This window comes from Frigoribacterium sp. RIT-PI-h, assembly GCF_001297205.1.
Taxonomy (GTDB): Bacteria; Actinomycetota; Actinomycetes; order Actinomycetales; family Microbacteriaceae; genus Frigoribacterium.
Genome location: NZ_LHOZ01000079.1, coordinates 1 through 48954, shown reverse-complemented (window position 1 = coordinate 48954; position 48954 = coordinate 1). Strand labels below are relative to the sequence as shown.

At 70.7% G+C, this 48954-nt stretch carries 48 protein-coding genes; 12 read left to right on the top strand and 36 right to left on the bottom strand.

The window, feature by feature from the left end:
- The 18 genes from AEQ27_RS11585 to AEQ27_RS11500 form a co-directional block, all read right to left on the bottom strand.
- Positions 1 to 480 (bottom strand): DivIVA domain-containing protein (locus AEQ27_RS11585; protein ID WP_152970336.1); only part of this gene is annotated, 480 nt, incomplete at its 3' end.
- 145 nt (positions 481 to 625) lie between these two features.
- On the bottom strand, positions 626 to 928 hold the full coding sequence (locus AEQ27_RS11580) for a YggT family protein (RefSeq protein WP_054146794.1): 303 nt from the start codon (positions 926 to 928) through the stop codon (positions 626 to 628).
- A gap of 93 nt (positions 929 to 1021) precedes the next feature.
- Positions 1022 to 1549: a cell division protein SepF gene (locus AEQ27_RS11575; protein ID WP_054146793.1), complete on the bottom strand. Its 528-nt coding sequence runs from the start codon at positions 1547 to 1549 to the stop codon at positions 1022 to 1024.
- A gap of 37 nt (positions 1550 to 1586) precedes the next feature.
- Positions 1587 to 2285 carry a YggS family pyridoxal phosphate-dependent enzyme gene (locus tag AEQ27_RS11570; protein ID WP_054146792.1) on the bottom strand — a complete coding sequence of 233 codons (699 nt, stop codon included), beginning with the start codon at positions 2283 to 2285 and terminating at the stop codon, positions 1587 to 1589.
- A 6-nt stretch (positions 2286 to 2291) separates the two neighbouring features.
- A complete protein-coding gene (gene ftsZ / locus AEQ27_RS11565; protein WP_054146791.1) occupies positions 2292 to 3452 on the bottom strand; it encodes a cell division protein FtsZ in 1161 nt (386 codons plus the stop codon).
- A gap of 138 nt (positions 3453 to 3590) precedes the next feature.
- Entirely contained in the window at positions 3591 to 4745 is a 1155-nt protein-coding gene (locus tag AEQ27_RS11560; RefSeq protein WP_152970335.1) for an FtsQ-type POTRA domain-containing protein, read from the bottom strand.
- A gap of 37 nt (positions 4746 to 4782) precedes the next feature.
- Positions 4783 to 6213, bottom strand: a complete 1431-nt coding sequence (murC, locus tag AEQ27_RS11555; RefSeq protein WP_054146790.1) for a UDP-N-acetylmuramate--L-alanine ligase — start codon at positions 6211 to 6213, stop codon at positions 4783 to 4785.
- Complete coding sequence (locus tag AEQ27_RS11550; protein ID WP_054146789.1) at positions 6210 to 7325, bottom strand: glycosyltransferase; 1116 nt, start codon at positions 7323 to 7325, stop codon at positions 6210 to 6212. Before AEQ27_RS11550 ends, murC begins: the two co-directional genes overlap by 4 nt.
- Positions 7322 to 8629: a putative lipid II flippase FtsW gene (ftsW, locus tag AEQ27_RS11545; protein WP_082383468.1), complete on the bottom strand. Its 1308-nt coding sequence runs from the start codon at positions 8627 to 8629 to the stop codon at positions 7322 to 7324. Before ftsW ends, AEQ27_RS11550 begins: the two co-directional genes overlap by 4 nt.
- The gene (gene murD, locus AEQ27_RS11540; RefSeq protein WP_054146803.1) at positions 8586 to 10151 is read right to left on the bottom strand and encodes a UDP-N-acetylmuramoyl-L-alanine--D-glutamate ligase; all 1566 of its coding nucleotides are present in this window, start codon (positions 10149 to 10151) and stop codon (positions 8586 to 8588) included. The genes ftsW and murD overlap by 44 nt, the downstream gene beginning before the upstream one ends.
- Positions 10148 to 11251: a phospho-N-acetylmuramoyl-pentapeptide-transferase gene (gene mraY / locus AEQ27_RS11535; RefSeq protein ID WP_054146788.1), complete on the bottom strand. Its 1104-nt coding sequence runs from the start codon at positions 11249 to 11251 to the stop codon at positions 10148 to 10150. Before mraY ends, murD begins: the two co-directional genes overlap by 4 nt.
- Positions 11248 to 12654 carry a UDP-N-acetylmuramoyl-tripeptide--D-alanyl-D-alanine ligase gene (murF, locus tag AEQ27_RS11530; RefSeq protein ID WP_054146787.1) on the bottom strand — a complete coding sequence of 469 codons (1407 nt, stop codon included), beginning with the start codon at positions 12652 to 12654 and terminating at the stop codon, positions 11248 to 11250. The genes mraY and murF overlap by 4 nt, the downstream gene beginning before the upstream one ends.
- Positions 12651 to 14201 (bottom strand): Mur ligase family protein, encoded by a 1551-nt coding sequence (locus AEQ27_RS11525; protein WP_054146786.1) that lies wholly within the window; start codon positions 14199 to 14201, stop codon positions 12651 to 12653. Before AEQ27_RS11525 ends, murF begins: the two co-directional genes overlap by 4 nt.
- Before the next feature lie 14 nt (positions 14202 to 14215).
- The gene (locus tag AEQ27_RS11520; protein ID WP_235451073.1) at positions 14216 to 15982 is read right to left on the bottom strand and encodes a penicillin-binding protein 2; all 1767 of its coding nucleotides are present in this window, start codon (positions 15980 to 15982) and stop codon (positions 14216 to 14218) included.
- 74 nt (positions 15983 to 16056) lie between these two features.
- The gene (locus AEQ27_RS11515) at positions 16057 to 16716 is read right to left on the bottom strand and encodes a hypothetical protein (RefSeq protein ID WP_054146785.1); all 660 of its coding nucleotides are present in this window, start codon (positions 16714 to 16716) and stop codon (positions 16057 to 16059) included.
- Entirely contained in the window at positions 16713 to 17663 is a 951-nt protein-coding gene (gene rsmH / locus AEQ27_RS11510; RefSeq protein WP_054146784.1) for a 16S rRNA (cytosine(1402)-N(4))-methyltransferase RsmH, read from the bottom strand. Before rsmH ends, AEQ27_RS11515 begins: the two co-directional genes overlap by 4 nt.
- A gap of 101 nt (positions 17664 to 17764) precedes the next feature.
- Positions 17765 to 18196, bottom strand: a complete 432-nt coding sequence (mraZ, locus tag AEQ27_RS11505; RefSeq protein WP_054146783.1) for a division/cell wall cluster transcriptional repressor MraZ — start codon at positions 18194 to 18196, stop codon at positions 17765 to 17767.
- Positions 18197 to 18469: 273 nt separating this feature from the next.
- Entirely contained in the window at positions 18470 to 18871 is a 402-nt protein-coding gene (locus AEQ27_RS11500; protein ID WP_054146801.1) for a DUF3040 domain-containing protein, read from the bottom strand.
- 110 nt (positions 18872 to 18981) lie between these two features.
- On the opposite strand from AEQ27_RS11500, the gene AEQ27_RS11495 reads away from it, so the two are divergent.
- Positions 18982 to 20103, top strand: coding sequence for a polyprenyl synthetase family protein (locus tag AEQ27_RS11495; RefSeq protein WP_054146782.1), 1122 nt, complete (start codon positions 18982 to 18984; stop codon positions 20101 to 20103).
- Between the two features lie 58 nt (positions 20104 to 20161).
- On the opposite strand, the gene AEQ27_RS11490 is transcribed toward AEQ27_RS11495, so the two are convergent.
- Positions 20162 to 20518: an Rv2175c family DNA-binding protein gene (locus tag AEQ27_RS11490; protein WP_054146781.1), complete on the bottom strand. Its 357-nt coding sequence runs from the start codon at positions 20516 to 20518 to the stop codon at positions 20162 to 20164.
- A gap of 193 nt (positions 20519 to 20711) precedes the next feature.
- Between AEQ27_RS11490 and AEQ27_RS11485 the strand changes: the two genes are divergently transcribed.
- Together AEQ27_RS11485 and pknB are read left to right on the top strand one after the other, a co-directional pair.
- Positions 20712 to 22061 carry a LysM peptidoglycan-binding domain-containing protein gene (locus AEQ27_RS11485; protein WP_054146780.1) on the top strand — a complete coding sequence of 450 codons (1350 nt, stop codon included), beginning with the start codon at positions 20712 to 20714 and terminating at the stop codon, positions 22059 to 22061.
- Positions 22062 to 22148: 87 nt separating this feature from the next.
- Positions 22149 to 24107: a Stk1 family PASTA domain-containing Ser/Thr kinase gene (gene pknB, locus AEQ27_RS11480; RefSeq protein ID WP_054146779.1), complete on the top strand. Its 1959-nt coding sequence runs from the start codon at positions 22149 to 22151 to the stop codon at positions 24105 to 24107.
- A gap of 88 nt (positions 24108 to 24195) precedes the next feature.
- Here the strand turns inward: pknB and AEQ27_RS11475 are convergent, their stop codons facing one another.
- From AEQ27_RS11475 to AEQ27_RS11465, 3 genes are all read right to left on the bottom strand, one after another.
- Positions 24196 to 25524 carry a class II 3-deoxy-7-phosphoheptulonate synthase gene (locus AEQ27_RS11475; protein WP_054146800.1) on the bottom strand — a complete coding sequence of 443 codons (1329 nt, stop codon included), beginning with the start codon at positions 25522 to 25524 and terminating at the stop codon, positions 24196 to 24198.
- A 95-nt stretch (positions 25525 to 25619) separates the two neighbouring features.
- A complete protein-coding gene (locus AEQ27_RS11470) occupies positions 25620 to 26309 on the bottom strand; it encodes a 1-acyl-sn-glycerol-3-phosphate acyltransferase (RefSeq protein ID WP_054146778.1) in 690 nt (229 codons plus the stop codon).
- Between the two features lie 30 nt (positions 26310 to 26339).
- On the bottom strand, positions 26340 to 27290 hold the full coding sequence (locus tag AEQ27_RS11465; protein WP_054146777.1) for an ROK family glucokinase: 951 nt from the start codon (positions 27288 to 27290) through the stop codon (positions 26340 to 26342).
- 101 nt (positions 27291 to 27391) lie between these two features.
- Between AEQ27_RS11465 and AEQ27_RS11460 the strand changes: the two genes are divergently transcribed.
- Positions 27392 to 29230 (top strand): long-chain fatty acid--CoA ligase, encoded by a 1839-nt coding sequence (locus AEQ27_RS11460; RefSeq protein ID WP_054146776.1) that lies wholly within the window; start codon positions 27392 to 27394, stop codon positions 29228 to 29230.
- Here AEQ27_RS11460 and def read toward each other — a convergent pair whose 3' ends face one another.
- On the bottom strand, positions 29231 to 29728 hold the full coding sequence (gene def, locus AEQ27_RS11455) for a peptide deformylase (RefSeq protein WP_054146775.1): 498 nt from the start codon (positions 29726 to 29728) through the stop codon (positions 29231 to 29233).
- Positions 29729 to 29891: 163 nt separating this feature from the next.
- Between def and AEQ27_RS11450 the strand changes: the two genes are divergently transcribed.
- On the top strand, positions 29892 to 30704 hold the full coding sequence (locus AEQ27_RS11450; RefSeq protein WP_054146774.1) for a ParA family protein: 813 nt from the start codon (positions 29892 to 29894) through the stop codon (positions 30702 to 30704).
- Between the two features lie 94 nt (positions 30705 to 30798).
- Here AEQ27_RS11450 and AEQ27_RS11445 read toward each other — a convergent pair whose 3' ends face one another.
- The 3 genes from AEQ27_RS11445 to AEQ27_RS11435 all read right to left on the bottom strand — a co-directional run bounded on the left by AEQ27_RS11445 (position 30799) and on the right by AEQ27_RS11435 (position 32691).
- A complete protein-coding gene (locus AEQ27_RS11445; protein ID WP_054146799.1) occupies positions 30799 to 31347 on the bottom strand; it encodes a MerR family transcriptional regulator in 549 nt (182 codons plus the stop codon).
- 154 nt (positions 31348 to 31501) lie between these two features.
- Positions 31502 to 32200, bottom strand: a complete 699-nt coding sequence (locus AEQ27_RS11440; RefSeq protein WP_054146773.1) for a MerR family transcriptional regulator — start codon at positions 32198 to 32200, stop codon at positions 31502 to 31504.
- Positions 32201 to 32202: 2 nt separating this feature from the next.
- Positions 32203 to 32691 carry an FHA domain-containing protein gene (locus AEQ27_RS11435; RefSeq protein WP_054146772.1) on the bottom strand — a complete coding sequence of 163 codons (489 nt, stop codon included), beginning with the start codon at positions 32689 to 32691 and terminating at the stop codon, positions 32203 to 32205.
- A gap of 233 nt (positions 32692 to 32924) precedes the next feature.
- Between AEQ27_RS11435 and AEQ27_RS11430 the strand changes: the two genes are divergently transcribed.
- Positions 32925 to 34427 (top strand): S1C family serine protease, encoded by a 1503-nt coding sequence (locus tag AEQ27_RS11430; protein ID WP_235451071.1) that lies wholly within the window; start codon positions 32925 to 32927, stop codon positions 34425 to 34427.
- A gap of 62 nt (positions 34428 to 34489) precedes the next feature.
- Here the strand turns inward: AEQ27_RS11430 and AEQ27_RS11425 are convergent, their stop codons facing one another.
- From AEQ27_RS11425 to AEQ27_RS11415, 3 genes are all read right to left on the bottom strand, one after another.
- Positions 34490 to 35473, bottom strand: coding sequence for an NUDIX hydrolase (locus AEQ27_RS11425; RefSeq protein ID WP_054146771.1), 984 nt, complete (start codon positions 35471 to 35473; stop codon positions 34490 to 34492).
- Positions 35474 to 36034: 561 nt separating this feature from the next.
- Positions 36035 to 36982, bottom strand: coding sequence for a DnaJ domain-containing protein (locus AEQ27_RS11420; protein ID WP_054146770.1), 948 nt, complete (start codon positions 36980 to 36982; stop codon positions 36035 to 36037).
- A gap of 70 nt (positions 36983 to 37052) precedes the next feature.
- Entirely contained in the window at positions 37053 to 37460 is a 408-nt protein-coding gene (locus tag AEQ27_RS11415; RefSeq protein ID WP_082383467.1) for a TIGR02611 family protein, read from the bottom strand.
- Positions 37461 to 37522: 62 nt separating this feature from the next.
- Between AEQ27_RS11415 and AEQ27_RS11410 the strand changes: the two genes are divergently transcribed.
- From AEQ27_RS11410 to AEQ27_RS11400, 3 genes are all read left to right on the top strand, one after another.
- Positions 37523 to 38494, top strand: a complete 972-nt coding sequence (locus tag AEQ27_RS11410; RefSeq protein WP_054146769.1) for an aldo/keto reductase — start codon at positions 37523 to 37525, stop codon at positions 38492 to 38494.
- Positions 38495 to 38507: 13 nt separating this feature from the next.
- Positions 38508 to 39371, top strand: a complete 864-nt coding sequence (locus AEQ27_RS11405; protein WP_054146768.1) for an aldo/keto reductase — start codon at positions 38508 to 38510, stop codon at positions 39369 to 39371.
- Between the two features lie 74 nt (positions 39372 to 39445).
- Complete coding sequence (locus tag AEQ27_RS11400; RefSeq protein ID WP_054146796.1) at positions 39446 to 39994, top strand: YbhB/YbcL family Raf kinase inhibitor-like protein; 549 nt, start codon at positions 39446 to 39448, stop codon at positions 39992 to 39994.
- A gap of 35 nt (positions 39995 to 40029) precedes the next feature.
- Here AEQ27_RS11400 and AEQ27_RS11395 read toward each other — a convergent pair whose 3' ends face one another.
- Genes AEQ27_RS11395 through AEQ27_RS18100 form a run of 3 tightly spaced genes read right to left on the bottom strand, consistent with a single transcriptional unit; the run spans position 40030 to position 41985 of the window.
- Positions 40030 to 41034 carry an aldo/keto reductase family protein gene (locus AEQ27_RS11395; protein ID WP_054146767.1) on the bottom strand — a complete coding sequence of 335 codons (1005 nt, stop codon included), beginning with the start codon at positions 41032 to 41034 and terminating at the stop codon, positions 40030 to 40032.
- Positions 41035 to 41082: 48 nt separating this feature from the next.
- Positions 41083 to 41562, bottom strand: coding sequence for a hypothetical protein (locus tag AEQ27_RS11390; RefSeq protein ID WP_054146766.1), 480 nt, complete (start codon positions 41560 to 41562; stop codon positions 41083 to 41085).
- 3 nt (positions 41563 to 41565) lie between these two features.
- Positions 41566 to 41985, bottom strand: coding sequence for a hypothetical protein (locus tag AEQ27_RS18100; RefSeq protein WP_054146765.1), 420 nt, complete (start codon positions 41983 to 41985; stop codon positions 41566 to 41568).
- 165 nt (positions 41986 to 42150) lie between these two features.
- Here AEQ27_RS18100 and AEQ27_RS18095 point away from each other — a divergent pair, with 165 nt between their 5' ends.
- From AEQ27_RS18095 to manD, 3 genes are all read left to right on the top strand, one after another.
- A complete protein-coding gene (locus AEQ27_RS18095; RefSeq protein WP_200908362.1) occupies positions 42151 to 42990 on the top strand; it encodes an EI24 domain-containing protein in 840 nt (279 codons plus the stop codon).
- Positions 42987 to 43847: an aldo/keto reductase gene (locus AEQ27_RS11375; protein ID WP_054146764.1), complete on the top strand. Its 861-nt coding sequence runs from the start codon at positions 42987 to 42989 to the stop codon at positions 43845 to 43847. Before AEQ27_RS18095 ends, AEQ27_RS11375 begins: the two co-directional genes overlap by 4 nt.
- Before the next feature lie 104 nt (positions 43848 to 43951).
- Complete coding sequence (gene manD / locus AEQ27_RS11370; RefSeq protein WP_054146763.1) at positions 43952 to 45190, top strand: D-mannonate dehydratase ManD; 1239 nt, start codon at positions 43952 to 43954, stop codon at positions 45188 to 45190.
- Between the two features lie 37 nt (positions 45191 to 45227).
- On the opposite strand, the gene AEQ27_RS11365 is transcribed toward manD, so the two are convergent.
- The 4 genes from AEQ27_RS11365 to AEQ27_RS11350 all read right to left on the bottom strand — a co-directional run bounded on the left by AEQ27_RS11365 (position 45228) and on the right by AEQ27_RS11350 (position 48792).
- Entirely contained in the window at positions 45228 to 45710 is a 483-nt protein-coding gene (locus AEQ27_RS11365; RefSeq protein WP_054146762.1) for a VOC family protein, read from the bottom strand.
- 151 nt (positions 45711 to 45861) lie between these two features.
- Positions 45862 to 47331, bottom strand: coding sequence for an NCS2 family permease (locus AEQ27_RS11360; protein ID WP_200908361.1), 1470 nt, complete (start codon positions 47329 to 47331; stop codon positions 45862 to 45864).
- Between the two features lie 116 nt (positions 47332 to 47447).
- Positions 47448 to 47852, bottom strand: a complete 405-nt coding sequence (locus AEQ27_RS11355; protein WP_054146761.1) for a hypothetical protein — start codon at positions 47850 to 47852, stop codon at positions 47448 to 47450.
- An 82-nt stretch (positions 47853 to 47934) separates the two neighbouring features.
- Positions 47935 to 48792, bottom strand: a complete 858-nt coding sequence (locus tag AEQ27_RS11350) for a LysR substrate-binding domain-containing protein (protein WP_043594893.1) — start codon at positions 48790 to 48792, stop codon at positions 47935 to 47937.
- Between the last annotated feature and the right edge of the window lie 162 nt (positions 48793 to 48954).

Below are 48954 nucleotides of genomic sequence, written 5' to 3'. Positions count from 1 at the left end.
GGCGGTGGCGTGACCTTCGGCGATGAGAGCGTCACGCTTCTCGACACCCTCGCGGACGTGCTCTTCGTGCAGACGACGGGCCAACTGGAGCAGGCTGTTGGTGCTGCTGGTCTCGTCGGCCTCGGACACGGCCGGGGCGGAGTAGGCGGGAGCGGACGCCACGGCGGCGGGGGCCGCGACGACGGGCTCGGGCTCGACGACCGGCTCGGGCTCGACGGCCTCGGGGGCCGAGGCGGGAGCCGGTGCCGACGCAGGAGCCGGGGCGCTGGCCACCGGGGCCGACACGGGGGCGGCCTGCGTCGCGGGGGCGGACTCGCCCGACGAGAGGCGTTGACGCAGCTCGTCGTTCTCCTGGTTGAGACGTCGCAGCTCGGCGACGACCTCGTCGAGGAAGTCGTCGACCTCGTCCTGGTCGTATCCCTCGCGGAACTTCGTCGGCTGGAACCGCTTGTTGACTACGTCTTCCGGCGTCAAAGCCATTGCCGTCACCTCGTGCATCTGTTGGATCGTGTGATCGTGGTCTGTGTCGTTCTTCTACACCGTAGAGGAACGGGACCCGGTCGGGCCGGGGTCGTGCCGTTCAGGCGCTGCAGTGAGCCTACCCTGTCACTCGCCGACGACGTGGTCAGCCGACGGCGCGGAGCCCGGAGGCGACGCTCATCAGGATGATCACGGCCAGCATGATGATGCTCCAGCCGAAGTCGAGTGCGACCGAACCGAGCCGCACGGGCGGCAGGATCTTGCGCACGCGACGGATGGGCGGATCGGTCACGGTGTAGGCGACCTCGGCCAACACGAGGACGGGCCCTCGGGGACGCCAGCCACGACTGAACGACTGCGCCAGGTCGAGCACGAAGCGCGCCCACATGAGCAGGAAGAAGATCAGCAGCACGTAGTACGCGATCGTGGCGATCAGGTAAGTGATCATCGGGGGGTCATCAGCTCACACGAGTCGGCGCGAGGGGACTCGCGGGCGGGCAGGTCGTCACGTCGACGCGGAGAAGCCGGGACGACGGACTCGTCACGACTGGGCGAAGAACGACGCTTCGATGTCGGATTCTACCTCAGCCTGCTCGCCGCTCACCGCGATGTGCGCCGGTGACAGCAGGAAGACCTTGTTCGTCACGCGCTCGATCTTGCCGTACAGCCCCTGCGAGAGTCCGCTGGCGAAGTCGACCAGACGACGGGCGTCCGCCTCGGTCATCTGCGACAGGTTGATGATCACCGGGATGCCGTCTCGGAAGCTCTCGGCGATCGCCTGGGCGTCCTTGTACTCGCGGGGGTGGACCGTCAGGATCTCGTTCATGTCGTGGGGCACCGTGTTCTTCGGGGGCGAGGAGCGACGCAGGGGCGTCACGGGGGCGCGGGTGGGCGCGGGGGCGGCAGTGGGAGCCGAATGGACCGGGGCGACCGGAGCCGGAGCCTGCGCGGCCGCCTGAGGTCGCGACGACTGCTGGGGCTGCGCTCGCTCGTGGGGCTGCTCGTCGTACTCGAGCTCTTCGTCGGCGAGGCCCAGGTAGACCATCGTCTTGCGCAGCGGGTTGGCCATGGTGTTCCTCCGAGTCAGTGGATCGTCAGGTCCGACATTAACGAGCATCGGGGCGAGAACCCGTGATTGCCGTGCCGATCCGTAGGTGTGTCGCGCCCTCGGCGACGGCCTCGGCGAAGTCGGGGGACATGCCGGCCGAGATCGCGTCGGCCGTCGCCTCGAGGGACCGCACCCGCTCGGAGACCGCCCGGAGGCGCGCGAAGGCGGGTCGCGCCTCCTCGTCCAAGGGGGCGACCGCCATGACGCCCCGCAGCCGCAGCCCCGGGGTCGAGAGCACCTTCTCGGCCAGCGTCTCGACGTCCCGCTCGGCGACTCCCCCGCGGCCCGGATCGTCGGTCAGGTTGACCTGGACGAACCCGTCGACGACGGAACCGGAGTCGTCGGACAGACCGTCGACCACGGAGTCACGGTCGAGCGAGTGCACGGCGTGTGCGTAGCGCCGGGCCTGCCGCGCCTTCTTCGACTGCAACTGACCGACGAAATGCCACCGGAGCCCGTCGAGGTCGCTCAACTCGGCGGCCTTCGCCTGCGCCTCTTGATGACGGTTCTCTCCGACGTCGCGGACGCCCAGGGCGTACAGCGCACGGATCAGGCCGGGCGGGTGGAACTTCGTGACGACGATCGTGGTGAGCTCGTCCGGAGACCGTCCCGCGGAGGCGCAGGCATCGTCGACGGCCGCGGCGACCCGGGCGAGACGCTCGCCCAGGTCGCCGTCGACACACGTCGGATCGGTCATTCGTCGTTACTTGAGGAAGTCCGGGACGTCGAGGTCGTCGTCACCGTCGTCGAAGGCCGGGTCGACGGCCTGGGTCGCGGGCTCTTCGGGCCGCTTCCAGGCAGCGGGCTCGTGCGTCGCACCGCTGTCGGCGATGGCCGAGACGCCGGCGACCGAGGTCGCCGTGGGGCCCTCGGAGTCGACGAAGCTCGACCGGCGGTCCTTCACCTTGGTCGAAGGCTCGCCACCGTCGAAGCCGGCTGCGATGACCGTCACGCGCACCTCGTCGCCGAGGGTGTCGTCGATCACGGCACCGAAGATGATGTTGGCCTCGGCGTGGACGGCCTCTTGGACCAGACGGGCTGCGTCGTTGATCTCGAAGATGCCCAGGTTCGAACCGCCCTGGATGGACAGCAGCACGCCGTGCGCACCGTCGATGCTCGCCTCGAGCAGCGGGGAGGCCACGGCCAGCTCTGCCGCCTTGATGGCGCGATCGGCGCCCCGCGACGAACCGATGCCCATGAGGGCCGAACCCGCGCCCTGCATGACCGACTTGACGTCGGCGAAGTCGAGGTTGATCAGACCGGGCGTGGTGATCAGGTCGGTGATGCCCTGGACACCGGCGAGGAGCACCTGGTCGGCCGTGCCGAAGGCCTCGACCATGCTGATGCCGCGTTCGCTGATCTCGAGCAGACGGTCGTTGGGGACGACGATGAGGGTGTCGACCTCGTCCTTCAGGGCGGCGACCCCGGCCTCGGCCTGGGCCTGACGGCGCTTGCCCTCGAAGCCGAAGGGCTTCGTGACGACACCGATGGTCAGGGCGCCGATCGACTTGGCGATGCGAGCGACCACCGGGGCGCCGCCCGTGCCGGTGCCACCGCCTTCGCCGGCCGTGACGAAGACCATGTCGGCACCCGCGAGGGCTTCTTCGATCTCTTCGGCGTGGTCCTCGGCCGCACGGCGTCCGACCTCGGGGTCGGCACCGGCGCCGAGGCCCCGGGTGAGCTCGCGACCGACGTCGAGCTTGACGTCGGCGTCGCTCAGCAGCAGCGCCTGGGCATCGGTGTTGATGGCGATGAACTCCACCCCGCGGAGCCCGAGTTCGATCATGCGGTTGACGGCGTTGACGCCACCGCCGCCGACACCGACGACCTTGATCACGGCTAGGTAGTTATGGTTCGTTGTCACGTCCGGGCCTCCGCTTGAACCTTAACTCTGCAGTTGAAGGTTAAAGTTGTACATGGTATGCAAGTTCTGCAGTCACAAGGTATGGGTGCGCTGCAGGCGCAGTCGCCAGGGTGTCCAGCGTGTCGCGAACACACCCTCTCATCTCGTCCTGATGATCCCGTTGTCGGGAGCGGACACGTCGTACTCGACGCTCGCACCCGGGTCGCGCCGGGCCTGGTCCGCGATCAGACCCGCGAGCACCTGTGCTTTCTTCGCCGACTCGTCGGCGCTGCCCCACACGACCCGTTCGCCGGAGGTGAGCTGCAGGGTCACGTCGTCGGCCGTCGATGCCGTCACGGTGTCGACGGTGGACCGCAGCGTGACCGGCAGCGCCAACAGCACCTCGGCGACCGAGCGGTAGGCGGGGCCGTCCAGGGCCGCTCCCCCGACGTCGACGAGGGGCACCCCCTCTTGCCGGGCGTCGAGCTCCTGGACGACGACGCCGGCCGGGTCGACGAGTTCGAACCCCTCCCCCGCGGCGACCGTGGCCACGGGCTGGCGCTCCTGGATGCGGACGACGAGCGTGTGCGGCGGAGCGGTCTCGGTCACGTAGCTGGCGATCAGGGGGAAGGCCGCGAGCTCGCGGGTGACCTCGTCGAAGTCGATCATCGCGAGGGGGGTCCCGAGCTGTCCGTCGAGTGCCGTCCGGACGGCCGAGGCGTCGACGCGTTCGGTCCCTTCGACGCGGATGGTCTGCAACGACAGCAGCGGGGAGAACACGGCGACCGCGACGGACGCGACGAGGAGGAGGACGACGGCCCCGAGCGACACCAGGGTCGCCCGACGGTGTCGGCTGCGACGCGTGAAGCGACGGACCTCGACGCGTTCGACGCGCCTCCGTTCGCTCGACGCCCGACGTGCCTGCTTGCGGGCCGCGGCGGCTCGCGCCTTGGCCTCGGCGGCCGTGCCGTCGGGTGCCACGATGCGCGGCGGCTGGGAACCGCCGGGGGCGCCCGTGGCGTGCGAGTCGGTCGCGTCCGTGGACGCGGGCTTCGACAGGCGGGCGCGCCCGGCCGCAGGGGCTCCGGCGACCGTCCCGAGACGGCCCCTCAGCGTGGACGGGGACGACGACGAGCCGGTGCCCCCGTCGCCCCGCGCCGGCGGGCCACCCGTCGCCGCGCGGCGGGGGCGCGGAGCGCCCGCGAGGGGGACGGGCCCCGTGGCGTCCGCATCCCGGCCGCGCCGGCGACGGGTCGGAGCCGCCGGAGGGGGCGCGGCGGGTTCCGGCTCGTCGAATCCGTCGGGCCGCTTCATCGGAGGGCCCCCGACGCCACGGACCTGCTGTGACGAGTCACTCCGCGGAGTCCTCCGCGATGGCGACGACGGGCTCGTGAGCCGCGTCGAGCGAGCCGAGCAGTTGCGGCACGATGCGGTAGACGTCGCCGCAACCGAGCGTGATGACGAAGTCCCCGTCGCGCGCGACCTCGGCGGTGCGGTCGGCCGCGGCCTGCCAGTCGGACACGTAGTCGACCCGGTCGGGGTCGGCGAAGCGTTCGGACACGAGAGCGCCGGTGACGCCGGGCTCGGGGTCCTCGCGCGCACCGTACACGTCGAGCACGATGGTGTGGTCCGCGAGCCGCTCGTAGGTCTCGGCGAACTCGCCCGCCATCATCCGGGTCCGGCTGTAGAGATGCGGTTGGTGCACGGCGATGAGGCGCCCGTCGCCCACCACGGAGCGCGCGGCCTGCAGTGCGGCGGCGACCTCGGTGGGGTGGTGGGCGTAGTCGTCGTACACGCTGACACCCCGGACGACACCGTGGAGCTCGAACCGTCGCTCGGTGCCCCCGAAGGTCTCGAGGCCCGCGATGGCGGCCTCGGGGTCGACGCCCAGACCGACGAGGACGGCGAAGGCGCCGGCGGCGGTGACGGCGTTGTGGCGCCCGGGCACGCGCAACTGCACGGGCCACGAACGGCCCTCGGCGTGCAACGTGAACGAGACGGGACCGATCGAGGCGATGTCGCTCAGGCGCACGTCGGCGTCGACGGCCTCGCCGAAGGTCACGACGTGCGGGTGGTCGAGACGCCCGGTGACGCGGACGGCCCCGGCGTCGTCGCTCGAGACCACGACGAACTCGCGCGCGGCCGACGCGAACCGGACGAAGGCGTCGTCGAACGCCTCGTGCGAACCGTAGTGGTCGAGGTGGTCTGCGTCGACGTTGGTGATCAGGGCGACCGAGGTGTCGTAGAGCAGGAACGACCCGTCGGACTCGTCGGCCTCGACGACGAACAGGTCGTCGTCGCCGCCGCGGGCGCTGACGCCCAACGACTGGATGACCCCGCCGTTCACGAAGCTCGGGTCCTGCCCCGCGGCGAGCAGGGCGGTGACGATCATGCCGGTCGACGTGGTCTTCCCGTGCGCACCGGCCACAGAGACGAGGCGCTGGTGTCCGATGAGCCAGGCGAGTGCCTGAGAGCGGTGCAGGACGGGCAGGCCCTTCGCCAGCGCGAGCTGGTACTCGGGGTTGTCCTGCCAGAGCGCCCCGGTCACCACGAGCGTGTCGGCCTCGCCGACGTTGGCGGCGTCGTGACCGATCACGATCTCGGCGCCCAGCGACCGGAGGGACTCGACGGCTGCGCTGTCGCGGGCGTCCGACCCGGTGACCCGGTGGCCGGCGGCGAGGAACACGCGGGCGATGCCGCTCATGCCGGAGCCGCCGATGCCGACGAAGTGGACGGCGCCGAGTTCGGCGGGGATCGGCTGGTCGAGGTCGGGCTTGATCATGATGTCTCGCTGAGGTCGGAGTTCTGGGAGGACGAGGAGGCGCGGCCCACGGCGTCGAGGACGAGGTCGACCGTGCGGTCGGTGCCGTCGCGCACCCCGACCGAGGCGGCACGGACCGCCATGTCGGCCACGACGGCCCGGTCGAGCAGCAGCGGGGCGGGCGTGCGCGCGACCCACGCGGGCGTGAAGTCGGCATCGGCGACGAGCAGCGCTCCCCCGGCACCGACGACGTCGGTGGCGTTGTGACGCTGCTCGCCGTTGCCCACCGGGTAGGGCACGAGCACCGAGGGCAGGCCGAGCGCGGTGAGCTCGCTCACCGTGGCCGAACCGGCCCGGGAGACGACGAAGTCGGCCGCCGACAGCGCGAGGTCCATGCGGTCGCAGTACCGCACCAGGTGGTGACCGTCGAGATCGGTCGAGGTGAGGTCGGACTTCTCACCCGTGATGTGCAGGATCTGCCAGCCGGCGCCGAGCACGCTGACGGCTGCCTCCGACATGGTCTCGTTGAGGCGACGAGCACCGGTCGAGCCGCCCGTGACGAGCAGCGTCGGCCGCGCGGGGTCGAGGTCGAACGTCGCGACGGCCTCGTCGCGGTGGGCACGCCGGTCGAGGGACTCGATCTCGTCGCGCAACGGCATGCCGACCTGCCGTCCACCCCGGAGGCGGGTGGAGCGGAAGACGACGCCGACGTGGGGCGAGAGGAACGCGCCGAGGACGTTCGCCATGCCGGGCTTGGGGGTGGCCTCGGGGGCGACCACGGGCGCCCTCGACCGCCAGGCGGCGACGTAGGCGGGGGCGGCTGCGTAGCCGCCGAAACCCACGACGACGTCGACGTCGTGTTGCGCGAGCAAGGACCGGATGCCGTCGATCGCGCCCGCGAGGCGGCCGGGGAAGCGCAGAGCCGCCGGGGGGGGTGGGGGGGGGAGGGGCAGCGGGGGCAGGGTCAGCAGCTCGTACCCGCGTTGCGGGACGAGCCGGGCCTCGAGCCCCTCGGCCGTGCCGAGCACGAGGACCGTCGCGTGGGGTTCGCGCCGGCGGAGTCGGTCGGCCACGGCGAGGAGGGGGTTCACGTGCCCGGCGGTGCCACCGCCGGCGAGGAGATACGTCGTCACCGCAGAGACCCTACCCGCTGTTGCGGGAGCCCCTGCGGCGCGCCTGCTTCTTCGGGGACCCGGGCGAACGAGAGCACCACGCCGATGGCCACGAGCGTGACGATCAACGCCGACCCACCCGCCGAGATCAGTGGCAAGGGGACGCCCAGGACGGGCAGCAGCCCCAGCACGACCGCGATGTTCACGAGCGCCTGGCCGATGATCCACGCCGTGATGGCCCCGGTCGTCACGCGGACGAAGGGGTCGTTCGTCCGCCGGATGATCTTGACGAAACCGACGGCGAGGACGATGAACAGCGCCAACACGACCATCGCGCCGATCAGCCCGAGCTCTTCACCGATGATGGCGAAGATGAAGTCGTTGTCGGCCTCGGGCAGCCAGGACCACTTCGACTTCGAGTTGCCGAGGCCGACGCCGAAGAGTCCCCCCGAGGCCAACGCCCAGGTGCCGTGGAGGGTCTGCCAGCATTCGGCCTGGTACTGGCTCGAGTCGGTGCAACCCGACAGCCAGGCGGCGATGCGTGAGTTGCGCGAGCTCGAACCCTGGGCGATCAGGGGCACGACGACCGCCAGGAACGCGAGCGGAGCGAGCAGGTAGCGCAAGCGGACACCGGCGAACCAGACGGCCGCGAAGACGAGCAGGAGCATGATCATGGTCGTCCCGAGGTCGCCGCCGAGCACGACGAGACCGATCGCGACGCCGGCGACGGGCACGAGCGGGATCGCCAGGTGCTTCCAGTCGTCGAGCAGGTCGCGCTTGACCGAGAGGATCATGCCGAGCCAGATCGCCAACGCGAGCTTGACGGCCTCGGAGGGCTGCGCCGTGAACGAGCCGAGGTCGATCCAGTTGCGGTTGCCGCCGATCTCGTAGCCGAGGGGCGAGAAGACGAGGAGTTGCAGGACGATCGTCGCGCCCAGGACGTGCCACGCCCAGCGCTTGAGGAACGACACGGGCAGCCGCGACACGATGAGCATGAGCGGGATGCCCACGGCCGCGTAGGTGCCCTGCCGGATGAACGCGCCGAAGAACGACGTGTGTCGCGACGAGATGTACTGCTCCACCGACGACGACGAGAGCACCATGACGAGCCCGAGCACGACCATGAACAACGTCGTGCCGAGGATCACGAAGTACGAACCGGTCTCGGCGGCGAAGAGCTTCTTGACGCGGACGACGGCACCGGCGGTGCGTTTCGAGGACCCCAGGCCGCTCGACGCGTCGTCGGTCGGTCGGACGGGCCCGCGGCGCGTGCGACTCGACTCAGTCGGCCGACGGCGCGGGAGGCTGGACGGCGGGTTGGCCATCGACGTCACCCCTCAAGTGTTCGTGTACGGCCTGGGCGAAGGATCGCCCGCGGGCCGTGTAGTCGGTGAACTGGTCCATGGACGCCGCCGCCGGGGCCAGGAGCACGGTGTCTCCGGGTCGGGCCAGGCTCGCGGCGAGGCGCACGGCCGTCGGCATCACCTGCCCAGTGTCGGTGGCGTCGACCTCGAAGACGGGGATGCCGGGCGCGTGTCGGGAGAAGGCCTGTCGGAGGGGCTCACGGTCGACTCCCACGAACACGGCTGCCCGGACGGCGCCCGTGGACTCGAGGACGAGCGGCTCGACGTCGACGCCCTTGAAGAGGCCTCCGACGATCCACACGACCGACGGGAAGGCCGTCAAGGAGGCGCGCGCGGCGTGGGGGTTGGTCGCCTTCGAGTCGTCCACCCACGTCACTCCGCCGGACTCGGCCACGACCTCGGTGCGGTGGTGGTCCACCGCGAAACCGGCGAGGGCGTCGCGGATCGAGACGGGGGCGACGCCCACCGCACGCACGAGCGCGGCGGCGGCCAGCACGTCCTCGACGAGGTGGTCGGCCCCGAGACCGACGCCCTGGAGCGCCTCCCGGGTGGTCAGTTCGAGCGCCTGGGAGCGACGCTCGGCGAGGAACGCACGGTCGGCCAGCACGGCGACGCCGTCACCCGTCACGATGCCGACCTCGCTCGGCCCCGGGGCGTCGAGGCCGAAGCCCACGGCGCGACAGCCCTCTTCGACGTCGGCCTCTTCCACCATGCGGAGGGTGGCCTCGTCGGCCTTGTTGTAGATGCAGGCCACGACCGTGTTCTCGTACACCTTGGCCTTGGCGGCACGGTAGGCGTCCACGCCGCCGTGCCACTCGAGGTGGTCCGCCTCGAGGTTGAGACAGACGGAGGCGCGGGGCCGGAGGGCACCGGGCCCCTCGGTCGGCAGGTAGTGCAGTTGGTGGCTGGAGAGCTCGACGACGAACAGGTCGAAGCCGTCGGGGTCGCGCACCGCGTCGAGGACGGGGACGCCGATGTTGCCGCAGGGCGCCACGCGGCGGCCGTCCGCGGCGGCCATCGCCGCCGCCAGCTGCGTCGTCGTGGTCTTGCCGTTGGTCCCCGTGACGAGCACCCAGTCGGCCACGCGCTCGACCATGTCGCGGACGCGCCAGGCGAGCTCGACGTCGCCCCAGACGGCCAGCCCCGACTCGACGGCCCACCGGACCAGGGGGTGATGGGGAGCGAACCCCGGGCTGGCGACGACGAGCTGCGCGTCGAAGCCCGTGAGCGTGGACGAGGGTGCCTCGAGGGACTCGACCTCGTCGAGACGCGCCCCGATCAGGTGCAGCAGTTCGGCTTTGTCCGGATCGACGGCAGGGGCCACGACGAGGACGTCGGCACCCAGCTCGGCAAGGGTGTCGGCCACCGAGAAACCTGTCGCACCGAGCCCGAGGACGGCTACCCGGAGGCCGGACCAGTCGGCATGCCAACTGTCGAGCCCGGACAGTCGTTCGACGAGGGGGGCGGTGCTGCCGTCGCTCATGAGGTGCGGAGGATCCATTCGAGGTAGAAGGTGCCGACGCCGGCGGCGACGAAGAGCCCGGCGATGATCCAGAAGCGGACGACGACGGTCACCTCGGCCCAGCCCTTGAGCTCGAAGTGGTGGTGCAGGGGGCTCATCAGGAAGATGCGCTTGCCCTTCGTGATCTTGAAGTACGCGCGCTGCAGGATCACCGATCCCGTGACGACGATGAAGAGGCCACCGATCAGGACGAGCAGCAGCTCGGTGCGGCTGAGGATCGCCAGGGCGGCCAGCGCACCGCCGAGGCCCAGCGACCCGGTGTCGCCGAGGAAGATCTGTGCGGGCGAGGTGTTCCACCACAGGAAGCCGATGAGACCACCGCAGATGCAGGCGGCGACGACGGCGAGGTCGAGCGGGTCGGCCACCTGGTAGCAGGCGGCCCGTGTGGCCTCGTCGAGACGCACGCTCGTGCAGAGCTGGTTGTTCTGCCAGAAGCCGATGAAGATGTACGACGCGATCGCGAGGATCGACGCACCTGTGGCGAGGCCGTCCAGGCCGTCGGCGACGTTGACGCCGTTCGAGGTGCTCACGGTGATGAGGACGACCCAGATCAGGAACAACCCGCCGCCGATGATCGTCCCGAAGAACATGAAGTCGAGCCACGGGATGTCGCGGAGCCCGGAGATCATCGTCGACGCGGGTGCCAGCCCGCGCTCGTTCGTGAACGAGAGCGCCAGGACGGCGAACACCGCCCCCACGACGACCTGCCCGGCGATCTTCGCCCAACCGCCGAGTCCGAGGCTGCGCTGGTTGCGCACCTTGAGGAAGTCGTCGAGGAACCCGACCACACCGAGGCCGACCATCATGAACAGCACGAGCATCCCGCTGAGCGTGAGCTCGTCCCGGCCGACCAGGTGGCCGATGAAGTAGCCCAGCACCGTGCCGATGATCAGGACGATGCCGCCCATGGTCGCCGTGCCGCGCTTCGTGTGGTGGGACTGCGGGCCGTCGTCGCGGATGAACTGGCCCCAGCCGAGCCGGTGGAAGAGCTTGATGAACGCCGGTGTCATCAGCAGCGTGAAGGCGAGGGAGAACCCGCCGCCGATCAACAGCGCGATCATGCGGTCACCCCGGCCAGACGATCGCCCAGGAGGCGCAGGCCGGCCGACTTGGACGACTTCACGAGGACGACGTCCCCGGCTCGCAGGGTGCCCTGCAGGAGGTCGTACGCCTCGTCGATCGTGTCGACCAGCACGCTTTCTCCGTCCCACGAGCCTTCGAGGCCCGCCGCCATGTGGATGTGCCGCGCCTCGTGACCGACGACCACGAGCTGGCGGACGTTCAGCCGGACGACCAGTCGGCCGACGCGGTCGTGCTCGTCACGCGCGTACTCGCCGAGTTCGGCCATCTCGCCGAGGACGGCCACCGAGCGGTGGTCGGGACCGGTGATCTGGGCGAGCGTCTTCAGTGCCGCGGCGACCGAGTCGGGGCTCGCGTTGTAGGCGTCGTTCACGACGGTGACGCCGCCGGGCGCGTCGAGGACCTCCATGCGCCACCGCTCGGCCCGCGTCACGCCCTCGAGGACCGAGACGGCCCGGTCGAGGTCGACGCCCCATTCACCGACGACACTGAGGGCCGCCAGGGCGTTCATCACGTGGTGCTCGCCCAGGATGCGCAGCGAGACCCGGCGACTCGTGTCGCCGTGCTCGAAGGTGAAGGAGGTGCCCGCGGCCGAGACGTCGACGTCGGACGCCTGGTAGTCGGCCGACGGGCTCTGCCCGAAGGTCACGACCCGGGCGGCGGTCACGGACGCCATGCCGGCGACGCGGTCGTCGTCGGCGTTGAGGACGGCCGTCCCCGTGGCGGGCAGGTCGGTCACCATCTCGGCCTTGGCCGCACGGGTGCCCTCGATGCCGCCGAAGCCGCCCGCGTGGGCGAGCCCGACCTTCAGCACCACCCCGGTGTCGGGACGGGCGATGTCGACGAGACGGGCGATCTCGCCCGGCCCGCTCGCACCCATCTCGACGACCAGGTACTCGGTGGCCTCGTCGATGCGCAGCATCGAGATCGGCGCGCCGACGTGGTTGTTGAACGACCCCTGCGGCGCGACGGTGGGTGCGACGTCGCTCAGGACGGCGCGCAGCATGTTCTTGGTGCTCGTCTTGCCGTTGGAGCCCGTGACACCGACGACCTTCAGACGGCCGAGACCTCGGACGTGCTCGACGACGGCGGCGGCGAGGCGCGACAGCGCGACGACTCCGTCGTCGACGACGACGAGCGGTGCGGTCGTCTCGACCTCGCGCTCGGCGACCACCAAGGCCGCGCCGTTCGCGGTGGCGGCCTCGACGAAGAGGTGGCCGTCGGTGACCTCACCCCGCAGGGCGAAGAAGAGGGACCCCGGAGTGACCAGACGCGAGTCGGTCTCGACCGTGCCGTCGACCGGGGTGGCGACCCGCGCCTCCTCGGGGTGGACCAGGCGACCGCCGGTGATCTCGGCGATCCGGAGGGGCGTGAGCGCGATCACTCGGACCACCCGGCTTCGCGCAGGGCCGCTCGGGCCTCGTCGCGAGCGGAGTACGGGGTGCGCTCGCCACGGATGTCGCGGTAGTCCTGATGGCCGGGGCCGGCCCAGAGGATCGAGTCCCCCGCGCCGGCCAGGGCCACGGCCGCTCGGATGGCGGCCTCGGGCGGGCTGACCTCGTGGATCTCGTGGTCGGGGTAGGCCTCGCGGGCGGCGTCGACGAGGGTCTTGCGGATCGAGGCCGGGTCCTCGAAGCGGGGGTGGTGGTCGGTCACGACCAGGATGTCGGAACCGGCGGCGGCCACCCGGGCCATCTCGCCGCGCTTCGTCGTGTCGCGGTCGCCGTCCGCACCGAACAGCATGATGACCTTGCCGGGTGTGAAGGTGCGGACCGCGGCGAGAGTGGTGAGGAAGGCGTCGGGGCTGTGGCCGAAGTCGACGTAGACGCTCGGGCCGGTGTCACCCGAGACGCGCTCGGTGCGCCCGGGCAGGTAGGCCACGATGCCGCCGTCCGCGTCGAGGGCCTGGCCGATGGCCTCGAGCTCGAAGCCCGCCTCGACCAGCATGACGATCGCCAGGGCCGCGTTCGCGACCATGTGCCACCCGATCAGCGGGACGCGCGTCACGAGCGATCGCTGCTCGGGACCCGACAGGCGGAACTCGGTGTACGCGGCCTGCTCGTCGAGGATCTCGACCGTCCAGTCGGCCTCGACGTCGGGGAGGATCGTGATCGTCGTCAGGGGGATGCGGGCGTTGTCCACCACGCGCTGGCCGTACGGCGAGTCGAGCGACACGACGGCACGACGGGCACGGTCGGGCTGGAAGAGCGGCAACTTGGCCTGGAAGTACTCCTCCATGTCGGCGTAGTCGTCGAGGTGGTCGTGGCTGAGGTTGGTGAAGGCGGCGACGTCGAAGACGAGACCGTCGACGCGGTTGCGGCTGAGCGCCTGCGCACTGACCTCGACGGCCACCGCACGCACCTCGCTCTCGCGCATGCGAGCCAGCAGGGCGTGCATCTCGCTGGCCTCGGGGGTCGTGAGACGGCTGACGACGGTGAGGTCCCCGATGTGACGCTCGGCCGTGCTGCTCAGACCGGTGACGAGGCCCAGCTGTCGAAGGACGCCCTCGAGCAGGTACGACGTGCTGGTCTTCCCGTTGGTGCCGGTGACCGCGAGGAGCAGGGGCGCGTCGTCGCTGTCGGTGCGGTAGATCCAGGCCGAGAGCTCGCCGAGGGCCGCCCGGGGCGAGTCGACGAGGACCACGGGCAGCCCGCTGGACCGGGCCAGCTCGGCACCCGCGGCGTCGGTCAGCAGGGCCACGGCACCGCCGTCACGTGCCTGGTCGGCGAACTCGGCTCCGTGCCGGTGCGCGCCGGGCACGCCCACGTACAGGTCGCCGGGGTGGAGGTCCGCCGTGCTCAGCGTGATGCCGGTGATCTCGATGCCGTCGAGGGAACCCTCGTGCTCGAGTCCGAACTCGCTGACCAGTTGGGCGAGTGACCTCGCCGACGGATGTTCCGGTCGAAGGACCGGGGGGATCCGGGCGCTCAAAGAATCCTCTTCTCTCACCAGGTCTCGGGCAGGCTGGGTGCCGGCTCCGTCGACGGAGGGACCCGATACATCTCGAGGACCTGGGACATGATCTTGTTGAAGGTCGGCGCCGCAGCGGCCGACGTCTTGATGGTACTGGGCTTGGTGAAGGTCACGACGACGACGTATTGCGGGTTCTCGGCCGGAGCGATGCCCGCCACCGAGACGATGCGGTCAGAACCGTAGCCGGTTCCGTCCGAGCGCGCGACCTCGGCGGTGCCGGTCTTGGCGGCGACGCGGTACCCGGGGATCGACAGGACGTCCTTGAGGTCGCCGTCGCTGACGACCTTCTCGAGCATGTTGACGGTCGTGTCGGCGGCCCACGGGGAGACGACGCTCGTGCCCTCGGCCGAGGGGGTCTCGGTGACGGTGCCGTCGGGGGCCGTGCACCCGGCGACGAGGTTGACCGGCAGACGGGTACCGTGGTTGGCCAGCGTCTGGTAGATGCTCGCGATGTGGACGGCGGTCGTCGAGACACCCTGCCCGAACATCGTGTTGATGCTCGTCTGCTGGTCCCACTGCGAGGCCGGCCGGATGCCCGTCGTGGGCTCGCCGAGGAAGGCCACGCCGGTCGGGTCGTTCAGACCGAACTTGACCATGTAGTCGTGACGTTGCTGGGCCGACAGCGACTGACCGAGCAGCGAGATGCCGACGTTGGACGAGTCGCGCAGGATGCCGGTCAGCGTGAGGTTCTCGGTCGGGTGGAAGGTCGCGTCGTGGATCTCGCCGCCCCACGGGAACGTGCGCGAGTAGGGCACCGTCGCACGCGTCGCGGGATCGGCCTTGCCCGAGTCGAGCAGCATGGCGGCGGTCATCGCCTTGAAGGTCGACCCCGGCTCGTACGAGTAGGTGAAGGCCTTGCTGCCGAGGTCGTCGACGGCGGTGCCGTTGACGTCGTTGGGGTCGACGGCCGGGTAGTCGGCGACCGCGAGCAACGAGGCGTCGCTCGCCTTCATGACGACGGCCGTGGCCGACTCGGCTCCGATGGCCTCGGCCTGTTCGCCCAGCGCCTGCTGGGTCATGTACTGGAGGTCGCTGTCGACGGTGAGACGAAGCGTGCCACCGGCGACGGCCTTCTTGGTCGTGACGGTGCTGCCGGGCAACTGGACGCCGTCGGCTCCGCGCTCGTAGGTCTCGGAGCCGTCGGTGCCCGCCAGGCACGCGTCCTGGCTCAGCTCGAGTCCGGCCTGCGGCCCGTCGGTACCGATGAAGCCCGTGAGGTTGCCCGCCACCGCGCCGTTGGGGTAGGTGCGTGCGGCCTGGCGTTGGAAGTACACCCACGACACGTTCATCTCGCGGACCTCGCGGAAGGCGTCGACGTCGACACCCTTGACCAGGTAGGCGAAGTTCGCCTCGGGGTCGGTGGTCAGCGCCTTCTTCATGGTGGCGGAGTCGCCCCCCGTGATCTTCGCGATGCGCTCGACGACCTGGTCGACGGTCAACTCGGTGGTCCCGCCGTCGTCGCCCTTCACCTTGGCCGTCGTGGCGAACGCCGGAGCGGCCGTGATGTTGTACCGGGTGACGCTGCCGGCGAGCACGGTGCCGTCCACGTCGGTGATGTCACCACGATCGCCGTAGGTCGTCTGCACGATCTCGCGCTTGTTCTGGGACTGCTCGTTGAGCTCGGCCGCCTGCACGAGCTGGATGTCTGCCAGGCGCACCACGAACACGCCGACGAGGGCGATGATCAGCGCCATCGCCAGCGTCACGCGGAGACGGCGGCTTCGGGGAGCTGCTTTCACGAGAGGTTCCTCACCGCGACCGGGCGCCTGCCCGACCCGCTGTCGTCGATCGATGTACCTGTGACGGCACGTCGCTAGCGGGTCTGGGGAGCCGCCAGCTCGTTCGCGCCCGACGCTACCGACTCGTCGGCCGATCCCTCGTCCGCCGCGCCTGCGTCGGTCGGAACGGCCGTGGCTCCCGCCGTCGTCGGAGCACCGATGGACGTGGCGGCGGGGTCGGTGCCGGCAGCAGCGTCGTCAGCGGCGGCGGTCGCGGGGGCCTTGGTCGTGAGCGGGACGCCCTCGAGGAGGGTGTTCGGGATCAGGTTGCCGGACGTCGCCTCGTCGGCACCCGCCGCGGGTGCGGGTGACCCGTGGACCGCACCCGTGGCGAGATCGAGGTAGACGGGGTTCGAGTTGCGGACCATGCCGAGTTCGTCCGCGTTGGCGGCGAGGTTCTGCGGCGAGGACAGGACGTCGCGTTGCTCGCTGTACTTCTGCTGGTCGCGGACGAGCTCGGTCTTGGCGGCCTGCAGGTCGGAGATCTTGTACGCGCCGTCGCTGAGAGCGATGCTGATGGCCAGTTGGGCCAGCAGGAGGACGAACAACGCCGCCGTCGCGATGAGTGCGTAGGCGATCTTCGGCCGGGCTCGTCGCTGTGCCCGACTCGTGACGATCTCTACCGGTCGCGCCGCCGGGCTGGACGACGGCTGCGGACGGGTCGACGGGGTCGCGATGGCCAGGTTGCTGCTCATGCTGTTCTCCGGATTCGTTCGGCGGCGCGCAGTCTCACGGGCTTGGCTCGGGGGTTGAGGTCGCGCTCGGCGTCGGAGGCCAGTTCGGCCCCGCGGACGAGCAGGCGGAAGTCGGGACGGTGCTCGGGCAGCTCGACCGGAAGACCCTGCGGTGCCGTGGACGTCGTGCGGGCGGCCAACTCGCGCTTGACGAAACGGTCCTCGAGGGACTGGTAGGCCAGCACGACGATCCGCCCCTCGACGGCGAGGCGATCGAGGGCCACCGGGACGGCCGCCTCGAGCGAGGCCAGCTCGCCGTTGACCTCGATGCGCAGTGCCTGGAAGACGCGCTTGGCGGGGTGACCGGCACGTTGCAACGCCATGGGCGTCGCCGCGATGAGGAGGTCGACGAGCTCGCCGCTGCGGGTGAGCGGCGAGTCGCTCCGGTGCTCGACGATCCGTCGGGCGTACCGCGGAGCCAGCTTCTCTTCGCCGTACTGGTAGAAGATGCGGCGAAGTTCGCTCTCGGGGTACTCGGCGAGGACGCGCTCCGCCGTGACGGGAGAGGTGGGGTCCATGCGCATGTCGAGCGGGGCGTCCTTCGAGTACGAGAAGCCGCGCTCGACCCGGTCGAGTTGCAGTGACGACACGCCGAGGTCGAAGAGCACCCCGTCGACCGTGTCGAGGTCGAGGTCGTCGAGGGCCTCGGCGATGCCGTCGTACGTGGTGTGCACGAGGCGGGCACGCTCGCCGAAAGGGGCGAGCCGCTCGCCGGCGAGGGCGAGGGCCTCGGTGTCGCGGTCGAGCCCGACGACGGTGAGTTCGGGGAAGGCCTGCAGCATCGCTTCGCTGTGGCCCCCCATGCCGAGGGTGCAGTCGACGACGACGGCGCCCGGACGCGAGACGGCCGGGGCGAGGAGTTCGAGGGTGCGCTCGAGGAGGACGGGGGTGTGGATCTGATCGGCCATGACGACACGGGCTGCGCTCGTCGGCCCTGATCCCCATCCGTCGGGACCTGGCACCGGGGAAGGTGCGCCAGGGCTGACGGCTGAGGGTCGGGGCCCACGGGCTAGAAGAGCCCGGGGATCACCTCCTCGGTGGTGTTGGCGAACTCGGCCTCCTGGGCCTCGTAGTAGGTGTTCCACGCGTCGGTGGCCCAGATCTCGGCACGGTTGCCCGCACCGATCACGGTGAGGTCCCGACCGAGGCCGGCGTACTCGCGCAGGGACACCGGGATGGTCACCCGGTGCTGCTTGTCGGGGATCTCGTCACTCGCGCCGGAGAGGAAGAGACGCATGTAGTCACGGGCCTGTTTGCTCGTGACCGGCGCCTGGCGGATGCGCGAGTGCATGTCTTCGAACTCGCGCTGGCTGAAGACGTAGACGCACCGCTCTTGCCCACGGGTCATGACGAGGCCGGAGGCCAGTTCGTCACGGAATTTCGCGGGGAGGATGATGCGCCCTTTCTCGTCGAGCTTGGGCGAATAGGTGCCGAGGAACATGCGCCCGTCTCCCCTCGCCCCCGCGCCCCTCTGTGGCACGTTCCTCCACTTTACTCCACAAGCCACCACCCAGCAACGAAAAGACGGCTGCACCCGCACGTGTCTCGCTTGCGATCCGCTCCAGTTCGGGGGCCACGCGTGTGGAGGAGGGTGGAGGGAAAACGACGTGAGGAGGCGCGTCCTGCGTGTCGCAGACGTCCTGCCGGTCGATCCGGCGCACGAAAAAGGGGCCGGCCCGAAGGCCGACCCCTGAGGTCGTGGTGATCGTGGAGGCTAGGCGTCGCGCCCGTCACCGTCTTGACGACGGTCCCACCGGTCGTTGAGACGGTCCATCAGACCGCCCTTGGCAGGATGCGCCGGACGCGAGGTGGAGGAACGGGGAGCGGGCGGCACGGAAGCCGTCGCCGACCCCTTGCGCTTGGGCGGGGCGATGGCGAAGAGAACGCCGGCCAGCATGACCACGAACCCCGCCACGCCGATCAAGGGCTGACGGAAGATGACGCCTGCGACGATCACGGCGATGCCGACGAGCGCACCGAGGACCCCGACCACGACGAGCGTGTAGTTGGGTCGGCCACCGCGGTTGCCGACCGTCGCCACGAAGTCGGAGTCGTTGTTGTAGAGACTCCGCTCCATCTCTTCGAGGAGCCGCTGCTCCTGTTCGGAAAGTGGCATCTTGGTGTTCCCTTCGAGCACGGGCTCTCAAGCGCGAGGCGGGAGCCTCGGGATCGACGCGATGAGTAGCTGCGAGTGTATGCCCGACAGCTATCGCTAGGCTAGGCAGCGTGGCTGAGAGTACGCGGTTAGTGGACGTCGTTCAAGAGCGCATCGACCGGTTCCTCGAGCGGCAGCGACCGGCCCTGACGGGCATCGCTCCCGACCTCGATCCCTTCTCGCTCTACTCGAGCGATCTGCTCCGCGGCGGGAAGCGCTTCCGGGCTCTCTTCTGCTACTGGGGCTGGCAGTCGGTCGCCGGGCTCGACACGGGCTTCGACCCGCTCGGAGAGGCCCGCGACGAGCGCGAGATCGACGCGGTCATGACCGCCTCGGCAGGGCTCGAGTTCTTCCACGCGGCGGCGCTCGTGCACGACGACATCATGGACAACTCCGACACGCGCCGGGGGTTGCCCGCGGCGCATCGGCGCTTCGAGGCCCTGCACCGTGAGGGGTCCTGGCTCGGGTCTCCCGAGGCGTTCGGCCGGTCGGGCGCCCTCCTCATGGGCGACCTGCTGCTGGCGTGGAGCGACGAGCTGCTGAGCGAGGCACTCGACTCCCTCCCGTCCCGCGAGGCCGCCCGCGCGGCCCGCCTCGAGCTCAACCGCATGCGGACCGAGGTCACGGTGGGCCAGTACCTCGACATCCTCGAGGAGAACGCCTGGCGGACGGTCGACGAGTTGCAGCTGCTGCCGCGTGCCCAGCGCGTCATCGTCTACAAGTCCGCGAAGTACAGCGTCGAGGCTCCACTGACCGTGGGCGCGGCGATGGCGGGGGCCGACCGGACCGCCCTCGAGTCCCTGCGGCACTTCGGACTGCCCCTCGGCATCGCCTACCAACTGCGTGACGACCTCCTCGGCGTGTTCGGCGACCCGTCCGTCACGGGCAAGCCCGCAGGCGACGACCTCCGAGAGGGCAAGCGCACGGTCCTCGTGTCGACCGCTCGTCGAGCACTGCCCCCGGGGGCCGTCCGCCTGCTCGACGAACTCCTCGGCGACCCCGAACTCGACGACGACCAGATCAGCATGCTGCAGGCGACGCTCCGCGACAGCGGTGCCGTCGACGCGGTCGAGCAGACGATCACCGATCAGGTAGAGCGCGCCGTCCACGCACTCGAGAGGTCCGGCCTCGCGCCGTCGGCACGGACGCAGCTGACGCGACTCGCCGAGACCGTCACACGCCGCGCCTCCTGAACCCGCTCACGGCTCGACGGCCGTCGCCTGACCTTCCGGGGGCCGTACGGGGAAGAGGCTAGAGCAGGCTCTGTGCCACGCGCCGGACCTCGGCCTTGCGCCCGGCCTGCAGGGCAGCGACGGGACTCGTGCCGAGCGCCTCGTCGTGGGACAGCATCCAGTCGATGGCCTCGTCGTCGTCGAATCCGTTGTCCGAGAGGACCGTCAGCGTGCCTCGGAGGTCGTGCCTCGGCTCGGAGCCGTCGAGGAAGACGGCCGGCACCTTCGTGACGCCGTCCACGCGGGTCCCGACCAGGACGTGCTCCTCGAGCAGACGACGCACGCGACTCACCCCGAGGCCGAGACGCTCGACGAGGTCGGGCACGGTGAGCCATTCGGTGTCGGCGAACCAGGGGCGTTGAGAGAGATCGGTCACGCGACAACCTTGCCACGGGTTCGTGACCCTCGCCGCGCCTCCCCGTTCTCATCCCCCAGTGCGAGTCACATTCGCAACATGCGCCCCACTGATTGACTTGGATATCCACGTGTGCCAACTTGGGACGATGTGGCACCGCGGCTCTCCGATCACCCAGCGACCGTGTCCCCGCCCCCGAACCGAGGATCAGCCCATGAACGACGTCAGTCCCGCCCGCCCCGACTCCGAGTCCGCACCGACCCCGGACGCTCGGTCGACCAGCGCGTTCGGCCCCCTCGGTGGAGGCGACGAGCGCAAACCGCTCTCGCGCATGGCTCGATCCATGCTCAACACGGTCCCCATCGTCCTGGCGGGCTCCATGGCCCTGAGCATGGGCGTCACCGGCCCCGTGTTCGCCCTCGACCAGGGTCCCACGAAGAAGCCCGACGCGTCTCCGCGTCCCGTCCTGCCCCCTCGGCTGTCGGCGCCCGAGCAGAAGACCGCGGCCACCGTCGAGACCGCTGCGAGCTCTGCACGCGTCTTCGGCGCCGCCCCGGCGACCTACACCGTCAAGTCGGGTGACACCGTCGCGAGCATCGCCGGCTCGTTCGGCCTGAGCACCGCGTCGGTGCTCGCCCTCAACGGCCTGAGCTGGAAGTCCACCATCTTCCCGGGCCAGACACTGAGCCTCAGCGCCGCCACGAGTGCCGCGGCCAAACCGTCGTCCGTGCCCGCTCCGGTCAAGGCGACGGGCGGCCGGTACGTGATCGTCCGCGGGGACACGCTGAGTTCCATCGCGCGAGCCCACGGGGTCACGACCAGCGCGCTCATCCAGGCGAACGGGCTGGGACTGTCGAGCATCATCTACCCGGGCCAGACCCTGACCGTCCCGACGGGTTCGTCCGCGTCCACCGCCGCGCCGCCGGCCCCTGCCGCCGGCCCCGCCGTGGGCAGCTACGTCATCCAGCGGGGTGACACCATCGCCTCGATCGCCTCGAAATCGGGCACGAGCGTCAAGGCCCTCCTCGCCGCGAACGGGCTCTCGTTCACCAGCACCATCTACGCCGGCAAGACCCTCACCCTGCCCGGTGCCGCGGCGCCGACCGCCACGACCGTGGTCGCGGCGACGTCGGCCGCTCCGTTGGGCGTCAGTGCGACGCTGACGGCCGAGCAGGCCGGCAACGCCCGGACCATCATCTCGGTGGGACGCCAGCTCGGGGTCGGAGACCGCGCCATCGTCATCGCGCTGGCTGCCGCCGCACAAGAGAGCAGCCTGCGCAACCTCGATCACGGCGACCGGGATTCCCTCGGCCTGTTCCAGCAGCGCCCGAGCACGGGGTGGGGAACCCCCGCCCAACTGCGCGACCCGGTGCACGCGACCAAGCTCTTCTTCGGTGGTGCGAGCAACCCGAACACGGGCAAGACGCGAGGCCTCCTCGACGTCAAGGGGTGGCAGTCGATGTCCCTGACGAAGGCGGCGCAGGCCGTGCAGTACTCGGCGTTCCCCGACGCCTACGCCAAGTGGGAGGCTCCCGCCACCACCTGGCTCGCGACCCTCCGCTGAACCGCGGACGGCCCGCGCGTCGGGCGGTTTGCCGCCGTGCGGTGAGTTGAGGCACCGGCACGGCCCTCGGTCCGTAAAATCACGAGGGTGAGCGTGAACCAGACTGACCCGATGATCGGCCGTCTCATCGAGGGCCGGTACGAGGTCCGTTCACGCATCGCCCGAGGCGGCATGGCCACGGTCTACCTGGCCACCGACCTGCGACTCGAGCGTCGCGTGGCCATCAAGATCATGCACGGCCACCTCGCCGACGACGCGTCGTTCAAGGAGCGCTTCATCCAGGAGGCGCGATCGGCCGCCCGCTTGGCGCACCCCAACGTCGTCAACGTCTTCGACCAGGGACAGGACGACGACTCGGCGTACCTCGTCATGGAGTACTTGCCCGGCATCACGTTGCGAGAACTCCTGCAGGACCACAAGGTGCTGACGCCCGAGCAGGCGATGGACATCCTCGAAGCGGTCCTCGCCGGTCTCGCCGCCGCCCACCGGGCCGGCATCGTGCACCGTGACCTCAAGCCCGAGAACGTCCTCCTCGCCGACGACGGACGCATCAAGATCGGCGACTTCGGCCTGGCGCGGGCCGCGACGGCCAACACGGCCACGGGCGCCGCCCTGCTGGGGACGATCGCCTACCTCTCCCCCGAACTCGTGACCCGGGGCATCGCCGACACCCGCAGTGACATCTACGCCCTCGGCATCATGCTGTACGAGATGCTCACGGGCGAGCAACCCTACAAGGGCGACCAGCCCATGCAGATCGCGTACCAGCACGCCAACGACACGGTCCCGACCCCCAGCTCGGCCAACCCCCGCGTACCGGTCGAGCTGGACGAACTCGTCCTCTGGGCCACCGCACGCGACCCCGAGCAGCGCCCGCGAGACGCCCGAGCCCTGCTCGACCAGCTGCTCGACGTGCAACGGGTGCTCGCCGACCCGTCGGGACCGCCCGCCCACAGGACGATGGTGCTCCCGGCCGCCGGCGCGACCTCCGTCCTGCCGTCGGGCGGCACGGGCGAGACGCAGATCCTGCCGAAGGCCCGGCACCGGACCGGACCGGTCCAGGCGGAACCCGACGACGCCGCCACGACCCTCGCCGCCGTCGCCGACCGGCGTCGGCGACGGGGTCGGGTGCTCATGGCCCTCGTCGTCGTGGTGGCGCTGCTCGCAGGAGGGGTGGGCTGGTGGTTCGGTTCGGGGCCCGGCGCCCAGGCGTCCGTCCCCGACGTGACGGGACAGGACCCTGCTGCGGCATCGGCCGCCCTCACGTCGGCCGGCTTCGTGGTCGCGCCCGACCCCCAGTCGGACTTCTCCCCGGTGGTGCCCACGGGCCAGGTCACGCGCACGGACCCCGACGCCACGTCCCGGGTGCAGAAGGGTTCCACGATCACCCTCGTGGTCTCCCAGGGACCCCGTCAGCTGCCGGTGCCCACGGTCGTCGGCGGGACCGCGAAAGCTGCCACGGACGCACTCTCGGACTTCACGCTGCAGCCCACGTCGAGTCAGTTCGACGCGTCCGCCGCCGGCACCGTCCTCGCGATCAGCGGCGTGGACGACGCCGGCACCCCGGTCGATCTCGCCGGGGCCGCCCAATACGGCGAGCAGCAGCCGGTGACGCTCACCGTCTCGCTCGGACCCGTTCCGGATGTGGCGGGCCTCTCCGTGGCGGATGCGCAGAGCGCCCTCGCGGGGGTCCAGTTGACGGGCGTCGAGAGCGGGACGGAGTTCAGCGACGGAGTCACCTCGGGGGAGGTCATCCGTTACGAGCAGCAGGCCGAGGGGGCACTCCGCCAGGGCGACACGGTCAACCTCGTCGTGTCGAAGGGCCCGCCGCCCATCACGATCCCGGACGTCCGGGGCAAGACCATCGATGCGGCCACGTCACAGTTGCAGGGGCTCGGCTTCCGGGTGAGCTACCCCCGCTGCACGGCGTTCACCTGCGCGTTCTACGACTGGGAGGCCAGCCTGCCGGTCACCGCGACCGACCCCGAGGCCGGCCTGACCGCCACCAAGGGCGCGACCATCACCCTCTCGTACCGGGTCGAATGACACGCGACACCGCCTGACGTCGAGGGCACCCACACGACGACGGCCCCGGGGACCGATGGTCCCGGGGCCGTCGACGTGACGACGAGAGTCAGTCCGCAGCGAGCTCTTCGGACACCAGGAAGGCCAGTTCGAGTGACTGCATGTGGTTGAGTCGCGGGTCGCAGAGGGACTCGTAGCGAGTGGCGAGCGTCGCTTCGTCGATGTGCTCGGAACCCCCCAGGCACTCGGTGACGTCGTCACCGGTCAACTCGATGTGGATTCCGCCGGGGTGCGTTCCGGCTGCACGATGGGCCTCGAAGAACCCCTTCACCTCGTCCACGATCTCTTCGAACCGCCGCGTCTTGTAGCCCGCGGGCGTCGTCAGACCGTTGCCGTGCATGGGATCACTGACCCACAGGGGCGTCGCGTCCGCCTGCTTGATGGCCTCGAGGAGGGGAGGCAGGGCATCACGGATCGTGCCCGCGCCCATGCGGGTGATGAAGGTCAGACGCCCGGGCTCACGCTCGGGGTCGAGCTTGTCGATGAGGCGCAGCATGTCGTCGGCCGTCGTCGTCGGGCCCAGCTTCACACCGATCGGGTTGCGCACCCGCGAGAGGAAGTCGACGTGGGCACCGTCGAGGTCGCGGGTCCGTTCGCCGATCCACACGAAGTGGGACGAGAGCACGTACGGAGTGCCCGTGCGCGAGTCGATCCGGGTCAGGGGGCGCTCGTAGTCCATGAGCAGGCCCTCGTGGCTGGTGTAGAACTCGACGCGCTTGAGCTCGTCGAAGTCCGCCCCGGCCGCCTCCATGAAGCGGATCGCCTTGTCGATCTCGCGGGCGAGGTGTTCGTACTGCGCGTTGGCCGGGTTGCTGGCGAAGCCCTTGTTCCAGCTGTGCACCTGACGGAGGTCGGCGAAGCCGCCCTGTGTGAAGGCCCGGATCAGGTTGATCGTCGAAGCCGAGGTGTGGTACCCCTTCACCAGTCGAGACGCATCCGCGCGCCGGGACTCGGGGGTGAAGTCGTAGCCGTTCACGATGTCACCGCGGTAGGCCGGCAGCGTCACGCCGTCCCGGGTCTCGGTGTCGCTGGAGCGCGGCTTGGCGAACTGGCCGGCCATGCGGCCCATCTTGATGACGGGGACGGACGCGCCGTACGTGAGGACCACTGCCATCTGCAGGATGGTCTTGACGCGGTCACGGATCTGGTCGGCGGTCGCTCCTGCGAAGGTCTCGGCGCAGTCACCGCCCTGCAGCAGGAACGCCTCGCCCCGGGCCGCCGAGGCCAACCGCGTGCGGAGGGTGTCGACCTCGCCGGCGAAGACGAGTGGCGGCAGGGTGGACAGCTCGGCCGAGGCGGCCTCGACGGCTGCACCGTCGTGCCAGGTGGGCTGCTGCTTGATGGGGAGCGTGCGCCAATGGTCGAGACCGTCGATCACGTCGGGATCGGTGACGACGAACGGTTCGGTGAGCTGGGCCACGGTCTTCCTTGCCAGTTGACGGTCTCGAGGCCGAACGACCTCGACAGGCGAGCCTACCGTGAAAGGGTCGAGCGCTTCTCTTTCACGCTGGTCGCGTAGACGTCGCGGTACTGCTGGCCGCTGAGGGCGTTGAGCTCGTACATGATCTCGTCCGTGATGGACCGCAGGATGAACCGGTCGCCCTCCATGCCCTCGAAGCGGCTGAAGTCGAGCGGCTCGCCGAAGACGATTCCGACGCGGTGCAGACGCGGGATCTTGGTCCCGGTCTTCATGACCTTCTCTGTTCCGATCATGGCGACGGGGATCACGGGCACGTGACCCTCGAGGATCATGCGCGCCACCCCCGTCCGGCCGCGGTACAGCTTGCCGTCGGGGCTCCGGGTGCCCTCGGGGTAGATGCCGAGTTGCTCTCCGCGGCGCAGGACCGACAGGCCCGTCGCCAGCGAGGCCTCGGAGGCCTTGCCCCCGGACCGGTCGATGGAGAGCTGCCCCGTGGCCGTGAAGAACAGCCGGATGGCCCAGCCCTTGATGCCCTTGCCGGTGAAGTAGTCGCTCTTGGCGAGGAAGGAGATGCGCCGATCGAGGGCGAGCGGCAGGAAGATCGAGTCGACGAACGAGAGGTGGTTGCTCGCGAAGATGACGGCACCCGAGTCCGGGACGTGCTCGCGACCGCTGACCCACGGTCGGAAGATCGACAGCACGAGTGGACTCGCGACCATCGTCTTCAGGAACCAGTAGAGCATCGGTGCTCCTCTCGTCGGGGCGTCGGGAGTCTAGCGGTCGCCGGCGTGGAGGCGGGCGAGGTCGGCGGCCCCCACGACCCCCGCGTCGTTCACGAGCTCGGCGATCACGAACTCGGGCTCGGGATGGTAGCCGCGAGCAGGCAGGTGCTCGAGGTACGCCGCGCGCACGGGTGCCAGCAGCAGCTCGCCGGATTGCGCCACGCCACCGCCGAAGACGAAGACCTGCGGGTCGAGGATCGCGCTCAGCGACGCGGCGGCCTGACCGAGCCAGGTGCCGAGACGGCGCAGGGCCTCGACGGCACCGACGTCGCCGGACTGGAGCAGGAGGCTGACGTCGTGGCCCGAGAGCTCACCGCTCTCGGCGCGCAGATCGGCGAGGCCGCGGCCGACGCCACCCTCGTCGGCGACCTCACCTGCGATCCGCAGCAGCGCGCGGCCCGAGCCGTACTGCTCGATGCACCCGCGGGCCCCGCAGCCGCAGGGAAGGCCGTCGGGCACGATCCGCATGTGACCGAGCTCGCCACCCGTGCCGAAGCCCCCGCGCAGGAGGCGGTCCTGCGCCACGATGGCACCGCCGACCCCCGTGCCGATGGTGAGCATGGTCATGTCGCTGGCGAGACGGCCGGCCCCGAACCGGAACTCGGCCCAGCCGGCGGCGTTCGCGTCGTTGTCGATCGTGATGTGCAGGTCGAGTCGTTCGGACAACCGCGCCCGCAGGGGTTCGTTCCGCCATGCGATGTTGGGTGTGTAGTAGACGGTCGACTGGGCGGCGTCGATGAAGCCGGGAGCGGCCACTCCCGCGGCGACGACGGCGGGGTGGCGTGCCTGCAACGAGGTGATCATGTCGACGACCGCGTCGACGATCGCCCCCGCGTCACCCGCGGGCGTCGCGACTCGCTCTTCGTCGACGATCTCGCCGAACTCGGTGACCACCCCGCCCGCGATCTTCGTCCCACCGATGTCGATTCCGATTGCCTGCACGAGGATCGAGTCTATCCTCGACGACCGATCACGTTCAGCACCGCCCCCGGCGAGGTCACGTTAGGGTTGTCGAACCATCGTTCGGTACCGAAGGAGCTGCCGTGAACGAACACATCGTCCCATCCGCCGTCCCCGCCGACCCGTCCGCCAACGTGACCGACCTCCTGCTCGCCCGGGCCGCGGCCACGCCTGACGAGCCCCTCTTCGCCGTCCCGGACGGAACGGGCGGGTGGCGCGACGTCACGGCATCCCGGTTCCTCGAGCAGGTACGGGCCCTCGCGAAGGGACTCATCGCAGCAGGCGTCGGACCAGGCGACAAGATCGGCCTCATGTGCCGCACGCGCTACGAGTGGACCCTCGTCGATTTCGCGCCGTGGTTCGCCGGTGCCCTGCTCGTCCCTGTCTACGAGACCTCGTCGCCCGCACAGGTCCTCTGGAACCTCAGCGACTCGGAGGCCGTGGCCGTCATCGTCGAGACCGCGGACCACTTCTCGCGGTTCGACGAGGTGCACCCCGAGCTGCCCGCCGTGACGCGCGTCTGGCAGATCGACCTGGGCGACCTCGACAAACTCGCCGCCTCAGGTGTCCACGTGTCCGACGACGAACTCGAGACCCGCCGCAGCGCGGCCGTCGCCGACGACGTCGCCACGATCATCTACACCTCGGGCACCACGGGCCGCCCCAAGGGATGCGTGCTGACCCACGCCAACTTCGTCGAGACGAGCCGCAACGCCGCCGTCGCCATGGGCGACGTCGTGGCCCCCGGCTCGTCCACCCTCCTGTTCGTGACGACCGCGCACGTCTTCGCGCGCTTCATCGCGGTGATGTCGGTCCACGCCGGGGTGAAGGTCGGCCATCAGGCCGACACGAAGCAGTTGCTGCCCTCACTGGCCTCGTTCAAGCCGAGCTTCCTGCTCGCGGTCCCCCGCGTCTTCGAGAAGGTCTACAACTCTGCCGAGCAGAAGGCCGAGGCCGGGGGCAAGGGCGGCATCTTCCGGCAGGCCGTCGCCGTCGCCATCGCCCACAGCAAAGCACTCGACGAAGGCACCGTGCCCCTGGGCCTCAAGCTCCGCTTCGCGCTGTTCGACAGACTCGTGTACGGCAAGCTCAAGAAGGCCATGGGTGGCAACATCCGCTACGCCGTCTCGGGTTCGGCTCCACTCGGCACGCGCCTCGGGCACTTCTTCCGCAGTCTCGACATCCGCATCCTCGAGGGCTACGGGCTGACCGAGACCACGGCTCCGGCGGCCGTGAACCTCGTCTCGAAGTTCAAGATCGGAACGGTCGGGCCGGCGTTGCCCGGGGTCGGCATCAGGACCGCCGACGACGGAGAAGTGCTCGTCAAGGGCGTCAACGTCTTCGCGGGGTACTGGAAGGACGACGAGGCCACGGCTGCCGTCCTGGACGACGGATGGTTCCGCACCGGAGACCTCGGCTCGCTCGACGCCGACGGCTATCTCACCATCACCGGCCGGAAGAAGGAGATCATCGTCACCGCCGGAGGCAAGAACGTCTCCCCCGCGGCTCTCGAGGACCCGATCAGGGCGAATCCCTTGGTCGGTCAGGTCGTCGTCGTGGGTGACCAGCGGCCGTTCGTCGCCGCCCTCGTCACCCTCGACACCGAGATGCTGCCCGTGTGGCTGAACAACGCCGGCGAGGCGGCCGACATGCCCCTGGCCGAGGCCGCCCGGCACCCGAAGGTCCGCGCCGAGGTCCAACGGGCCGTCGACGCCGCGAACGCCGCCGTCTCGCGGGCCGAGTCGGTCCGCAAGTTCGAGATCCTGCCGGTCGAGTTCACCGAGGCCGGTGGTCACCTCACCCCCAAGATGAGCGTCAAGCGTGCCGTCGTGGTGAACGACTTCGCCCAGCAGATCGCCGACATCTACACCGCCCACCCCGACACCGAGTCGGTGCGGACGATCACCGCACGGGGACGGTGATCACGCCCGCCACCAGTCGGCGGCACGGATCTCGCGCATGGCCTCGCGCTTCGTCTCGGGCTCGAGGGTGAGTACGTAGAGCGTGCCGTCGAGGTGGTCCGTCTCGTGCTGCAGGGCCTGGGCCATGAGCCCGGTGCCCTCGAGCACGACCTTGCGGCCGTCGAGGTCGACCCCCTCGACCCGGGCGTACTCGTAGCGCGGGGTCGGGAACCAGAACCCGGGTACCGAGAGACAGCCTTCGTCGACCAGGGTCTTCTCGCCCGAGACCTCGACGACGACGGGGTTCAGGACGTAGCCGACCTGCCCGTCGACGTTGTAGCTGAAAGCACGGAGGGACACCCCGATCTGGGTGGCCGCGACCCCGGCCCGTCCCGGCTCGCGAACGGTGTCGAGGAGATCCTCGACCAGGGACGCGAGGCGCGGGTCACCGATCGTCACGGGGTCGGACGTCGATCGAAGGACGGGATCGCCGAACAGGCGGATGGGTCTCACGCTCACGGCGCGCCTCCTGGGGTGGGTCTGGGTGTGGTGCGGACGACACGTCGCGACACCGTGACGACGACGACGGGCGGGCCGGCGCGGTCACTTCGTGGAAGCGGACGCACGCCGCATCGACGTGGCTGTTGGGTGATTCAACAGTAGTGAAGGTATCGTCTGTGTCGTGCATGTACTCAGCGTCAGCTCTCTCAAAGGGGGCGTCGGCAAGACGACGGTGACGCTCGGACTCACGTCGGCCGCCTTCGCCAAAGGTCTCAGGACCCTCGTCGTCGACCTCGATCCCCAGTCCGACGTCTCGACCGGCCTCGACATCACGGTCTCGGGCCACCTCAACGTCGCGGACGTCCTCGCTTCGCCGAAAGAGAAGACGGTCCGGGCGGCGATCGCGCCCAGCGGCTGGACGAAGGGTCGCCAGGGCAAGGTCGACGTCATGATCGGCAGCCCCTCGGCCATCAACTTCGACGGTCCGCACCCGTCGATCCGTGACATCTGGAAGCTCGAGGAGGCCCTGGCCAACGTCGAGGCCGACTACGACCTCGTCCTGATCGACTGCGCCCCGTCGCTCAACGCCCTGACGCGCACGGCGTGGGCCGCGTCCGACCGCGTGACGGTCGTCACCGAACCGGGTCTGTTCAGCGTGGCCGCTGCCGACCGAGCGCTCCGCGCCATCGAGGAGATCCGTCGGGGTCTGTCACCGCGCCTCCAGCCACTGGGCATCATCGTCAACCGCGCCCGCGTGCAGTCGCTCGAGCACCAGTTCCGCATCAAGGAGTTGCGCGACATGTTCGGCCCCCTCGTCCTGTCGCCTCAGCTTCCCGAGCGCACGTCGCTGCAGCAGGCCCAGGGCGCGGCCAAGCCCTTGCATGCCTGGCCCGGCGAGAGCGCTCAGGAGATGGCCCGCAACTTCGACCAGTTGCTCGAGCGGATCATGCGCACGGCCAAGATCGGTGACTACGCCGAGCCCGCCGCCCGCTGAGCCGGCACCCGTCCCCGACGCGACGGCGAAGGCCCCGCACGAGATCGTGCGGGGCCTTCGTCGTTCTCGACCACGTGACGCGGTCGAGGGCTGATCAGCTGGCGCGTGTGCCGCGTCGGGCCGCGAGCTCGTCGGACGGATCGGAGGCGGGTGTGCTGTCGATCTCGACGAGACTCGACTCGACCTCGCGGAGGACCTTGCCCACGGCGATGCCGAAGACGCCCTGACCGCGGCTGACGAGGTCGATGACCTCGTCGTCCGACGTGCACAGGTAGACGCTGGCCCCGTCGCTCATCAGGGTCGTCTGGGCGAGGTCGTTCACCCCGGCTTCGCGGAGCTGGTTGACGGCCGTGCGGATCTGCTGGAGCGAGATGCCCGTGTCGAGGAGGCGCTTGACGAGCTTGAGGACGAGGATGTCGCGGAAACCGTAGAGGCGCTGCGAGCCCGAGCCTGCTGCGCCGCGGATGGTCGGCTCGACCAGTTCGGTGCGCGCCCAGTAGTCGAGCTGGCGGTAGCTGATTCCGGCGGCCTTGGCCGCGACGGTGCCGCGGTATCCGCTGTCGGCGTCGTGTTCGGGCAGACCGTCGGTGAAGAGCAGACCCAGCTCGTAGCGGGATTCCTCGGGGGAACCTGACTCACTCATGCTGTTGCCTTCCACGTTCTTCTTCCGGAGCTCAACGTTCAACATCGGGTTGATGGTTGTACAGGACTCACGGTACCCACAACGGGGAGCTGCCTGGGCGACATTCGCTCCGACGGGTCGGCGTGTCGAGGATATTCGCCCGGAGCGTGGACGTCTAGGCGTCGAGACGCCCCAGAGCGGATCGGACCAGGCCCGAGCGGACGACGTCGACCTGCGCCGCGAGCTCGCGGGAGAGCTCGGCGACCCGCGCGCGGGACGCCGCGTCGTGCTTGCGCGCGAGCGGAGCGAGGGCCGTCTCGATGAGGCCGAGTTCGCGGTCGACCGAGGCACGGACCGGCCGTAGGTGCCGAGGTTCGATGCCTGACCTGCCCAGCTCGACGAGGGCCGACAGCACCGAGACCGCCTCGTCACCGTATCGACCCGCCGACGGCAGGAGCGACGCCGAGACGGCCTCGTCGAGCAGGGCGGGAGACGCCCCCGTCTCGCGCAGCAACTCGTCGCGACCGAGCCGACGACCGTGCGTCAGGATCGAGACGGGTGCCGCCCCGGACGGGAGCGACGCCGGGCGCCCGGCGTCGAGGTCGGCGAGGTGCTGACGGATGACCTTGAGCGGCAGGTAGTGGTCACGCTGGAGCCCGAGAATGAAGCGGAGGCGCTCGACGTCTGCCGGCGAGAACTTGCGGTAGCCGGACGGGGTGCGCACCGGCGTGACCAACTCGCGCTCTTCGAGGAAGCGCAGCTTGCTGTTCGACAGGTCGGGGAACTCGGGCTTCAGCCGCGAGAGGACCTGCCCGATCGTCAACAGGTCGGACGGCCCGGTCTGCGACGACCGGGCGGCGGCGGTGCGGGGCACGACTACTTGATCGCCAGGTTCGCGAGGTCGACCCGCGATGCGTAGAACGTGAGGCGGAACTTGCCGACCTGGACCTCGGCCCCGTCGGAGAGCCGGGCCTCGTCGATGCGGACACCGTCGAAGTAGGTGCCGTTCAACGACCCGAGATCGTGCACGCTGAAGCTGAGGCCCTCGCGGCGGAACTCGGCGTGCTTGCGGCTGACCGTGACGTCGTCGAGGAAGATGCCGGCCTCGGGGTGACGCCCGGCGATCGTGACGTCGGAGTCGAGGAGGAATCGTGCGCCGATGTTGGGGCCGCGGCGGACCACGAGGAGCGCGGAACCCGAAGGCAGGGCGGCGACGGCGTCACGCTCGTCGGTGGACACGCCTCCCTCGAGGGCTGCCAGTTGCGCCTGGAACTCTTCGTTAAAGCTGAGGGTCGTGTCGACCTCGCGAGGGGCGCCGGGAGCGCGGTCCTGCTCGCCGGGTGCCGGGTTGGCGGGCTGTGCCATCGTGGACCTCCTTTGGCGTCCCAGCGTATCGGAACTCCGACCCTCGTCGGGAACCGATTTCGGGGACCGCCCGCCCGGATGGCGGGTACCGGCCGTGGTGAGACGATCTCGGCTTCGTTCACCGCGCCTCCTCATGGGACTCCCCACCGCCTCAGGGTCTGGTCATAGGGATCTCTTGGGGTCGCACCGTTCCATGGACCCATCGTCACCACCACCGCCACAGGAGGCACACCATGAACGACCGAGACGGCGACACCACCGGCACCCCGGACGACGCCACGCCCGTGACGCCCTCCGCGTCGACCGAGCAGCAGGGCGGGGAGAACGCCGAGCAGGCCACCGGGCAGCCCGCCGAGGCACACACGCCCCCCCACGTCACCGGCGCGTCCGACGCACGCTCCGTTTCGGCGGCCCCGACCTGGATGGCCCACGACGACGCGCGCCAGTCGTACGCCGCGACGCCGGGAACGCCCGCGACGACCGGTGGTGACGGTGCACACGGCACGGTGCCCCCAGCCTTCGGCGGCTCGCCCAGGCCCCGCCGGTCGAAGAAGTGGCTCGCCCTCACCGGTGCGGCGGCGGCCGTCGTCATCGTCGCGGGTGCGGCGGGGGGGGGTGCCTCCGCCGCCGGTCGCTCGGCCGGAACCGCAGCGGCACAGGCCGCCAGCGAACGCCAGGCCCTCGAGCTGCTGCCCCAGCTCACGCAGCCGGGCAGCGGGTCGAGCGGCTCGACGTCCCCGTTCGGCGGCTCGACCCCGCAGGACGGATCGTCACAGGGCGGGTCGTCGCAGCAGGGGACCTCGACCCAGACCAGCGCCACGGCGGCGACCGACGAGGAGAAGGCCGGCGTCGTCACCATCGTGTCGACCCTGAACTACGACGCCTCGTACAAGTCCGCGGGCACGGGCATGATCCTGACCTCGGGCGGGCTCATCCTGACGAACAACCACGTCGTCCAGGGCGCGACCAGCATCCAGGTGACCGTCGAGTCGACGGGCGAGACCTACACGGCCGACGTCGTGGGCACGGACGCCACGAACGACGTGGCCGTGCTCAAGCTGCAGAACGCGACCGGCCTCACCCCGGTGAGCTTCGACTCGTCCGGCGACGTGGCCACGGGGGACGTCGTCCACTCGACGGGCAACGCCGAGGGCACGGGCGACCTGGTCACCGCCCAGGGCACGGTCCTCGCCACGGACCAGTCGATCACGGTCCAGAGCGAGTCCGGCTCGGGCACCGAGTCGCTGTCGGGTCTCATCGAGGTCGACGCGGACGTGGTCTCGGGCGACTCCGGCGGCCCGCTGCGCGACGGCGACGGCGACGTCGTCGGCATCGTGACGGCGGCTTCGCAGGGCTCCTCGACGATCACCGGGTACGCCATCCCGATCGATCACGCCCTGTCGATCGCCAAGCAGATCCAGTCGGGCACGGGGAGTTCCACCGTGCAGATCGGCCTGCCCGCCTTCCTCGGCGCGCAGATCTCGAGCACGGCGACCGGCACCGCGGGCGGCGTCACGATCGCCGGCACCGTCGAGGGCAGCGCGGCCGCGTCGGCCGGCCTCGTGGCCGGCGACGTGATCACCGCGATCGACGGGACGGCCGTGGCGGACTCGTCCGCACTCACGGCCGCGATCCAGGCTCACGACTCGGGCGACCAGGTCTCGGTCACCTGGACCGACACGGCCGGCACGTCCCACACCGCGACGGTCACGTTGGGCGACGGACCCGCCGCCTGATCCGAGATCGGGGACGGACGGGCCCGCGCCACCGGTCGGTGGTGCGGGCCCGTCCGTCCGTGTCAGTCGAGGCCGACGGCGTGGCGGAAGACGCCGGGACGCACGACGGTCGCCCCGAGGGCGGCCACCCGATCGGTGAGGCCCCGGTCGGCGGTCACGACGACGACACGGGGCGCCACGCCGGACACGTCGCGCAGGCCGCGCACGCGGGCCACGATCGCCGAGTCGCCGTCGGCCTCGGCACGGTCGACGGTCAGACCGGGGAACGTGTCGCCGACGGCCCGCGCCTCGCCTTCGACGACGGCGGTCGTCTCCGGCCACCGCCAGGTGGGTGCCCCGGGCGGTTCGGCGGCGGTGCCGTCCGCGAACGCCGCGGCGTCCGTCGGGGAGGCACTCCGGTCCGGCCCACTCGGCGCGACCGGCGTGTCGTCCCCTCCGCCGCCGGACGAGACCAACGACTCGGCCACTCCGTCCCGGGCGCCGCGCGAGAGGGTGTCCAGGAACCGGTTCGTGGCGCCGACGCGGTCGCGCCACCATCCGTCGGGTCGGGAGCCGAGGACGTTCGCGACGTCGACGACGACGTGCACATCGCTCCTGAGCTCGGGCCGGAGCCTCGGCCACGAGGCGGCGAAACCGGGGTGCAACGGGAGACCGACCACCTCGTCGGCGGGCACCCAGCCCAGGGCGATGCTCTCGGCGTCGGACACCACGGGTTCGAACGGACGCACGGCGCGGGCCACGACGGTCGTGTACGACCAGAAGCCGAGGTCGAGCTCGGCCGCGAACAGCAGTCGCAACGCGTCGCGCGGCACGGCTGCCTCTTCACCGCTCTCGCGCAGGGCGCCCTCGACCGCGCTCTCGCCGTGATGGCGGGCGCCGCCGGGCAGCCCCCACGTGCCGCCGAAGTGACTCCAGTCGGCCCGGTGCTGCAGCAGCACCCGGTCGTCGGGGTCGACGACGAGCAGACCCGCGGCCCCGGCGCGGCCCCAGAACCGACGTCCGTCGGGGGCCTCGACCCAGCCGTCCGCGGGCTCCTGCGTGTTCACACGGTCGAGCTTGCCACAGGGACGAGGAGGCGGTGCCCGCGTCGCGCGCAGGACGTCACGTCGACCGGTCGACGCGGTGGCGGGCGACCAAACCGACGGGGCGGGAGCTCCGAAGGCATGCATGGGGCTGGCCCGCGACCCGATGTCGGGCCAGCCCTCCCCCGGTTCCAGCACCGCGCCTCCTCGGGTCCGGTGTCGGGTCGAGCAGGTCAGGGCTGCTGCACGGAGAAGACGTTGCCGGCCGGGTCCGTGAACCAGGCGATGTCGGGGCCCACCCCACGCTGCGCCCGCGCATCACACCACGCTCGTCGGAGCGGCCGCCGAGATGCTGTGGTTCGAGACCGAGCTCGGCCAGCCCGTCGAGGGCGGCGTCGTCGACGACGACCTCGGTCTCGAGGCCGAGGACGTCGCGGGAGAAGGACGTGGCGGCGGGCACGTCGTCGACGCCGAACCCGGTCCAGCCGGACTGCGGACGGAACACGGTGGCCCCTCTCCGGCGCGGGACGGACGCCGGCGTCCCGCCCAGCGTGGACCCTGTCGGACGTCGGGCACCAGCCCCCGTCAGACGAACCGAATGGCCTGCTGCAGTCGCGCCCGCACCTCGAAGACGTCCGAGATGCTCGTGCGGTCGCCGAGCTCGGGCCCGTGCCGCAGGACCTGCGGCAGCAGCGACCGGCGCACGACCCAGGTGCCGCCCGCGCGCCGCCCGACCTTCTCGAGGGCGGGAGCGAAGTCGTCGTCGGGCACGACGATCAACTGGGCCGTGAACGACACGCGGGTCTCTCGTCGGACGGCCCGGGCCTGACGCGTGAGGTCGCGGACGGGCTCTTCGTCGGCGGGGATGCCCCGACCGACGAGCTCGCCCCGGGACACCTGGACCTCGCTGCCCCAGTCGGAGGACTGGACTGCGAAGAGGCCCGACGGTCCGAGCACGACGTGGTCGAGCTTGCCCTCGGCACCCGCGTCGACGTCGCTCCAGATGGTGAAGCCGATGCCGAGCTCGGTGACCGCGGCCACGGTGGCCTCTTCGGCCATGGCGTCGGCCAGGACGTGACGGATCTCGGGAGGCGCGCTCCGGACGAGGCGCTCGTCGTACGGGTCGTCGAGCGGGACTCCCCGACCGACCCACTCGCGCATTAGGCCGAGGTACCGCTCGCGGTTCGCACCCCCGGGGTGACCGTGGACCCGGGCCTTGGGCTTGGAATCGGTGCGAGCCGGCTCGCGGGGCGGCGGTGACCAGCCGGGGGCACTCGACCCCGCGGACCGCGCGCTGCCCGTGGGAGCGGTGCTTCGTGAGCCCGCCCCCCGGTCGTAGGCGGCACGGGCCTCGGGCGTGCCCACCTGTTGCCAGGCGTGCTGCAGGTCGCGGAAGGCCTGAGCGGTGCCCCCGAGGTCGGGGTGGGTCTGGCGGGCCAGCCGTCGGTAGGCCCGGCGCAGGTCGTCGGTCGACGCCGTCGACGGCACGCCGAGCACCTCGTAGGGCGTGGCGGAGGCGGGACTGGGCGTCACGACGGCGACATTACCGAACGTCCGCTGGACGTCCCGTCGACGGCCGCCGGGACGCGGTCGGCCCTGCGGTTCACCGCGACGGGGCGGCCGAGGGGTCCACGGTCGACGATCGGCGCACCGACCGGGCCACCCGCCAGGCGCGCCACCGGAGACGGGCGCGCCGCGCGAGTCGACGCACCCACTGGGTGATGCGGTGGGCGGCCGGGAACTCGGTGCCGAGCACGGCGACGCCGACGAAGACGATGAGCCAACCGGGCCCGGGCAGCGGGACGAGGACCAAGCCGACGACGACGATCAGAGCGCCGAGCAGCCCGACGCCGATCTTGTAGAGCAATCGGAGGCGTGGATGCCCGTCGAGCCGGAGTCGCATCCTCGCGTGACCGTCGCGCAGGGCACGGCGCCGCCTGCCGCGGTGCGGGCCGACCCCGCGGTTCTCGACCGGGGGCGCGCCGTCCGGGGTCTCGGGCTGCTCGTCCATGACGGCGACGTTAGGGGGCCTTCCTGTGAGCACCACGCCCCGCGAGGGGGTAGCCAGGGAACATGGATTACACACACCTCGGACGCACAGGGTTGTCCGTCTCCCGGGCCGTGCTCGGCACGATGAACTTCGGGCCGCAGACGACGGAGGACGACTCCCACGCGATCATGGACCGGGCGCACGAGCTCGGCGTCAACTTCTTCGACACGGCGAACGTCTACGGCTGGGAGAAGGGCGAAGGCATCACCGAACAGATCATCGGTCGGTGGTTCGCCCGCGGGGGTGGGCGACGGGAGAAGACCGTCCTCGCCACCAAGCTGTACGGCGACATGGGCGACTGGCCGAACGACGGGAAGCTCAGTGCGCTGAACATCCGACGTGCGCTCGACGCGAGCCTCAAGCGACTCCAGACGGACCACATCGACCTCTACCAGTTCCACCACGTGGACCGTGAGACCCCGTGGGACGAGATCTGGCAGGCGATGGAGGTCGCGGTCCAGCAGGGCAAGGTCCTCTACGTCGGCAGCAGCAACTTCGCCGGCTGGCACATCGCTCAGGCCCAGGAGGCCGCGAAGGCCCGGCACTTCAGCGGGCTCGTCAGCGAGCAGTCGATCTACAACCTGATCGTTCGGGACGTCGAGCGCGAGACCCTTCCGGCCGCCCGGCACTACGGTCTCGGCATGATCCCGTGGTCGCCGCTGAACGGTGGCCTGCTCGGTGGCGTGATCGAGAAGACCGAAGAGGGGTCGCGTCGACTCGAGGGACGGAGCGCCGACTACGTCGCCGAGCACCGCGACCAGTTGGAGGCCTACGAGGCCTTCGCGCGGGAGATCGGGCACGCCCCAGGCGAGGTCGCCCTCGCGTGGCTGCTGCACCAGCCGGGCGTCACGGGACCGATCACGGGCCCGCGGACCATGGCACAACTGGAGTCGGCGGTCGCCGCCGTCGACGTGAAGCTGGACGAGGCCGCGCTGGCGCGGCTGGACGAGATCTTCCCCGGGCACGAGACGTCGCCCGAGGACTACGCGTGGTGAACCGGAGGACGACATGAAGACCAGGACAATCGGAGACATGACGGTCAGCGCGATCGGCCTGGGCGGCATGCCCTTGTCGATCGAGGGCCGACCCGACGAGAAGCAAGGCATCGCCACCATCCACGCCGCACTCGAGCAGGGCATCACCCTGATCGACACGGCCGACGCCTACCATCAGGCAGGCAAGGACGAGGTCGGACACAACGAGCTGCTCATCGCCAAGGCGCTCAAGAGCTACCACGCCGACACCGGCCAGGTGCTCGTCGCGACGAAGGGCGGGCACCTCCGTCCCGAGGCGGGAGCCTGGGCGCAGAACGGCGACCCGGCCTACCTGAAGGAGGCCGCCAGGGCCCCCGCGAAGCGGCCCGGCGTCGAGACGATCGGGTTGTACCAGTTCCACCGCCCGGACCCGGCGGTGCCCTACGCCGACTCGATCGGCGCCCTGGCGGAGCTGCTCGACGAGGGCGTCATCCGCATGGCAGGCATCTCGAACGCCACCCCCGACCAGATCCGCGAGGCGAACGACGTCCTCGACGGGCGCCTCGTCTCCGTCCAGAACCAGTACTCGCCCGCGTTCCGCTCGAGTGAGGCGGAGCTCGTGCTGTGCGACGAGATGGGCATCGCGTTCCTGCCGTGGGGCCCCCTCGGCGGGATCACGAACGCGGGTGAGCTCGGGGCGAAGCACGCCGTGTTCGCCGAGATCGCCAACGCCCGACGGGTCACCCCCCAGGTGCTGACGCTCGCCTGGGAACTCGCCAAGTCCGAACTCGTCGTCCCGATCCCGGGGTCGACCCGCCCGCAGACGATCATGAACTCGGCCACGGCGACGTCGATCAAGCTGTCGGCCGACGAGATCCAGCGGCTCGACGCGGCCTGACCCCACCACCGGTGCGCCCGCCCCTCGGGGGCGGGCGCACCGTCACGACCACCCCGAACGAACAGGAGACAGCCATGGCCGACGCCAACCTGACCCGCCCGTACGACATCATCGGCATCGTGCCCGAGTTCGAGCTCTCGAGCACGGACCTCACCGACGGGGGCGAGCTGCAACGAGCCCAGGTGAGCGGCATCATGGGCCCCGGCGGAGACGACGCCAGCCCCCAGCTGAGCTGGTCCGGCGCCCCCGAGGGCACCAAGAGCTACGCCGTCACCGTCTACGACCCCTACGCCCCCACGGGCTCGGGATTCTGGCCCTGGGCCGGGGCCGCCCTTCCCGCCACCACGACGTCGCTGCCCTCCGGTGCCGGTGACGACCAGGGCTCGGGTCTGCCCGAGGGTGCGATCCAGCTGCAGAACGACGGCGGGCTCGCCCGCTACGTCGGTGCCGCTCCGCCCGAGGGTTACGGACCGCACACCTACTTCGTCGCGGTGCACGCCCTCGACGTCGAGAAGATCGGGGTCGACGAGACCGCCAGCCCGGCCTACCTCGGTTTCAACCTGCACTTCCACACGCTGGCCCGCGCCGTGATCTCGGCGACCTTCGAGGTCCCGGCGGCCTGATCCGACACGCTCGTCGTCGTGTCGTGTCGTGTCGGTCAGGCTTCGCGGCCGCTCGGCATCTGCGTCTTGCGCGGGTCCGTCTCGGCGAGGCCGTCGAAGATCGACTCGATGCGCGACAGGACGTCGGCCTCGAGGGTCACTCCCGAGGCCTTCGCGTTCGACTCGACCTGCTCGGGACGCGAGGCCCCGATGATCGCCGAGGCGACGTTCTCGTTCGACAGCACCCAGGCCAACGAGAGCTGGGCCTGCGTGAGGCCCAGGTCGGCCGCGATCGGTTCGAGCTGGGCCACGGCGTCGAGGACGTCGTCGCGCAGCCAGCGCTCGATCATGCCCGCTCCGCCCTTCTGGTCGGTCGCCCGGCTACCCTGCGGCAATTCGGCACCGACCTTGTACTTGCCGGTCAGGACGCCTTGCGCGACGGGCGACCAGACGATCTGCGAGATGCCGAGCTCGGCCGAGGCCGGGACGACCTCGCCCTCGATGACCCGCCAGAGCAGCGAGTACTCGGGCTGGTTCGAGACGAGCTGGATCTTCAGCTCGCGGGCCAGGGCGTGCGCCTCGCGCAGCTGCTCGGCGTTCCACTCCGAGACGCCGATGTAGAGCACCTTGCCCTGGCGGACGAGGTCGGCGAAGGTCTCCATCGTCTCGTCGAGGGGCGTCTCGACGTCGTACCGGTGTGCCTGGTAGAGGTCGACGTAATCGGTCTGAAGGCGTGTGAGCGACCCGTTGATCGACTCGGTGATGTGTTTCCGGCTGAGCCCGGTGTCGTTGTGCCCCTTCGGTCCGGTGGGACCGTAGACCTTGGTGAAGATCTCGAGCGACTCGCGACGCTCACCCTTCAGCGCCTCGCCGAGGACCGTCTCGGCCTGGGTGTTGGCGTAGACGTCGGCCGTGTCGAACGAGCTGATGCCCACGTCGAGGGCCGCGCGGACGCAGCGCGTCGCCGTGTCGTTCTCGACCTGGGACCCGTGGGTGAGCCAGTTGCCGTAGGTGAGCTCGCTGACCTTGAGCCCGCTGTTGCCGAGGTACCTGAACTTCATGGACGACCCTTCTCGGTGGTGCCGCGTCGATGCGACACCCCGTCGACGCTAGTCACCGGCTGCCCCGCCCGCCCGGTCGCCGAACCGTCCGGGCACGGTGAACCCCGACGGCGTGCGATGCCAGAACGCCCGCAACCGGAGGGGCCCGGCTCCGAGCGACCGGGTCAAGCCGGTGACCCAGGCGTCGACCGCGACCCGGTCGAGCTCGTCGTCGTCGACCGTCTGCCAGACGCACACCACCTGCCGCGCTCTCGCCCGGAGTCCTTGATGCCGGAACAGGTCGACCAGTTCGTCGACGTCACGTCGCCGCGGCAGTCGCGGCACGTTGTGCAGACGACCGGCGGGGGCGACCTGCCGACCGGCGCCGTCGAGGAAGGCCAAGTGCACGACCTCGCGATCGCACCTCTCGGCGCACAACTCGGTCGCGTGGTCGAGCAACGCCCGGTCGTCGGCGTCGGGCCCGAGGACGGGGAGTCGGAGGAGGTCGGGATCGGGGTCGAAGGGTCGGGAGCCTCCGCGGACGCGCATGCCTCAGTCCACCGGGAGGAGGGGGCGGACGTCGGACGGGGTGCGACGCATCGGCGGATGGACCGTGAGGTCGCCGGGTTCGATCACCGCCAGGATCGCCGCGGCCCACCGCTGGTCGTCGCACGACGCCGTCAGCGACTCGTCGGTGCTCTGCCACACCAGCAGGACGGACGTGGCGTCGACCCAGGCCGCCACCTCGACGATGCGCAGGGCCAGGGTCTCGACCCCGTCACGGGTGGGCTCGACCGGAGAGCCGCCGAGCGCGATGGGCGGCGCGACGGGGACGCCGTCCGGCCCGAGGTAGATCCACAGCAGCGCGCGGTCGTCGCAGGGCTCGAGGCAGAACTCGTCGACGAAGTCCTCGAGCTGCTCGTCGGTGGGGTCGGGGGCGAGTACGGGTGGGTAGGCGTCGATGATCGTCATGGTCCGAGGCTGGCGGACCGCGCCGCGGTGAGGACCTGCCCGCACCCAGCCTGTGGAGGGGTCCGCTCCTCGTGGGACTGGGGAGGAGCCGACCGGGCGGGGACCGACGGACGCGACGTCCCCTGCGACCGCGCCCGCGCCTCCTGCACCGGATACGCTCGCCCGGTGGCGGTGATCGGGGAGTTCTTCGGTGGGGTGGGCCTGCTCGGGCGAGGGCTGCGACTGTGGGCGACGTCCCCACGGCTGATGCTGCTAGGTGCGGTGCCCGCCCTCGTCGTGAGCGCGGTCTTCGTGGCCGCCCTCGTCGTCGTCGGTCTCGCGGCAGACGACATCGCCCGCGCCGTGACGCCGTTCGCCGACGAGTGGCCCGAGTGGTCGCGCACCCTCGTGCGCCTCGGCGGAGGTGTCGCCGTGGCGGCCCTGGCCGTGTTGCTCGCGGTCGTCGCGTTCACCGCGGTGACCCTGCTCGTCGGCGACCCCTTCTACGAGCGCATCTGGCGCCGCGCCGAAGAGCGAGAGGGCGACCCGCCGGCCGACGTCGATCGCGGCTTCTGGCGCGGGCTCGCCCGGAGTGCCGGCGACTCGCTCCGACTGCTGCTGGCCACGGCCGGGGTGGGCGTCCTCCTGTTCGTCGGAAAATTCGTGCCGGTCGTCGGCCAGACCGTCGTGCCGGTCGTCGGTGCGCTGGTCGGTGGATGGTTCCTCGCGGTCGAGCTCACCGGCTACGCCTTCGACGCCCGGGGCCGCTCGCTCACCGAGCGCCGCCGCGAGCTCGCCGTCAACCGGGCGCGCACCCTGGGGCTGGGCACCGCGACCTACCTGCTGTTCTTCGTCCCGCTCGGGGCGGTGCTCGTCATGCCGGCGGCCGTCGCCGCGGCCACCCTCCTGGCCCGCGAGGTGACCGCCGGGCCGACCGGACCGACCACGTCGACGGCCGGGGCACCGCCCGCGACACCGACCGCCGGACCCACCCCACCGGCCGACGACTACCATCCCCCGGCATGACCACCCCCGCCACACCGACCAACCCTGCCGCCACCCTGCCCGACGGCCGGGTCGGCCCGGCCCCCGGCCAAGGCACCTGGAACCTCGGCGACGACCCGCGCCGCCGCGGCGACGAGATCGCCGCCCTGCGAGCCGGCCTCGACGCCGGCCTGACGATGGTCGACCCCGCCGAGATGTACGGCGGCGGGCGGTCCGGGTCACTGGTCGGCGAGGCGATCGTGGGTCGCCGCGACGAGGTGTTCCTGGTCGGCAAGGTGTTGCCGAGCAACGCCTCGCGGCAGGGCACCGTCGACGCCTGCCACGCCAGCCTCCGGCGGCTGGGCACCGACCGCCTCGACCTCTACCTGCTGCACTGGCGCGGACGCCATCCCCTCGCCGAGACGGTCGACGCCCTGGAGGCGCTGGTCGCCGAGGGCGCGATCGGCGGCTGGGGCGTCAGCAACTTCGACGTCGACGACCTGCAGGAGTTGCTCTCGGTGCCCGGTGGCGAGAACGTCCAGACGAACCAGGTCCTCTACAACCTGGCCCGTCGCGGACCCGAGTTCGACCTGCTGCCCTGGGCACGCGAGCACGGCGTGCCGCTCACCTCCTACTCCCCCGTCGACGGCGGCGAGCTGCTCGGCCACCCCGTGCTCGAGCAGGTGGCGACCGACCTCGGCATCTCGTCGGCCCAGCTCGCCCTGGCCTGGGTGCTGCGCCTCGTGCCCGACCTGATGGTCGCCGTCAAGGCGGGCACGGCCGAGCACACGCTCGAGAACGCGGCGGCGCTGGCGGTCGACCTCGACGACCAGGCCTTCGTCCAGCTCGAGCGGGCGTTCCCCGCGCCGACGACCAAGGTGTCGCTCGAGATGCGCTGACCCGCGCCTCCCGGGCTCGCCTCCCGCTCACGCATGCGCCAGAGTGGAGGGACCAGCCCGGGTGACATCGACGTCGCCTGGACGCGAGCTCCAGAGGACACCGCATGATCATCGACAGAGCCGACGTGATCGTCACCAGCCCCGACCGCAACTTCGTGACGCTGAAGATCACGACGTCCGACGGCGTCACCGGCCTCGGCGACGCGACCCTGAACGGGCGCGAACTCGCCGTCGTCGCCTATCTGACCGAACACGTCGTACCCCTGCTGATCGGGCGGGACCCGGCCCGCATCGAGGACACCTGGCAGTTCCTCTACCGCAGTGCCTACTGGCGGCGCGGGCCGGTCACGATGGCCGCCATCGCCGCCGTCGACGTCGCCCTGTGGGACATCAAGGCCAAGGTCGCCGGCCTGCCCCTCTACCAACTGCTCGGGGGCGCCTCGCGCACCGGGTTGCTGACCTACGGCCACGCCTCGGGGAAGGACCTCGAGGAACTGTTCGACAGCGTCCGCGACCACCAGGAGCAGGGCTACAAGGCGATCCGCGTCCAGACCGGCGTGCCCGGCCTGAAGTCCATCTACGGGATCGCCTCGAACGCCACGTTCGACGCCAACAACGGCGTGCGCTACGACCACGAACCCGCCCAGCGTGGAGCCCTGCCGAACGAGGAGGACTGGGACACCCGCTCGTACCTGCGGCACGTGCCCACCGTGTTCGAGGCGGTGCGGGCCGAGTTCGGCCCCGAGATCCCCCTGCTGCACGACGGCCACCACCGCATGACCCCGATCCAGGCGGCGCGGCTCGGCAAGAGCCTCGAGCCCTACGACTTGTTCTGGCTCGAGGACGTCACCCCGGCCGAGAACCCCGAGGCCCTGCGGCTCGTCCGCCAGCACACGACGACCCCGCTGGCCATCGGTGAGATCTTCAACACCGTCTGGGACTACCAGCAGATCATCCGCGAGCAGCTGATCGACTACGTGCGCAGCGCCGTGACGCACACGGGCGGCATCACCCACCTGAAGAAGGTGCTCGAGTACGCCTCGCAGTACCAGATCAAGTCGGGCATGCACGGTCCGACCGACATCTCGCCCGTGGGCATGGCGGCCGCGATGCACCTCGGGCTCGCGATCCACAACTTCGGCATCCAGGAGTACATGAAGCACGGCGCGAAGACCGACGAGGTCTTCGAGCAGAGCTTCACCTTCGAGGACGGCATGCTGCACCCGGGCGAGCAGCCCGGCATCGGCGTCGAGCTGAACGAGCAGGCCGCCGCGGCGTACCCGTACGCACAGGCCTACCTGCCGTACAACCGTCTGGCCGACGGCACCGTCCACGACTGGTGACCGGGACGAGGAGGCGCGGCGCGGGCGAGCGCGTCGCTCACCCCTCGTAGGCCGCAGCCAGTTCGGCGATGACCAGCCGGTTCATGCCCATCATCGCGGCCATGGCCCGGGCGGCGCCCTCGGGGTCGGGTCCGCCGAGGTAGCGGTCCATCACCGACGGGACGACCTGCCAGGAGAAGCCCCAACGGTCCGTCACCCAGCCGCACCGCCCCTCCTGCCCGCCGTCCGCGGCGAAGGCGTCCCAGTAGTGGTCGAGCTCGTCCTGTGTCTCGACCGAGATCGAGAACGACGTGGCCTCGGTGGGCTTCGGACCGCCGTCGCCGCCGTTCAGCAGGCGGTACGGCTGGCCGTCGAGCTCGAGGTCGACGACGAGCGCCTGGCCCGCCATCGACGCGTCGGGGAAATCGTCGGGGTAGCGCGACACGTCGGTGACGCGCGACGACGGAAACAGGGCGACGTAGAAGTCCGCCGCGGTCTCGATGTCACGACCGAACCAGAGCGCGGGGGTGATGCGGGGCATGTCGCGCCTCCTCGAGGTGACCGGCGGCACCGTCCCCGCCTGGCGCTCAGGGTAGCCGCGCCGGGCGTCGAGGTCGAGAATTCACGACATGCCGCTCACCTACGGAGGTGAGCGGCATGTCGTGACATCTCGGGGAGGCGAGCCGGTGGGGTCAGCCCAGCAGGGCCTCGATCGGGCCGCGCACGAAGTAGACCAGGAAGCCCGCGGCCACGATCCACAGCAGCGGGCTGATCGTGCGGGTCTTCCCGGCGAACGCCCGCACGACCACCCAGCTGACGAAACCGACGCCGATGCCGTTCGCGATCGAGTACGTCAGCGGCATGGTGATGATCGTCAGGAACACCGGCAGTGCGACCGAGAAGTCGGTCCAGTCGATCTGGCTGATCTGCGACACCATCAGCGCGCCGACGATCACGAGGGCCGAGGCCGCGACCTCGAGCGGCACGACCTGGGTCAGCGGGGTGAAGAACATGGCGAGCAGGAACAGCGCGCCGGTGACGACCGAGGCGAATCCGGTCCGGGCGCCCTCGCCGATGCCCGAGGCGGACTCGACGAACACGGTGTTCGACGACGAGCTCGTCGCGCCACCGGCGACCGCGCCGACGCCCTCGACGATCAGGGCCGAGCGAAGGCGCGGGAAGGTGCCGTTCGCGTCCGCGACGTCGCCGGCCTTGGCGAGGCCGGTCATCGTGCCCATGGCGTCGAAGAAGTTGGTGAAGACGAGGGTGAAGACCAGCATGACGGCCGACAGCACGCCGATGCGGGCGAAGGCGCCGAAGCTGAACTGGCCGACGAGCGACAGGTCCGGCAGGGCCACGATCTGGGTGGGCAGCACCGGGGCGTTGAGGTTCCAGTCGTCGAGGTTCTGGCCGTTCGACGGCGGCACCTGGAAGATCGCCTGCAGGGCGATGGCGATGACGGTGGTGGCGACGATGCCGATGAAGATCGCCCCGCGCACCTTGCGGGCCATCAGCACCCCGATGACGAGCAGGCCGATGACGAAGGTGATCGTCGGCAGGGTCGCCACCGAGCCGGCGTCGCCGAGCTGCAGGGGCGGCGACGACGTGCCGCTGGTGCGGACGAAGCCCGAGTCGACCAGGCCGATGAACGCGATGAACAAGCCGATGCCGACCGTGATCGCCGTCTTGAGGGCGGCCGGAACGGCGGTGAAGATCATGCTGCGCAGGCCGGTCACGGCGAGGATCGTGATGACGAGCCCGTTGATCACCACGAGGCCCATGGCCTCGGGCCAGGTGACGTCCTGCACCACGTTGACGGCCAGGAACGAGTTGATGCCGAGGCCGGCGGCGAACGCGAACGGGAGGCGCGCGACGGTGCCGAAGAGGATCGTCATGACCCCGGCGGTGAGGGCGGTGACCGCGCCCACCTGACCGTTCTGCAGCCAGTTGCCGGCCACGTCCTTCGCCGCCTGGTCGGCGCTGAAGCCACCGAGGATCAGCGGGTTGAGGATGACGATGTAGGCCATCGTGACGAACGGGACGACGCCCCCGCGGATCTCGCGCGCCCAGCTCGAGCCGCGCTGCGTGATCTCGAAGAACCGGTCGAGGGTGCCCCCGACTCCGGGTCTCGGCGGCGTGGTGGCGGGGGCGTTCGTGGCCATGGCGATGCGTCTCCGGTGAGATCGGATGTCGAGGGGGAAGAGAACAGGATAGGGCGTGCCGGGGTGCACGCTGCAACGCCGCCCACCGCCTCTCGACCGCCGAGGCGCTCGGGAGACTAGGAGGCGCGGTGCACGCCGAGCGCCCGTGTCACCAGGGGCACCTGCAACGGCAGCCGGACGAGGGTGACGGCCGTGCGCCCCGTCGTGGCCCGCTCGCTCTTCACGGCGCGCAGGGCCATCGAGACGTTCGCCGGGAAGACGGCCACGAACAGCGCGGCGGCGGCGAGCCCGCCGACCGGACGCGTCCTCGGAGCGAGGAGGGCGGCGGCGATGCCGACCTCGGCGAGACCCGAGCTGAGCGTCCAGAACCGGGCCGGTCCGGGGACGCTCCTCGGGACGACCGCGTCGTAGACCGCGGGCTTGGCGAGGTGCAGGAGGCCGGAACCGCCCAGGATCGCGGCGAGTACGCGGGCGTCCCGACGGGCGGCGGACTTCTGGCGGCGTGTGGGGCGGTGACTCATGCGACCATCTTGCGCGCGCCTCCCGGGGTGGGGTGTGGGCGGCGCGCCGGGACGGCCGGGCGGCTCGAGCGCACGGCCCGGGTCAGACGGCGCGGCTGACGCCCCGGCTGGTGATGGCCGACATGAGGGCGTCGACGGGCTCGCGGGCGGCGCCCGGGTTGGCGACGAGCACGTAGTCGACGTCACCGAGGGTGGGCAGCGAGAACCGGTCGCTGACCTTGACGAGGTCGGTGGGGATGAGCGAGAACGGGAACACGGCGACCCCCATGCCGGCGCGCACGGCGGCGAGGACGCCGTTGACGTCGCGCGTGTTGCAGGTGATCCGCCAGGTTCGGCCGGCGCGCTCGAGGGCGTCGATGGCCATCTGCCGGCTGAGGCTCGGGGCCTGGTACGCGATGAGCGGCACGGGCTGGCCGGGCTCGACGACGAGCTTCTCCTGGCCGATCCAGACCATGGCGTCGCCGGCGACGCGCGTGCCCTCGTCGGACTCGCCCGCGGTCTGCTTGACGAAGATCAGGTCGAGGTGGCCGGCGGCCAGTCGGCGGCGCAGGGGTGCGGACTGGTTGACGGTGAGCTCGAGGTTGATCTGCGGGTAGAGCTGGCGGAAGTGGCGCAGGATGCGGGGCAGCTGGGTGATGGCGAGGTCGTCGGCCGCACCGAAACGCAGGCGGCCCCGCATGGCCGAACCGCTGAAGTAGCTCTCGGCGGCGGCGTGCGCGGCGAGGATGGTCCGCGCGAAGCCGGCCATGGCGTCGCCGTTGTCGGTCAGGCGCACGTCGCGGGTGTCGCGGGCGACGAGCGTTCGGCCGGCGGCCTTCTCGAGCCGGCCGACCTGCTGGCTGACCGTCGGCTGGCTGATGCCGAGGCGCTGCGCGGCCCGGGTGAAGCTGCGTGTCTCGGCCACGACGAGGAACGTCGCGAGCAGCGTGGGGTCGTACACCGCGCCTCCTTCGTCGTGCCGGCTCGAGACCTCGTCATTCACGAAGCCAATGCGATTGATCATCCCCCACCGGGGTCCGAATGACCAGGCCGACCCTACCGTTGATGCAGACCGTGAACCGAACCACCAGCGCAGGAACGTGATGTCCGCCCCGCCCCGCAC

What these genes read in the sequence shown, in the direction of transcription:
- murD (WP_054146803.1), bottom strand. Translation starts at nt 10,151, where the DNA reads ATGAGCGACGGCAGCACCGCCCCCCTCGTCGAACGACTGTCCGGGCTC.
- AEQ27_RS11360 (WP_200908361.1), bottom strand. Translation starts at nt 47,331, where the DNA reads ATGGCCACGAACGCCCCCGCCACCACGCCGCCGAGACCCGGAGTCGGG.
- AEQ27_RS11580 (WP_054146794.1), bottom strand. Translation starts at nt 928, where the DNA reads ATGATCACTTACCTGATCGCCACGATCGCGTACTACGTGCTGCTGATC.
- AEQ27_RS11500 (WP_054146801.1), bottom strand. Translation starts at nt 18,871, where the DNA reads ATGCCACTTTCCGAACAGGAGCAGCGGCTCCTCGAAGAGATGGAGCGG.
- AEQ27_RS11410 (WP_054146769.1), top strand. Translation starts at nt 37,523, where the DNA reads ATGGATTACACACACCTCGGACGCACAGGGTTGTCCGTCTCCCGGGCC.
- AEQ27_RS11355 (WP_054146761.1), bottom strand. Translation starts at nt 47,852, where the DNA reads ATGAGTCACCGCCCCACACGCCGCCAGAAGTCCGCCGCCCGTCGGGAC.
- AEQ27_RS18100 (WP_054146765.1), bottom strand. Translation starts at nt 41,985, where the DNA reads ATGACGATCATCGACGCCTACCCACCCGTACTCGCCCCCGACCCCACC.
- AEQ27_RS11405 (WP_054146768.1), top strand. Translation starts at nt 38,508, where the DNA reads ATGAAGACCAGGACAATCGGAGACATGACGGTCAGCGCGATCGGCCTG.
- AEQ27_RS11470 (WP_054146778.1), bottom strand. Translation starts at nt 26,309, where the DNA reads ATGCTCTACTGGTTCCTGAAGACGATGGTCGCGAGTCCACTCGTGCTG.
- AEQ27_RS11570 (WP_054146792.1), bottom strand. Translation starts at nt 2,285, where the DNA reads ATGACCGATCCGACGTGTGTCGACGGCGACCTGGGCGAGCGTCTCGCC.
- manD (WP_054146763.1), top strand. Translation starts at nt 43,952, where the DNA reads ATGATCATCGACAGAGCCGACGTGATCGTCACCAGCCCCGACCGCAAC.
- AEQ27_RS11445 (WP_054146799.1), bottom strand. Translation starts at nt 31,347, where the DNA reads ATGAGTGAGTCAGGTTCCCCCGAGGAATCCCGCTACGAGCTGGGTCTG.
- murC (WP_054146790.1), bottom strand. Translation starts at nt 6,213, where the DNA reads ATGATCAAGCCCGACCTCGACCAGCCGATCCCCGCCGAACTCGGCGCC.
- mraY (WP_054146788.1), bottom strand. Translation starts at nt 11,251, where the DNA reads ATGATCGCGCTGTTGATCGGCGGCGGGTTCTCCCTCGCCTTCACGCTG.
- AEQ27_RS11485 (WP_054146780.1), top strand. Translation starts at nt 20,712, where the DNA reads ATGAACGACGTCAGTCCCGCCCGCCCCGACTCCGAGTCCGCACCGACC.
- AEQ27_RS11395 (WP_054146767.1), bottom strand. Translation starts at nt 41,034, where the DNA reads ATGAAGTTCAGGTACCTCGGCAACAGCGGGCTCAAGGTCAGCGAGCTC.
- AEQ27_RS11390 (WP_054146766.1), bottom strand. Translation starts at nt 41,562, where the DNA reads ATGCGCGTCCGCGGAGGCTCCCGACCCTTCGACCCCGATCCCGACCTC.
- AEQ27_RS11365 (WP_054146762.1), bottom strand. Translation starts at nt 45,710, where the DNA reads ATGCCCCGCATCACCCCCGCGCTCTGGTTCGGTCGTGACATCGAGACC.
- AEQ27_RS11515 (WP_054146785.1), bottom strand. Translation starts at nt 16,716, where the DNA reads ATGAGCAGCAACCTGGCCATCGCGACCCCGTCGACCCGTCCGCAGCCG.
- AEQ27_RS11375 (WP_054146764.1), top strand. Translation starts at nt 42,987, where the DNA reads ATGACCACCCCCGCCACACCGACCAACCCTGCCGCCACCCTGCCCGAC.
- AEQ27_RS11575 (WP_054146793.1), bottom strand. Translation starts at nt 1,549, where the DNA reads ATGGCCAACCCGCTGCGCAAGACGATGGTCTACCTGGGCCTCGCCGAC.
- AEQ27_RS11430 (WP_235451071.1), top strand. Translation starts at nt 32,925, where the DNA reads ATGAACGACCGAGACGGCGACACCACCGGCACCCCGGACGACGCCACG.
- rsmH (WP_054146784.1), bottom strand. Translation starts at nt 17,663, where the DNA reads ATGGCCGATCAGATCCACACCCCCGTCCTCCTCGAGCGCACCCTCGAA.
- AEQ27_RS11435 (WP_054146772.1), bottom strand. Translation starts at nt 32,691, where the DNA reads ATGGCACAGCCCGCCAACCCGGCACCCGGCGAGCAGGACCGCGCTCCC.
- ftsW (WP_082383468.1), bottom strand. Translation starts at nt 8,629, where the DNA reads ATGGCCAACCCGCCGTCCAGCCTCCCGCGCCGTCGGCCGACTGAGTCG.
- AEQ27_RS11415 (WP_082383467.1), bottom strand. Translation starts at nt 37,460, where the DNA reads ATGGACGAGCAGCCCGAGACCCCGGACGGCGCGCCCCCGGTCGAGAAC.
- AEQ27_RS11560 (WP_152970335.1), bottom strand. Translation starts at nt 4,745, where the DNA reads ATGAAGCGGCCCGACGGATTCGACGAGCCGGAACCCGCCGCGCCCCCT.
- AEQ27_RS11400 (WP_054146796.1), top strand. Translation starts at nt 39,446, where the DNA reads ATGGCCGACGCCAACCTGACCCGCCCGTACGACATCATCGGCATCGTG.
- mraZ (WP_054146783.1), bottom strand. Translation starts at nt 18,196, where the DNA reads ATGTTCCTCGGCACCTATTCGCCCAAGCTCGACGAGAAAGGGCGCATC.